The organism is Flavobacterium plantiphilum (assembly GCF_046000495.1).
Taxonomy (GTDB): Bacteria; Bacteroidota; Bacteroidia; order Flavobacteriales; family Flavobacteriaceae; genus Flavobacterium; species Flavobacterium plantiphilum.
In genome coordinates this window covers 40,216-97,886 of the sequence record NZ_JBELQA010000009.1, presented here as the reverse complement: position 1 = coordinate 97,886, position 57,671 = coordinate 40,216, and the positions used below count along the sequence as shown (strand labels likewise).

Below are 57,671 nucleotides of genomic sequence, written 5' to 3'. Positions count from 1 at the left end.
ACAAATAGTTATCACCATTAACTTTTAATATCCGGTTCGGAAATTGTATTACTTTCATTAATTGTTATTTAAGAACAACTCCTGTTCCATTTAAATTAGAGTATCCAATGACTCCTTTTTCAATCTGTACACCGTTTGCAATATCTTCAGATAAAAGTAATGCTCCATCCATGTCTACATAATCCAATTGTGGTAATAAATGGGCAATTGCCGAAATACCAACAGAGGATTCTGTCATGCAGCCTACCATTGTTTTCAATCCTAATTTTTTGGCTTGTTGTATCATTCTTCGTGCAGGTGTCAGCCCGCCGCATTTTACTAATTTAATATTCACACCATGAAAATGATTGTAGCATTTGGATATATCCTGTTCAACAATACAGCTTTCATCAGCTATAACAGGTAATACGGAATGCTTGAAGATAATTTCATGTCCTTTCCAGTCATCGGCTTTTAGTGGCTGTTCCAGAAATTCGACCCCAAGCTTTTTTAATTCTACTGCATTAGTCAGTGTTTCTTCTATACCCCATCCGCAATTAGCATCGATTCTAAAAACAGCATCAGTATGTTCTCTTAGAGCTTTAACAATAGCTATATCTTCGCTGGTGCCTAATTTGATTTTATATATTGGCCACGGTAATTCTTTCATTTTTGATACCATTTTATCGATAGAATCAATTCCTATGGTATAATTTGTTAATGGATTTTTCTCAATATTATAATCCCATAGTTCGTGGAGTTTTTGTCCTTTTTTTCGGGCGTATAAATCGGTGTAAGCCATATCTAATGCACATAAAGCAAACATATCGTGCTTTAAATAAGGATATACTTTTGCCCAAAAATCTTCAGGAGTTTCTTCAGTGGTAGTTTCTATTAGGTTTCGGATTGCTTCTAAATCCTGTTTCATCATAGAGACACTGATGTTGTAATAAGGATTAGAGGTTGCTTCGCCATATCCTGAGAATCCGCCATTTTTTAACTGTACAATTAAGGAAGGCTGAATATCAATAGATTCTCTGGAAATTGTGAAAGTATGCTTTAATTGTAGCTCGTATTCTTTAATAATCAATTCCATAATAGCGCGTTTGATGATAAAATTAAGCTATAAAAATGAATATTTTTTCACGATATAGCAGAATTTTGATTTTCTGATTTTTTTAATCTCATTTTGCTTATATGATAAAAAAGGATATTGATAAAAGTGTTATCTGTAAAAGAGGGTTTTTCAGATTGACTTTTTTTAAACTAAAAGTTAAAATATTTCAATATATGAATGTTTTTTAACTTTTTTACTGTATGAAAAAAATGTGATTTTTCAATTAAATTGTTTAATAAAGGAGTTTTCTTTGGGTTATTATCATAAAAAATGATATTTTAGCTAAAATTATTTATGATATGGATACTTGTGAACAAAAGAAGAAATTGCTTTTAGAAATGATCGCCTTCGCTTCAGTTGATGGTCAATTGAGTAAAAAAGGGTATGATTTTTTATTTTTGATAGCCAATGAACTCAATTTTGAAAAAGGAGGATTTATAGATTTATTAAGTCATGAATTGCCTCCATTGCCGGATAATTTAAAGCTGCACAGAATCAAGCAATTTTATCAGCTGGTGTTATTTTTTCAGGATGACGGTATTTTATACAAGCAGGATCCGGATTTAATTATCCATATTGCCATTAGTATGGGCTTAGATACAGATGCTGTAAGGATTTTGTTGAAAAAAATGAAAAATGCACCTAATACCATCATTCCTGATGATGCTTTATGGAATATTTTTCATGATGAATCCGTGTATTAAACCAGCTGTTCTTGTAATTTTTTTATTTCATCTCGTAATTTTGCGGCTTGCATAAAGTCGAGTTCTTTTGCGGCTTTTTCCATTGATTTTCGTTTTTCACGAATTCGTTTTTCTATTTCGTCTTTGGATAAATATTCGTTTACCGGTTCTGCTGCCGTATTTAGCGTGTGTCCCAATTCGTATTCCACCAGTGGGTTTTTGGTAAAGGCACTGTCTATTTTCTTATTCAATGCCTGTGGAATGATGTTATTAGCGGTATTGAAATTAATCTGTTTTGTTCTGCGATAATTGGTTTCGTCAATCGTTTTTTGCATGCTATCTGTAATTTTATCGGCATACATAATAGCTTTTCCATTTAAGTTACGTGCTGCACGACCAATAGTTTGCGTTAACGAACGATGACTGCGCAAGAATCCTTCTTTATCAGCATCTAAAATAGCTACAAGCGAAACTTCAGGTAAATCCAAACCTTCACGCAATAAGTTGACACCGATGAGAACATCAAAAATTCCTTTTCGTAAATCCTGCATGATTTCAATTCGCTCCAGCGTATCGACATCAGAGTGAATATAGCGGCAACGAATACTGACTTTAGTTAAGTATTTTGCTAATTCTTCAGCCATTCTTTTGGTTAAAGTGGTCACTAAAACCCGTTCATCCAGTTCGCATCGTTGCTGAATTTCTTCAATTAAATCATCAATTTGATTCAAACTGGGACGAATTTCGATAATAGGATCTAATAATCCCGTAGGACGAATCACTTGTTCTACATATACACCATCGCTTTTTTGTAATTCATAATCAGCCGGAGTTGCCGATACATATATGACTTGGTTTTGCATGGCCTCAAATTCCTCAAACTTTAAAGGACGGTTGTCCATAGCGGCCGGAAGTCTGAAACCGTATTCCACTAAATTTTCTTTCCGGCTTCTGTCGCCTCCATACATAGCATGAACCTGAGAAAGCGTTACGTGACTTTCGTCAACTACCATTAAATAATCTTTTGGGAAATAATCCAATAGACAGAAAGGACGCGTTCCGGCCAATCTGCCGTCCAGATAACGGGAATAATTTTCGATACCGGAACAATAACCCAATTCGCGAATCATTTCTAAGTCGAAATTAGTTCGTTCTTCCAGTCTTTTGGCTTCCAGATGTTTGCCTATTTCTTTAAAATAATCTACTTGTTTAACTAAATCTTGCTGAATTTCCCAAATAGCGCCTTGTAGCACATCTGGAGAAGTCACGAACATATTAGCCGGATAAATAGTGAGTTTGTCAAATCGTTCAATCACTTGAGCCGTTTGAACATCAAAGCTTTCAATTTCCTCGATTTCATCACCAAAAAAGTGAATCCGATAGGCGTCATCTGCATAACTTGGGAAAATTTCCACAGTATCCCCTTTGATTCTGAAATTACCAGGTGTAAAATCGGCTTCGGTTCTGGAATACAAACTTTGCACCAAGCTATGCAATAATTTGGTTCTGGAAATTTCCTGATCTCTTTCTAAAGCAATGACATTTTTTTGAAATTCGACAGGGTTTCCGATACCATACAAACAAGAAACAGAAGCTACCACAAGAATGTCTCTACGACCAGAAAGTAGGGAAGAAGTGGTGCTTAAACGCATTTTTTCCAACTCTTCGTTGATAGATAAATCTTTTTCGATAAAAACCCCTGTAACCGGCATAAATGCTTCGGGTTGGTAATAATCGTAGTAGGAAACGAAATATTCTACTGCATTATTAGGGAAAAACTGTTTGAATTCCGAATACAACTGAGCGGCCAGGGTTTTGTTGTGTGCCAAAACTAAAGTTGGACGTTGTACTTCCTGAATAACATTGGCTACTGTAAAGGTTTTTCCGGAACCTGTAACCCCTAAAAGCGTTTGAAACTTTTCGCCATCTATGATACCTTGCGAGAGTTTGTCAATAGCCTGGGGTTGGTCTCCCATTGGTTTGTAATCCGATACGACTTGGAAATTCATTTGTTTTTTGTTGCAAAGTTTGAAGTTGCAAAGTTACAAAGTTTATTGGCAATAAAGTATGATGATGATGACAGCGTAAATTGATGGCTCATTTTTTCTTTTTGTAAAAAGAAAGTAACCAATAAATATTAATAACAATCAGTATGCTAAGAATCAATCCAACATATATAAATTCTTTCGTAGAAAGATTTTTAAATTGAGGTCTTTGTATTTTTTCATTTATTGCTATGCAATAAGGAAGCAGTAAAAATATTGTAAAAAATAAAAAGATTAATTTTCCAATTAATTTCATTTGTCTACTGTTTAATCATCTAATCCTTTTCCATTAAGAATTTTTTCAAGATACTTTTCAATTCGGGCTTCACGGGTTTTAGCTTGTTTTGCCGAAGAAAAATATAATAAATAGGCTTTTTGACGTCCTGGAGTTAAGGCATGAAATGCTTCTTTTAGTTCGGGCATATCTTCTAAAACAGTCTGGAATTCTTCCGGCATATTGAATTCTGCGGTGGTTTTCATTACGACTTTTAAACCTGCTTTTTCTATAGCAATCGCTTCCTGTATGTAAGCTTTGATAACTGATTCTAATTTTTCAATTTCTGCTACATTTTTAAACCGAAGTTGTCTTCGATCCTGAACATTCTCCGTTTGTTGAATCAGAATTTTTTTTTCGTCCTTCATTAAAACCCCTTTGAAAAATAGTAAGGCGCAATAGTCTTTGAAACCGTGAATTAATACCACGTTAGCATTGTCTAAGGTATAACAGGGATGCATCCATTTGAAATCTTCCTCTAGTTTGCATTCTGTAATTATTTCTCTTAACAGTGTCATTTCATCCTGCCACTTTTTTGCTTTGCTTAAAAATTGGGCTACTTTAGGATTCATAGTTTTTTTATGTAAGAGTTACTATTCAGGTACGAAAAAAATATTATTCCATTATTTTAACCAATCCCAACGTTTAGTCCAATCTTCCAGAATGGCATTGCGCCATTTTAAAATGGTTTTTCCACCTTGAATTTTTCCATCAAATAGAGAACTGTCTGATTTGTCACTGTACCAGTTGTTGCCTAAAATATAACTGTCTTTTTGTTGTTTGCCAGGCCATAAATTAGTCACTACAATATCGCCTTCAAGACCATTGAGTTCGGCAATTTCGGAACGAATTTGATAATGTATGTTTTCTGCTTTTTTAGGAATGTATCTTATGGCATAATCGCCATTTCCTAAATAGTAACCAGACCATTTTTGGATATTATTTCCGTATGGTATTTCCATAGTAAAACAAACAGTATTGATAGGAAGTTCTTTTTTTGGACCTTTTAAATGCATTTCAATAATGGAACAATAAGCGACAGTGTCTTTTAGAGTTGTTGTACCGTGGTAGATAGTTCTAGGGCTATGTGTTATTTTTTCAAAGCTGCCTCCCCAGCTTTCTCTGCCTGGATTATCAGGATTTCCATCCATCAGGTAAAATAAAGAAGGAGAGTCACCCATTTTGATCTCTCCGTCATAATAGCTTTTAAAGTCTTTTCCAAGATGACCTGCTCCCTGAATGGCAGTATCAAAATAGTCAGAGGTTTTAACAGTATCGGGTTCATTATTGTGCGAAAAGAAACCGTAATAACTAGAGTTAACTTCGATAAAGAACAAGTTAGGAAAGTTTTCTACGATGTAGGCATAGCTGTTAGCGCTCCATTTTTTGTTGGGACCGCCTATCCAGTATATTTTGATTTTATGCTGAATTTCAGGTGCATCGTGCAAAGCTTGTGCAATATCTTCAAGACCGCCCCAGCCTAAAACCCATAAAGGTTGATCGCTTTGTTTTTTGGCACATTTAATAATCCAGTCGGAACCTTCGGTTGCTTTGGTGAATCCTGAAAAAGAAGCGTTGCCTTTAAGCCCCTGTTTGGTAATGGAGCGTAAATATTTTGGCTGAGCCAGCTTTTTATTGTGTTTTTTTAGTTTTGGAAGATCTTTTTCATAAAGGTCAATCATTCTAAGAATCTCTTCTTTATTTCCGTCGCCATAGGAAGGAGATGAAACCAGACCTTCTAATTGAAACAAATCACTGTACATAAGTAAATGCGTCATAGACTGATTGTCATCAGGATCAGTACCTCCTATATCAGTACTTATAAGAACCCTGGGCTTTGTAGGTGTTGGATTTTGTGCTACAATTGAAAATTGTACAAAACAAATAAATGTCAGTAAAAACAGCTTTTTCATATTTTTTTGTTTATAATCGATGTTGGTTTTTTTTCTAGCTGACTAATATTTCAATTAAAAACTGTTTAATTGAAAAAAAAGATGCGTTAAAGATATTTTTTTTTGATAAAAAAAACAAGTAAAAGAAAATAAAAGAAAACAAAAGAAAATAATAAAAAGAATTTTTTAAAAAACAGAGGGTTTTATTTCAAATTCCCAATCCTGTTGTTGAGTTTCGGTCAGGAAAGACCAGGCCAGAATACGGCTTATTTTTTGCCCTTGAGTCATATCTATGGTTCTTATCTGGGCAGCATTAACTTTGTTTAAAGTTTTGTATAAACTTTTCAGATGTGATTGTTTTGAAACAAGTGTGGTAAACCAAAGACACTGCATGGGGTAACGGGCGCTTTCATAAATCATTTGGGTAATAAAGCCCAGTTCGCCGCCTTCGCACCAAAGCTCTGTATTTTGTCCACCAAAATTTAAAACGGCTTTGGTGTTTTTTTTATCTTCCAGATTATTTACTTTTCGCAGACTGCCTTTGCCGGCCTCTTCGGCTGATTTATGAAAAGGTGGGTTGCAAATCGTGAAAGCAAATTTATCTTCGGGAGTGATGATGTTTTTAAAGATATAACGTGATTCTAATTGTTGCTGTAGACTAATTGCATCAGTCAGTTCAGGATTTGCTTCGATTATTTTAGTACAATTGTTCAGCGCATTGTCATCAATATCGGTTCCTACAAAACTCCAGTCATAGACTGCATTACCAATTATAGGATAAATACAATTAGCTCCCACACCAATATCTAAACCTTCTACTTCATTTCCTGTTGGTATGATTCCGTTATTGCTTTCGGCTAATAAGTCAGCTATGTAATGAATGTAATCTGCTCGTCCGGGGATGGGAGGACAAAGGTAATCCTGAGGGATATCCCAGTTTTGAATATTATAATAAGTATGTAATAATGCTTTGTTTAATGCTTTTACCGCTTTCGGAATGCTAAAATCAATAGTTTCTCCCAAAGTGTCGGGATGATGTTCGTTGCGATGGACAAAAGATTTTAGTTCGGGACAATTTTCAATCAGCAACATAAAATCATAGCGTGATCGATGTTGGTTTCTGGGATGTAAATTGATTTTCTCCGTGATTGCTTTAGACATCTTTATTTTTTAATTTCGGTGCAAAGGTACAATTTTCAAATTTGTTTTCGCTTTCCAAAGTGTTATTTTAGAATGAATTAGCTGTTAAATTTTTGCAATCTGAATTTAAGGTAAATAAAAAAGTTTTCTCTGTGTATTAATCCGTACATTCCATTAATAACAAATCGCCTTGTTGGTGTTCTATCATTACTAAACCATCCTGAGCCACATGATTGCTGCTTCCGGTTCGGTAACCAATAGTGAGACTGTCTCCTTTAAGCGGATAGAATAAATTTTCAGAATAAATTCCGCTTACATGACCTATGGGGATTAATGAAATAGGTGTATTGGCTGTATACCATTTTTCGAATTTACGGGGTAATAAAAACACTTTAGAATGATCGTCTAATATGACGATTTTTAGTTTGTCACGATAGCGTACAATATTAGTTAGATTTGTAATGGTGTGATCAGTACGTTTTCCTGTTGCCCAAACTACATTAACAGCCGAAAAGTTTTTTTCATACAAATAATCGAAAGCTTTTTCTAAGTCGGTCTTATCCTGGTCCGGAGTATGTACAATTTCCAGCGGATATTGTTTTTCTTTGTAATGGTCAGGGTCAAAATCCCTATCGAAATCCCCCAATAAAACATCAATTTTTATGTCGAGTTCCATTACCCTGTCAATGGCTGAATCTAATACAATTACCAGCGGCGACCATTCCAGTAACTGACCTAAAAGTTCAGGGCTGCAGGAAGCGCCATTGGCAATAATTAAAGCCGGTTCCTGATCGTCGCGAACAATATGGTGTGATGACAAAAGAATGTAGATTTAAATTTATGAGTGAACAAATATAACTAATTTTTTTGCCACAGCTTATAAGCTTTATACAGATTAATTGTTGAAAATCTGTGTAATCAGCGGTAAAAAAGTATTTGTTGTTATTATAATTTTATTGGTGTGAATCAATTGCTTTTGGCTTTAGCCAATTGCATTTTGCTTTTAGATTAAAACCTGTTACTGAATTACAAATCTGCGTAAATCAGCTTCGCCTAAGTAAAAATAACCCAAAGGATAATTTTCAGGATTCGTTATGTTTTTGATATTTCCTCTTACTGTTGCCGGAGGTGTCTGAAAAGGACCTCCTGAATTTCCTCCAATAATCCCAATTAAGATATTCATGTAATTGTAATATTGCTTAGAAATACCAAAATGTGTTAATTCGATCTCATCTCCTGCTTTTAAATCATCTTTTTGGGAACGGCTGAAAAATTCGTTGCCCTGAAAAAATTTATCTTCATCAACGTTATAATCAACTGTAGCTTCATTAGAATAAATGTATTTGTAGAGATAATAATTATCTTCATTGGCAGGATCAGTAAAATAGGTTTTTATTTCAATGTCTTTTCCGGTGAATCCGCCTTCATTGTTTTGTTCAATCCGGTTAATTGGAGCCAGCGACTGAAATACTTCCGATCCTGTATATGTTTCGCCATTATTTATGATAGTGAGTGTATAAGTTTCTCCTATTTTAGGAATAAAACTGGTACAGGCATATTCTCCGGTTTCCGGAATTTCTTCAAAAATAAAAGTAGTATTCTGACTGTTAGTTATTGAAACATTTGCTCCTGTTACAATGGGAACTTCGGTATCATAATATCCGGTGGTGGTAGTAAGTTTGATTTTTTGAGCATTTCCGCTACTGCCTTTTGCCCATACAATTGAAGCATCAATTACTAATTTAGGAGCTGCTGTGTCTAATTTTAAATCCACTACTTCTTCGCAGCTGCTTAGCAAACTGATTAAAATTAGAAAAGGGAAGAGTATTTTTTTCATGATGTTTTTTTATTAACCTTAGAATTTAAAATTATAAGTTACAGCCGGTACAATACCAAAAATAGAAGTCTTTACCGCTTCATTCATTGCAGTATCTGTATTTTGTCTGAAAGCGATGGAAGCCGCATTTTGGCGGTTGTATATATTGTAAATACTAAAAACCCATTCGCCTTTCCAGTTTCGGTTATTGTTTTTTGAAGGGGTTAAAGTTGCTGAAAGGTCCAGATGATGGTAAACAGGGAGACGATTTCCATTTCGCAAGCCGTAACTTGGGACAAAAACATCTCCATAGCTGTATTTACTGTCCGGATACGTAACGGGTTGTCCGGATTGCAGCATAAAATTAGCTCCAAAATCCCATTTTTTATTCAGCTGATAAGCAGCAGTGATGGCTAAATTATGTGTTTTATCATAAGCAGAATTATACCATTTACCATAATTAATACCTATTTCTTCAGGTGTTCTTCCCGGTGTTTGTTGTTCAGACTTGGATAAAGTATATGAAATCCATCCGTTTAACCGGCCTGCATTTTTTTTGAACATCATTTCTAAACCATACGCACGCATCCGTCCATTCAGAACGACTTGCTCTATAGCATCATTGGCAATCAAATCGGCACCATCAATATAATCCATCCGGTTTTGGATTTTCTTGTAAAAACTTTCTATTTCAACAGAATAATCGCCGTCGCGAATGTTTTTAAAATACCCCAGTGCAAGCTGATCAGCAATTTGCGGTTTGATATATGTATCACTCGGCATCCAAACGTCCAAAGGAGTAGGAGAAGAGGTGTTAGAAACTAATTGCAGGTATTGTACCATGCGGTTGTAGCTGGCTTTAATGGCCTGGTTTTCTTTTAACTGATAAGAAATAGAAAATCTCGGCTCAAAATTGTTGAAGCTTTTTATAGTTTTATTTTTACCATAATATTTGCTGCCTGTGGGAATAGCTTTTTCATAAATCTGAAAATCAGAATTAAAAACTACCGGATTATCATTTTCATATAAATTAATAGTGGAATTTCCTAAGCGGTAAAACATGCTGTAGCGCAATCCATAGTTAACAGCGATTTTTTTAGTCAGTTTGTTTTCTGCTTCTATATAAAGAGAGGGTTCAAAAGCATATTTTCGGTCTAACTGATCGGGATTAATTCCGGAATCAATATCTGATGGTTTAATGGTTCCGGGATTAAAGTTGTAATAAATGGCATTGGCACCATAACTTAATTTAAAATTATCAGAAATGTAATTCTTAAAATCATATTTGATATTGTAATTTTTAATTCCAGAATCCCAGGTGAAACCTACAAAGTCTAAGTCCAGTCCGTAATAATAATCACTGTAGATAAGAGATAGGTTTGAAAATAATTTATCTGAAAACAAGTGATTCCAGCGTAAATTTAAAGTTGTATTTCCGTAGGTATTACTGAAAGTTTTGTTAATAGCAAAAACGTCACGACCAAAATATCCTGATAAATAGAGGTTGTTATTGTCGTTAATCTTATAACTCAGCTTGGTGTTTAAATCATAAAAATAAGCGGAATTGTCTTTTTGTTCAGGAGAAAGTTTTAGGAATAAATGCGCATAAGAAGCTCTTCCGCCAATTAAAAATGAACCACGATCTTTTACAAGAGGTCCTTCGGCAAGAATACGGCTCGAAATCAATCCGATTCCTCCATTCATATGAAAATCATTGCTGTTTCCTTCTTTTTGATAAATATCTAAAACCGAAGAAGCTCTCCCCCCAAAACGTGCAGAAATTCCGCCTTTATACAATTTTAAATCCTTAATAGCATCAGGATTAAATACGGAGAAGAATCCAAAAACATGTGAAGAATTATAAATGGTAGCTTCATCAAGCAGAATCAGATTCTGGTCAGCACCGCCGCCACGCACATTAAATCCTGAGGCACCTTCACCTGCATTAGTAACTCCGGGTAAAAGTAAAATGGATTTTATTACATCGACTTCTCCAAGAACAACAGGCATTTTTTTTATAGCCGAAATTGACAATCTGTTAACGCTCATTTCCGGAGTTCTGGTATTGGCTTTTCCCTGATTATCGGTAATGATAACTTCATTCAGTAATTCTCCGTTTTCAGTAAGTTCCCAGTTCATTTTGGTACTCTGAGTCAGTGAAATATTTTTTTCAATACTTTGATACCCAATGTAACTAATAGTTAGATTATGGTTTCCCTGCGGGATACTTATCGAATAAAATCCATATTCATTAGTGGTTGTTCCTGTTTTTAAATCAGGGAAATAAATATTCACACCAATCAGGGTTTCGTTGTTTTTAAGATCTGTAACAATTCCGCTCAGGGTAAATTTGCTCTGCGAAAAAACAGAGAAGCTGATGAGAAGAAGGATAAAAAGATAACTGTTTTTTTTTGAAATCATTAGAGAGAGTTTGTGATACAAATGTCTATTATTTGTAAAAGAATAGCAATTGAACAACTGTTAATTTATGTTTATATTGTACTCATGACACGACCGCGTTGCTGCATTGAAAACAAATCAGTTACAATTGCCATTGAAATAGACTCAATAACTCCAAAGTGAGAAGGTTTAAGCTGCATGCTTTTCATTAGTATATCTCCCAATGGCGACATAACCATAAAATCCAGAATAACTGTAAATTGGGTATTTGCTAAAATAAAAACAGCAAATTTTTGATAAGAAGTAAAAGGAATTACTTTGGATTCTTTGTTTTTCATTATTCGCTTAATTCAGTGCATTTATAATCCTGTTCAGCTATTATTTTTATGATGTCCTCTGTATTCAGAGTTTTAGTCTCAATGCGTAAAACCGAATCGATATCTTCTAAATCAATATTCCATTTTTCAATTTTGGGATGTGAATTCAATACGGGGCTTACCAGCTTTTTGTCTTTCTCTGTTTTAATGTTAGTTGCAAAAATCAAAATGTTGCTATTCGTTTCCATAAGTTTTTAGTTTAGGGCGTTAATGCTTTTATCACGAACTGAAATGCTTCGTCTGTAATTTTTTTATTGAGTTTAAAGGGGCCTCCGCCAAAATTTTTACCGTCTCTTTCAAATCGGAGTAAGGAATATAATGGACCATAGGCAATACTCCAGAATACTTCTTTAGAAATAGTAGGTATAAGTTCTTTTCTTTGTATGGCATTGTTAAAAAAATCTCCCATTGTAATTTTAAATTCAGTCAGACTTTCATTTAAAATGGTTTCACCGTAACTGGAATGAGTCAATACTTCCCAGCAATTTACTTCAAGTGGTTTTTCTTGCGTAAAACGACTTCTGTTTTCCCATTGTTTGTATAATCCTTCTTTAAAAGGCATTGATGGTGAAAAATCTTTAGACATTTCAGCAAAGAATTCTTTTCCAATTTCGATGCCTATTTTTTTTATCAATTCCTCTTTGTCGGAATAATATATGTATAAAGTAGCTACCGAAATGTTACTTTCCTTTGCCAGACGGTTCATGCTAAAACCTTCAATCCCTTTTTCAACTAGAAGTGCTATGGCTTTTTGTTTTACAATTTCCTCTTTATTGGTGTCTCTGGTTCTCATCTTTATTATTTGTCACAGCAAAAATATAGATTATAAATGAATGTTCGTTTATTTATAGATAAAAAAGCAAAAAAAAAGACAACCCTGTCGAGTTGTCTTTTTAATATTTATAAAATAAGATACTTAAGCAGTTTTTAAAGCAGCAATTTTATCTAAAATAGTGTTTAAAGTTGCGCTTGGACGCATTGCTTTACTTACTAAAGCAGGGTTTGGCTGGTAGTAACCTCCAATTTCCTGCGCTTTACCCTGAGCACCAATTAACTCAGCATCAATTTTAGCTTCGTTTTCAGTCAATTCTTTAGCAATAGGGGTAAAGATAGCTTTTAAATCAGCATCTTTATCCTGAGCAGCTAAAGCCTGAGCCCAGTATAAAGCTAAATAAAAGTGAGAACCACGGTTGTCAATTTGGCCTACTTTTCTAGCCGGAGATTTATCGTTTTGCAAGAAAGCATCGTTAGCCTGATCTAAAGTTTCAGAAAGAACAATTGCTTTTTCATTGTTTAAACTTTGTCCTAAATGTTCCAAAGATGCACCTAAAGCTAAAAATTCTCCTAAGGAATCCCAACGTAAGTAACCTTCTTGAGTAAATTGCTCCACGTGTTTAGGAGCTGATCCACCTGCACCCGTTTCGAACAATCCTCCACCGTTCATTAATGGAACGATAGATAACATTTTAGCAGAAGTACCAACTTCTAAAATAGGGAATAAATCAGTAAGGTAATCACGTAATACATTTCCGGTTACAGAAATAGTATCTAAACCTTTAATAATTCTTTCTAATGTGAATTGAGTTGCAGCAATTGGATTTAAGATACGAATGTCTAATCCGGTTGTATCGTAATCTTTCAAGTAAGTGTTTACTTTTTCGATTAATTGTCTGTCGTGAGCTCTGTTTTCATCTAACCAGAATACGGCAGGAGTATCAGATAAACGTGCTCTGTTTACAGCCAGTTTTACCCAGTCTTGGATAGGAGCATCCTTAGCCTGGCACATTCTGAAAATATCATTTGCTTCAACAGCTTGTTCCATTAAAACAGTTCCGTTTGTATCAACAACACGAACAACTCCGTTAGCAGACATTTGGAATGTTTTATCATGAGAACCATATTCTTCTGCTTTTTGAGCCATCAGACCTACGTTTGGAACACTTCCCATTGTAGTTGGGTCAAAAGCACCGTGTTTTTTACAGAAATCAATTGTAGCTGTATAAACTCCGGCATAAGAACGGTCTGGGATAATAGCGATAGTATCTTGTGGTTTTCCTTCTTTGTTCCACATTTGTCCGGAAGTACGAATCATTGCCGGCATAGAAGCATCTACAATTACATCTGATGGTACATGAAGGTTAGTAATTCCTTTATCAGAGTTTACCATAGCAAGAGCTGGTCCGTTTGCAATTGCCTGATCGATAGCGGCTTTTACTTCAGTTTCTTGTGCATTACCTGCAATTTTAGCATAGACATCACCTAAACCATTTTTAGTGCTTACTCCTAATTCAGTAAATAAAGCAGCGTATTTTTCAAATACATCTTTGAAATATACTTCAACGATAGCACCAAAGATGATAGGGTCAGAAACCTTCATCATAGTCGCTTTCAGGTGAACAGAAAGTAAAACTCCCTGAGCTTTAGCTTCAGCAATTGTTTTAGCAACAAAAGATTTTAAAGCGTTTAAGTGCATTACGGAACTGTCAATAATTTCACCTGCTTTAAGCGGAGTACTTGCTTTAAGAACAGTAGTTGTTCCGTCTTGTCCAACAAATTCGATTTTTACATCAGTAGCATCAGCTACCGTAAGTGATTGCTCGCTTCCGTAGAAATCACCACTTTCCATAGAGGCAACTGCTGTTTTTGAATCAGCAGACCAGGCTCCCATTGAATGTGGGTTTGCTTTAGCGTAGTTTTTTACAGCTTTCGGTGCTCTACGGTCAGAGTTTCCTTCACGTAAAACCGGGTTTACAGCTGAACCTAATATTTTAGCATATTTTGCTTTTATTGCTGCATCAGCATCGTTTTGTGGAGCCTCCGGGTAGTTAGGAACCGCATATCCGTGTGCTTGTAATTCAGCAATAGCTCCTTTTAATTGAGGAACAGATGCAGAAACGTTTGGTAATTTGATAATGTTTGCTTCTGGAGCAGTAGCTAGTTTTCCTAATTCAGCCAATGAGTCTTTTACTCTTTGCTCCTCAGTTAAAAACTCAGGAAAATTAGCAAGAATACGAGCGGCAACTGAAATGTCTTCTGTTTCAATTTCGATCCCTGCAGTAGCAGTAAAAGCTTCAACGATAGGTAAAAACGAATAAGTAGCTAACAAAGGTGCTTCGTCAGTTAATGTGTAAACAATCTTTGATTTTTGTGTCATTTTTTTAATTTTATAATCGTAATTCTTTAGTAAAGAATGTGAAATGTATTGTTTGCTTTGAATAAAGCGGTGCAAAGATATGTAAATCAGACTAAAATACAGTCCCGTTTGTTATAGAAATACCCGAATTATGGGATAACTAACGACAAGGCTGTAAAATGTTATTTTTTTAAAAGAATATCTCTTTCTTTAAAAATGATGATAGTGTTAAGGCATAGTCAAAAAAAAATCCCGTCTGTTATAGTTAACGAGACGAGACTTTTATTGTAAAGAGATAATAAATTATCTTCTTTTGTCTTTAATTTTAGCTTTTTTACCAGTAAGTTCTCTGAAGTAGAAAATTCTAGCTCTACGTACAGCACCTTTCTTGTTGATTTCAATTTTTTGTAAAGCTGGTAAGTTGATAGGGAAGATACGCTCTACACCTACTGAACCTGACATTTTACGAATTGTAAAAGTTTCAGTAGTTCCAGTACCTCTTCTTTGAATTACCACTCCTTTAAAGAACTGAGTTCTTGTTTTTTCACCCTCTTTAATTTCGTAGTAAACTGTGATTGTGTCTCCAGCTCCGAATTCAGGGAAATCTTTTTTTGTAACAAATTCGCTATTAACGAAATCTACTAAATTTGCCATTTTAATTGCTAATTATGGTTTAAAAATCTAATCAACATTCACGGGTATCGCCAGAGGTTAATTAAATGTGGGTGCAAAAGTAAAAAAAATAATTATGAATTATGAATTATAAATTGCTTTTTTTTAAAGAGAAGAAAGAACCAAGAAGAAAGAGGCAAAATAAAAAAAGACCAATACAGATGAAGTCACTATCTTTTCTCTTGTTTCTTTATTCTATTTTCTATTCTTCCAATAAATCTGGACGACGATTTTTAGTGTGTTCGTAGGCCATGTCTTCATTCCATTTGTCTATTTTAGCAAAGTTTCCGCTGGTTAGAACTTCAGGAACTTTCCAACCTTTATAGTCGGCAGGTCTGGTGTAAATAGGTCCTGATAGTAAACCATCCTGAAAACTATCAGTCAATGCAGAGGTTTCATCGCTTAAAACTCCCGGGATTAATCGGATTAAAGCATCTGATAAAACTAAAGCACCCAGTTCACCACCGCTTAAAACATAATCACCAATCGATATTTCCTTTGTAATGAAATGATCGCGAACTCTTTGATCTACTCCTTTATAATGTCCGCATAAAATAATTATGTTTTCGTACATGGACATGGTGTTAGCCATTTTTTGATTTAACGTTTCGCCATCCGGAGACATATATATGATTTCATCATAAGTTCGCTGACCTTTTAAATGTGTAATACAATCGTCAATAGGTTGTACAGTCATCACCATTCCTGCTCCTCCGCCATAGGGATAATCGTCCACACTTTTTTGTCTGTTTGTGGTATAATCTCTTAAATTATGAATGTGAACTTCTACCAGACCTTTGTCAATGGCGCGTTTCATAATAGAACCCTCAAAGGGACTGCGTAATAATTCAGGTAAAACAGTAATAATATCAATTCGCATGGTAAATCTTCCAAATAGTTAGGCGGCAAAGATACAATTTGAAACTGTTTTTAGAAGTACATTCTGCAATAATGAATTTTAACATGGATGAACTGCTTTTTTTAATATAAAGTCAAAGAAATTGTAAAGTTTTATAAATAGTTTCCTTGTGCAATTCTTTATAACTAAATTTACTTTTCCCAAATAAAAATAATTTAAAATGAAAAAGATGAAATATAAATTTAGCCTTCTGTTGTTTTTAGTCGCTTTATTTTCGTTTGCACAACAAGACCAATTAAAAGAATTAGATATTAATTTAAAGAATTATACTTATCCGTACCCTGTACATTTTATCCGTTTTTCTGTTCAGCAACAGCAGTTACAAATGGGATATATGGATGTTAAACCGGCTAATTATAATGGTAAAAACATAATGTTGCTGCATGGTAAAAATTTTAATGGAGCCTATTGGAAAACTACAATTGCAGCTTTAACAAAGCAGGGTTTCAGGGTCATTGTTCCGGATCAGATTGGTTTTGGTAAATCAGATAAGCCTTTACGTTTTCAGTATACTTTTCAGCAATTAGCCGAAAATACCAAACGTATTCTGGATACTTTAAAGATTCAGAAAACAGCAGTTTTAGGGCATTCCATGGGAGGAATGCTGGCCACCCGTTTTACTTTGATGTATCCTAAAATGGTAGAAAAGCTGATTCTGGAAAATCCAATAGGTTTAGAAGACTGGAAATTAAAAGTGCCTTATAAAAATATTGACTGGTGGTATAAAAATGAACTGAATCAGTCTTACGAAAAAATAAAAAAATATCAGATGGAAAGTTATTATGACGGCAAATGGAAACCGGAATATAATGAATGGGTAAACTTATTGGCAGGCTGGACGTTGAATCCTGATTTTAAAAGATATGCCTGGAATGCAGCGCTGACTTATGATATGATTTTCACTCAGCCAGTAGTTTATGAATTTCAAAATATAAAATGTCCTACTTTATTAATTATAGGAACAAGAGACAGAACAGCTTTAGGGAAACCATTAGTGAGTGAAGAGGTCAGAAAAACAATGGGATTGTATGAGCATTTAGGTAAAGCTACGCAACAAAAAATAACAGGTTCTAAATTAGTCGAAATTCCAAATATTGGTCACATGCCTCACATAGAGAGTTTTAATTTGTTTGTGAAACCACTGATTGCTTTTTTAGAAGCTAAATAAGTTTTTTAAAATGCATTTTAATTTATGTTAGTATTTTTGCAAAATGAATTTATCTCAAAAAAATGTCCTTTTTATGGCGATAGCCACAGGACTAATCGTGGCTAATTTATATTATTGTCAGCCTTTAATTGTTCTTATTGCTAATGAATTTAATATTCCGGATGCCGATGCAGGAACCATTACTTATTTAACTCAGGCGGGTTATGCTATTGGTTTATTTTTTATGGTGCCATTAGGTGATAAAATAGAACGAAAAACCCAAATATTGGCCACTACTTTTGCTACAGTAGTTGCTTTGATCATTGCTGCAACAGCGCAGAGTTTTTTTATTTTAGAACTGGCTTCTCTTTTAATAGGAATCACTTCGATTGTGCCACAGCTTATTTTGCCTTTGGCAGCTTCCCTGAGCGAACCGGAACAAAGAGGAAAAGTAGTGGGAACTATTATGAGTGGCTTATTGGTAGGGATTTTGCTTTCGCGAACATTGAGCGGATTTATTGGAGAAGTTTGGGGCTGGCGTGCTATGTTCTGGATTGCTTCCGGTTTATGTTTGTTGTTGTTTTTTATTATTCAAAAACAGTTCCCATATAATAAACCTGATTTTAAAGGAACTTACGGGCAGTTAATAACTTCTCTTTTTAGCTTAATAAAAGAACAGCCTTTGTTGCGAGAAGCTACTTTAATCAATGTATTTTCTTTTGCTCAGTTTGGTGCTTTCTGGACCACCATGGTTTTATTGCTTTCGGCTGAACCTTTTTCGTTTAATAGTGCTACTATTGGTCTTTTTGGTATTGTTGGTGCTTCGGGAGCTTTAGCTGCTCCGCTGGTAGGAAAGTTAGGGGATAAAGGAAATTCAAGAATTGCGGTAGGTTATGGTTGTTTACTGATTGCTTTGAGTTTTATGATTTTTTATTTTTCTTCAACGAATATTACAGGGATTATTATTGGTATTGTATTTATCGATATCGGATTACAGGGAGTTCATATTTCTAATCAGACCAGAGTTTATTCTATTGTACCTGAAGCCAGAAACAGAATGAATACGGTTTTTATGTCCTTTAGTTTTTTAGGTACAGCCGCAGGATCTGCTTATGGATTGTTTTTGTGGGAACTTGGTGGGTGGCTTGCCGTTACTTCAGGCTGTTTGTTGTTATCTGTTTTGGCTTTTACGGTTTATGGATTGACTTATAAATCCGGACGGAAAGCATTAGAAAGCATCAATGGATAAAAAATTAATTTGTAAATTTGCGGCTTCAATAAAAAATTTAAAAGAATGGAAAACGGAATATACGCTAAATTCAATACCTCTAAAGGGAGTGTTTTAGTAAAATTAACACATGATTTAACTCCAGGAACTGTTGGTAACTTTGTAGCATTAGCTGAAGGAAACTTAGAAAATAAAGTAAAACCGCAAGGAACAAAATATTATGACGGATTAACTTTTCACAGAGTAATTCCTGATTTTATGATTCAGGGAGGTTGTCCTCTTGGTTCAGGAACAGGAGATCCGGGGTATAAGTTTGATGATGAGTTTCATCCAAGTTTGAAACACGATCGTCCGGGTGTTTTGGCTATGGCCAATGCAGGTCCGGGTACTAATGGCTCTCAATTTTACATTACACATGTACCTACTTCCTGGTTAGACGGAAAACATACTGTTTTTGGTCATGTTATAGAAGGTCAGGATGTAGTTGATGCGGTAGCTCAGGGAGATGCTTTAGAAACTTTAGAGATTATAAGAGTAGGTGAAGAAGCTCAAAAATGGAATGCTGTTGAAGCGTTTAGAGTTTTTGAAGGAAACAGAAAAAAACGTTTAGAAGCAGAGAAAGCAGCTGCTGAAGAAGCAATGGAAAAATTAGCTGCCGGATTTGAGAAAACAGAAAGCGGATTGCGTTACCAGTTTATTCAGAGAGGTGAAGGAAAAAAAGCTGAAAACGGAAAAACAGTTTCTGTACATTATACAGGACAACTTCCTGACGGAAAAGTTTTTGACAGTTCTTATCCGCGTAAAAAACCAATCGAATTTCCTTTAGGTCAAGGAAATGTAATTGAAGGATGGGATGAAGGTATTGCTTTGTTACAGGTAGGAGATAAAGCCCGTTTTGTAATTCCGTCTCATTTAGGATACGGTTCCCGAGGAGCTGGAGGAGTAATTCCGCCAAATGCTACTTTGATTTTTGACGTTGAATTAATGGACGTTAAGTAATTTTAGATTTTAAATCTCAGACTGCAGATTTAGATTGCAGTATTGATGATATAAAAAAGCGATTTTCAATTTGAAAATCGCTTTTTTTGTGTCTAAACTCTTTTATTCTAAATTCTAAATTCTTCTAAACTGTTTTCCATTTAATATTACAGCCGATACTTGGTTTTTGATCCGGATTGATGCTACGGTTGTACAAAATTCCATCAATTGCACCACGCAAATCGCTTCCACTTAACGGAATTCCATTTCCTGGACGGCTATCATCCAGTTGACCGCGATATACTAATTTGTTTTGATTATCAAATAAATAAAAATCAGGTGTACAGGCTGCGTCATAAGCTTTGGCAACTTCCTGTGTTATGTCAAATAAATAAGGAAACTCGAAGTTGTTTTCGAATGCAAATTCGGTCATCAATTCAGGACTATCCTGCGGATAATTTACTACATCGTTACTTGAAATAGCAATGATTCCGATTCCCTGAACTCTGTAATCATTGGCTATTCTGACGACTTCTTCAATTACATGATGAACAAAAGGGCAGTGATTGCATATAAAAAACACCAGTGTACCTTTTTCTCCTTTTAAATCAGCAAAAGTGAACCATTTTTTGTTATAAGTAGTGTCTTTTAAATAAAATTCAGGAGCGGTAGTTCCTAATTTCAGCATGTTTGACGGAGTGCGTGCCATTTTTTTTTGTTTTAGAGTTTAAAGTTACTAAAATTGCGTCTATATAAATGGCAAAAGTTTTTGAATTAAAAAGATTAAAAATATGGAGAACAATTTAAGTTGGTCTGAATTTGAGAAAGTCGCTATGCATGTTGGTACAATTATAGCGGTTAATGATTTTCCCGAAGCCCGAAAACCAGCACTTCAATTGATTGTTGATTTTGGAAAAATTATTGGAATCAGAAAAACTTCGGCTCAGATTACTAAGAGATATACTAAAGAACAACTATTGAATCGTCAAATTGTTGCCGTTATCAATTTTCCTAAAAAACAAATCGGTAAATTTAGGAGTGAATGTCTGGTTTTAGGTGCTGTAGGTAACGAAGGGGATGTGGTTCTACTGGCTCCCGATTTTCCTGTTGAAAATGGTTTACGGATAGGATGATTATTTGTGCTGTCGAAAAAAAGCCGTAAATGAAGATATTGAATGCATATCTCATTTACGGCTAACTTTATATTAAGAGTAAATTTTTACTTTTCTATCGGTAAATCATGATCCTGACCCCATTCTGTCCACGAGCCGTCATATACTGCTTTCGGTGTTTCAGGAGCAACCAGTTCGTAGGCGATTAAATCAATACAGGCCGTGATACCGGATCCACAGGAAAAATATAAGGGCTGATTCTGGACTGGTAAAATTTGTTCCAGTTCTTCCTTTGATAAAAATTGCTCGTCTTTTAAGACTTTAGAAAAAGGAAGATTTACAGCTCCGGGAATATGTCCGCTTCTTAAGCCTTCTCTGGGTTCTTCAGTCTCTGCGTGAAAACGATCAGAAGAACGTGCGTCGATAACAACTGCTTCTTTTGAACTGATGTTTTCTAAAAGCTGGGTTTTGTTTTTGAACATTTCAGGATTAAAACGGGCTTCAAAGTTTCCTTTCTGATAACTTTTTTCAACTACTTTTTCTGTTGGCAATTTTGCTTGTGTCCAGGCGGGAAATCCACCGTCAAGAACCCAGACGTTTTCATGTCCCATACTTTTAAATAAATACCAGGCTCTGGGGCTTGAGTAGATTCCTTTGGTATCATACACTACAATTTTACTGTTTTTATTTATGCCTAATTTTTGTGCTTCTGCGGCAAATGCTTCGGGCTTTGGCAATGTATTAGGTAATGGATTTGAAGTATCACTGAATTTATTTTTGATATCAAAGCTGCGGGCACCAGTAATTTGTAAATCATGTGGCGGTGTGTCCAGCACCGCATCCAGAATAATTAATTCAGGATCTTGAAGATTTTCTTTAAGCCATTCTACGGATACAATTGGAGTTGTCATATTGCTTTTTTTAGAAGTTAGTTTCTTGAAAAATAAATAAATTATGAAGTTGTCTCAGTTAATTTTTTATCGGTTGCTTCAACAGCATTATGAACCACTAATTGCGGGAAAGGAATTTCGATGCCTTCTTTATCAAAAGTGATTTTGATTCTCTTTCTGAGTTCCCCCGTTACATCCCATTGTTTGCTGGGCTGTGTCTCTCCTAAAATTTTGATGATAATTGAAGAATCAGCAAATTCATCCACTCTTAAAAACTGAGGCGCCTTTATGATAAATCTGCCTAATTCTTTATCGGTAGCGAGCTCATTACCAATTTTGTTGATTACGGCAATAACATTTTCAATATCACAATTGTAAGAAACTCCAATGTTTAAATTAATTCTTGAGTATTCAGTAGAAAGGTTGGAGACTTTTTTAATTTCGCCATGGGGGATATGATGTACCGTTCCGTCAAGATCCCGTAAAGTTGTTTTTCTTAAACTAATTTGTTCTACAGCTCCCGCAGCAATATCAAAATTGACAACATCCCCCACGCGATACTGGTTTTCAAGGATAATGAATAATCCGGAAATGATATCCCGGATAAGGTATTGTCCACCAAAACCAAAAGCCAGACCTACAATTCCTGCCGCAGCTAAAATAGGTCCTATTTCGATGCCAAACTCTCCCAATATCATTAGAAGAATAATGCATAAAATAGCAATTTTTGAAGTAGTTGTGAAAATCTGAATTAAGGTGTTTTCTCTTTTTTCTTCTGCTTCTTTAGACGAATATCTGTCTGATCTGATAGCTATACGGACTGCTTTTTCAATAAAACGGTTGAGTACTTTGTTCAGTATAAAAGCAGCAATGAGAATAAAAATTATTTTCACCCCACTTGTTAAAAGCCATGGGACTATTAACTCACTGTATTCAGTTAAATATTTATTAGTAGTTTCCTGCCAGTCGATTGCTGTTAAAGTCATAGTTTACTTGTTTAAAAATTAATAAAAAAAAAGTCCAAAAACCGAACCGATTTTTGGACTTAAAATATTGTTTTAACCTGTTTTGTTTGAAACAATTAAATGTCATCAAAATCAATATCGGTAAAATTTGATATTCCTGTAACTGAACTTTCTGTACTTACTCTTTCAGTAGCGTATTCTTTCTTAAAATCTTTCTGATGTCTTTCAGAGATTACTTCTTCTCCTTTGTGGTTTAAAACATAAGAAGTCATTTCTTCAAGTATTTCTGAAAAAGCGGCAAAATCCTCTTTGTACAAATATATTTTGTGTTTTTTAAAATGAAAAGAACCGTCTTCTTCAGTGAATTTTTTGCTTTCGGTAATGGTAATGTAATAATCATCCGCTTTTGTAGCTCTCACATCAAAGAAATAAGTTCTTCTTCCTGCACGTAAAACTTTAGAAAAGATTTCTTCTTTTTCTAACATGTCATTTTCTCTCATAATCCGTTCTATACAATAATATGGTTGTTAATTGAAACCAAAAATGATAAAAATATATGTATTAAGCAAGATTTAAAGTAATTCTTTTTCAGAAAGTTGTTTTAAATATAACGATGCATAATAGCCTTCCTCATTTATTAACTGGTTATGAGAACCTTGTTGAATAATTCTTCCGTCTTCAAGGATAATAATCTTATCAGCATTTTTGGCTGAGGAAACTCTGTGGCTGACAATGATTGTTGTCTTGTCTTTACAAATAGCATTTAAATTGTTTAAAATAGTTTCTTCGGTCTCTGTATCAACAGCTGATAAGCAGTCATCAAACAATAAGATTGGAGGGTTTTTTATAATGGCTCTGGCTAAAGAAACCCGTTGTTTTTGTCCGCCCGAAAGTGTAATTCCTCTTTCTCCTAAAATGGTATCATATTGTTTGTTGAATCCCATAATGTTGTCATGAACTACAGCATTTTTGGCAGCAGCCATAACTTCTTCAATCTGGGCATCTTCTTTACCAAATTTTATATTGTTTTTAATACTGTCAGAAAATAAAAAGGCATCCTGAGGTACAATACCAATGCTGTTACGCAGATCAAACAAGTTAAGTTTACTGATTTCCTGTTTATCTATTATTATAGCACCATCGCTTACATCGTACATTCTGGAAATTAACGAAAGTATGGTTGATTTTCCGGAGCCGGTTTTTCCAAGAATAGCAAGTGTTTCTCCCTTATTTACCGTAAATGAAACGTTATGAAGTGCTGTAATGTGAGTGTCTTCATAAGTAAAACTAACATTTTCGAATGCTATGGCTCCTGCAATAGTTGATTGTTCAGGATTGTTATTTTTTATTTCAGGTTTTATTTTTAAAAACTCGTTGAGTCTTTTCTGAGAAGCTTCGGCTTCCTGAACCATTGAGGAAACCCAGCCTAAGGATGCAACTGGCCAGGTCAGCATGTTTACATAAAGAATAAATTCGGCAATGGTTCCAATGCTCTCGATACTTCCGTTAATGTACATTAATCCGCCAAAATAAATCACAACAAGGTTACTGATTCCAATCAGAGCCAACATCAATGGGCCAAATAACGATTGTACTTTAGCTAAATCCAAACTTTTACTTTTGCTTTCTAAGGCTAAATCAACCATATTGTTCTGGTGCTGGTTTTCCAGCGAATAAGCTTTTATGACACGAACTCCCGAAAATATTTCCTGTGTAAAACTCGAAACTTTAGAAAGATATTGTTGAAAAGTAGTACTTCGGATATTAATTTCAGTGCTTAATTTAAAAATAGCATACGACAATATCGGTAAAGGTAAAATAGTATATAAAGTTAGTAACGGCGATACTCTGTACATGAAAATAATCACAATTGCAAACCGAATCACGGTATTAATGGTGTACATTACGGCCGGCCCCACATACATTCTAACTTTAGAAACATCTTCACTTATCCGGTTCATTAAATCTCCGGTGCGGTTCTTTTTGTAGAAATTCTGAGACAGGTTTTCATATTGTCTGAATACTTCATTTTTAAGGTCAAATTCAACATGACGCGACATTACAATCAAAGTTTGACGCATCAGGAAAGTTAAAAATCCCGCAATGATAGTAGTAGCGATAATGAGCAGAATATTATTTACTAACTCATCCTGAATAACCGAATTAGGAACTGATTTGTCTTTTGCGAAATTTTCAATAGCAGCAAAAGATTTACTGATTAATTTAGGAGTAAAAAGAGAAAATATCTGAGCGACAATCGTAAATACAATTCCTAAAATAAAACGGTATTTGTATTTAATGAAATATTTATTGAGATAGAGTAATTCTTTCATTTCTGGGCTAGGCTGTATTTAAAAAAACAAAGATAAACTTTAAAAGTAATAATTGTTAGCAATCTGTTTGCTGTTAAGTTGGATTTAACGTTTCATTAATGAAAGTTAAAAAAGAGGAATAAAAACACAAATCAGTGTTATGTTTCTTCTGCTTTTTATAGCTTTAAATTTTATTTTAAAAAAGGAAATCCTTATTTTTGCAGCCTAATTTTATAAAGTTCTTACAAGGTGGTAAATAGAAGACACATTCGCGTTAAAGTTATGCAAACCATTTATGCGATGCATCAAAACGGCTCTGATAACCTGGAAAAGGAAGAAAAATTCCTTTTTTACAGTATCGATAATATTCAGGATTTATACCTTACAATGATTTCTTCTTTGTTGGAAATATGTAAAAAAGAAGCTCAGTTTCTGCATTTATCCAGCCAAAAACATTTAGCTACCGCAGCCGAACGTAATCCCAATGAAAAGTTTATTAAGAACAGTATTTTCGAAATCCTTGCCGAAAACAATTCTTTAAGTATTGCTTTAGAAACCAGAAAAATTGATGCCTGGCATTTACATGAGGATTATATAGCCTTATTATTGGCAGCTATAAAAGAAAGTTCTTATTACCAAAAATATATGAGTAATCCAACTCGTTCTTTTGAAGAAGACCGACAGTTGATTGTTGATTTGTTTACAGAAGTCATTGTTCCAAATGAGAAATTATACGAGTTCTTAGAAGATGATAAATTAACCTGGATTGATGATATTCCAATGGTGAATACGCAAATTATCAAACAATTGAAAGCCATGAAACCTGTCGAAAACGATAATTTTAAAGTGCCAAAATTGTACAAAGACAATGAAGACAGGGATTTTGCTAAAGATTTGTTTCGAAAAACAGTTTTAAATGAAGCTGCATTAGCTAAAGAGTTTGAAGATAAAACTCCTAATTGGGACAGTGAAAGAATTGCTGAGGTAGACACTATTATTTTAAAAATGGCTATTTGCGAATTTTTGAAATTTCCATCCATCCCTGTAAAAGTAACACTGAACGAATATTTAGAATTAGCCAAAGAATATTCTACTCCTAAAAGTAGTATTTTTATCAATGGAATTTTAGATAATCTGGTTAAAGAATTAGAGTCCAGTAAAAAAATGATTAAAGCCGGTCGCGGTTTAATGTAATATTATTAATAAATTAAAAAAGAAGACTAAGTTATGGGTCAGTTAAGTCAGTTTGCACCGTTTATTTTAATGTTTGTGGTTATTTATTTCTTTATGATCAGACCACAACAAAAGAGAGCAAAACAGGAAAAAGAATTTGAAGCCAGTTTAAAAGTAGGTGATAAAATCATTACTAAAAGCGGTCTTCACGGCAGAGTAGCAGAATTAGCTGAAACTACTGTAGTTGTGGAAACCATGGCTGGTAAGTTAAAAATGGAACGTTCAGCAATTTCTATGGAAATGAGTGCTTCTTTAGCTAAAAAATAAGATTACAATAAAAATATTGTATAAAAAAGTCCCTCATGCAGGGACTTTTTTTTAGGACTAAAATAGCAGAAATTATTTCTTTTTATTCTTTTTCTTTTTCTTGCTCTTCGCTTTTTTAGCTTTTGCCTTAGCTTTTTTCTCTTTGAGTTTTGCTTTTTCTTTTGCTTTTTTAGCTTTTTCTTTTTTTGCCTTCTTGGCTTTGGCTAACTTTTTTTTCTCCTTGAGTTTCGCCTTTGCCTTTTTCTCTTTTTCTTTCTTTTTATCCTTAGCCTTTTTTTTCTTCTTTTTAGTTTTAGAAACTTCTGCGGTATTTGTGGCAGTTACTTCTTTCGGTTTCGGCGTAGCGACAGTTTCATTTTTTACGGTCTGATCCGGATTCATGTCTGGTAAGTCCTTTTTTTCCGGATTTTCAGCAGTTACGGTTTTTTTTTGTCTGACGGTTTTCGGTTCTTCCGGTGTTGTAGTAGCAGCCGTAGTCTTTGTTGCTCTTTGTCTGACAGTTTTAGGTTTATCAGGAGTTACTCTTGTAGCTGCCGGTTTTGTAGCTCTCTGCCTTGCAGTTTTCTGTTCGGAAGGAGTTTCTTTTTTAGCTGTGGGTTTTGTGGTTCTTTGTCTTACTGGCTTTGGGTTTTCAACGTTTTCAGGAACTTTATTTGGTTCTTCTTGTTTTTCATTCATAATAGTACGATTTGGTTATTGTAAATACACTTTTAATACCTCATTGAGTTATCAGAGTAATAAGGTATTGTATTTAAATTTACACAAAATTTACATACCGGAATGTTAAGTTTTTCTATACAAGTACTTAAAAGATTATAAAGAGATAAAAAAAAGCCCCAGATTTTGGGACTTTTTGCTTGAAATAAATGTAATTCTGATTATTTTCTTTTTTTTGTTTTTGTATCTTCCAGTCCATAATCAGGAAGAGCGGTTAGCTCTGCAATTTTTACAATTACAGATACAGCTTTTTGCATACTTTCAACCGGAACATATTCGTATTTACCATGAAAGTTGTGTCCGCCGGCAAAAATGTTGGGACATGGTAATCCCATATACGATAATTGAGAACCATCGGTTCCGCCACGAATAGGTTTTATAATAGGTTTGATCTTTAAATCTCGCATGGCCTTTTCAGCAATATCAACAATGTGTTTTACAGGAAGTACTTTTTCCTTCATGTTGTAATATTGATCTTTGATTTCAGCAATAACAATATCTTCTCCTAATTGTTTTGCATATTGTTTATTGATTTTACGGACTATCTTATTGATTTTTTCTTTTCTTTTTTCGAATTTTTTTCTGTTGTGATCTCTGATGATTAATTCAACAATTGTTTCTTCGATGCTTCCTGTAACATGATGTACATGATAGAATCCCTGATATCCTTTGGTTTTTTCAGGTACTTCGTCAGAAGGTAATTCATTAAGAAAACTATTGGCGACTAACATGGAATTAATCATTTTGCCTTTGGCATAACCGGGATGAACACTTTTTCCTTTGAACGTAATTTTTGCTCCTGCGGCATTAAAGTTTTCATATTCTAATTCGCCTACCTGACTTCCATCCATAGTGTAAGCCCACTGAGCACCAAATTTTTCTACGTCAAAATGATGTGCTCCGCGACCAATTTCTTCATCCGGTGTAAATCCAATTCTGATTTTGCCATGTTTAATATCCGGATTTTTAATCAGGTATTCCATCGCAGTTACAATTTCGGTAATCCCGGCTTTATCATCTGCGCCAAGTAGAGTTGTTCCGTCTGTAGTAATTAAGGTTTGTCCTTTATATTGTAATAAATCTTTGAAATAATTAGGGGATAACACGATGTTTTGTTCTGCATTTAGTACAATATCTTTTCCGTCATAATCTTTCAAGATTTGTGGTTTTACATTAGCTCCGCAAAAATCAGGGGAAGTGTCAAAATGAGAAATAAAACCTATTGTTGGAACTTCATGATCTACATTACCAGGCAATGTCGCCATGATGTATGCTTTATCATCGATGGTTACATCCTGCATTCCTATGGCTTTTAATTCTTCAACTAATTTATGGGCTAAAATCCATTGTTTTTCGGTACTTGGAGTTGTTTCGGAATTTGGGTCAGATTCCGTATCAATAGTTACATAACTAATAAAGCGATCAATGATATCTTGCATAAAGTGGTATTTTTTTATTGGGATGCAAAGATAGAGTAATTTTAAAGCATAAGAAGTCAAACCTAATATTCAAGCTGATTTTTATTTTTTTAAGATATAAAAACACCACTAGTTTGAATTGAACTAGTGGTGTAATTATGATGGTTTGAAAATTAAAATTTAATTGTAAGACCCGCAACGACGGTTCTTGGTGGTTGCGCTGTCAATGTTCCCTGGCCTGTAAAATAAAGTTCATCAGTAAGGTTGTCTACTTTTAATCCAATTCGATATCTGGGTCTGTCATAAAATACGGTAGCAGTTAGTAAAGTATAACTTGGTAAAGTAAATACACCTGTAGTTGCGGAGTTTCCGGTTAGATGTTTTCCAATATAATTTATACCTGTACCGATACCAAGACCTTGAATTTTTCCTTTATGAAAAGCATAACTAACCCATGAATTAACTAAAGTAGCTGGACCTGCTGATGCCGGACGTCTTCCCTCAAGTGCCGTTGTAGATTTTGTAAGTTTACTATCGTTATAACTGTAACCCGCAATTATATTTAATCCTTCAATAGGATTTGCAATCAATTCCAGTTCTACTCCTTTGCTTTTTTGTGTTCCGTTTTGCACCGTAACCACATAATTTTGTCCTCCAATATTTACTTCTTCAGGACGAGTCATATTACTTACCGAAATATCATAATAACTCGCTGTAAAACTCAATTTTCCTTGAAAAAGATCGGTTTTGATACCTCCTTCATATTGATTGGCGTGCTGTGGTTTAAAAGTTCCTGAAACGTTTGGTGCAGTTTGCGTTACTGGTGGTACGTTTGCAAATCCATTCATGTAATTTCCAAATAAGGAAATACGATCCGGAAGGATTTGGTAAACCAAACCAAATTTAGGTGATACAGCAGTTTGCATGTATTCAGAATTCGCCAAAAGAGTTGCAGTTGCTTGATTAATAGTTCCACGATTTTGAAAACGGTCCACTCTAAGACTCAGCATTCCCATTAATCTATCGGTAATATTTAATACATCTGAAGCATATACACTGTAAATATTAGCCTTAGTGTTGTTTTTAGTTGGTGTTGCTGTAGATGTTGCTAGTCTGCTCTCAACAGCTGCTTTAGATATTTTAGTATAGTTTGCATCTTGTGGATTCAAACCACTTACATTGTCAAAAACGATATACGGAGAATTATCATTATTAATAGTTTGATTTAAATAATCAAGACCAATTACCATTCTGTTACGTAATCCTAATAATTTAAAGTCTCCAATAAAATTTTGCTGTAAATCTGTTGCAGTATTAACTGTATTTTGTAATGATACATTGCGTTCTAACATTTCATCGCTTGTAGCTCCTCTTAAGAAAGAATAAAGATAAAATCCGTTTGATCTACGGCTGTTAGCTGAATAAATAGTTTGTGAGTTCCAATTATCTGAAAGTTTATAATTGATTTGCCCTTTGATGTTTACCGTTGGGTTCTTCATAACTAAATCATTACTGGTGAATGATCTTTTCCAGTTAAAATTTAATTCTGCCGGAGTAGTGGCTATATAGGGGCGTACTCTGTTTAGGAATATAGTAGCAGGACTTGTTCCTTCCAGCGAATAAAAGCTTGCAGTTAAACTCAGATTTAAACGCTCGCTGGAACGATATTCCAGCGTAGGAGCTACAAAAAAAGATCTTTTAAAACCGGCATCCTGAAAACTACTTTGATTTTGATAAGCAGTATTGATACGGAAAAATAATTTCTTTTCATTGTTAACAGGTCCGTATACATCAGCACTCAAACGGTTTAATCCATAACTGCCTGTAGTAAAATTCACTTCTCCACCTAAAGTATCCAAAGGTTTCTTTGTTACGATATTAATTAATCCGCCAAAAGAAACTACTGCACCTCCAAAAAGTGTTCCGGATGGTCCTTTGATTAATTCAACACGCTCAATGTTAGCAGGTTCTATTTCTCCATTAGTTTGCGATGGTACTCCGTCAACAAAAGCGGCTTCTGTTCTGAATCCACGCATAGCATAAAAGGAAGCCCCATCACTGTTAATCCCTCTGTTATTTTGAAGTTTATAGACTCCCGGAGAATTTTTAAGGGATAAACTAAACTCTGTAACCATTTGTTCTGTTAGAAGGGTTTTAGGGATAGTGGTATAAATTTGAGGGTTTTCTAAATTGCTTAAAGGCATTTTAGCGGAAGTAGTGGTTTTTTTGACAGAGAATTTGTTGGTTCGTCCACCATTAATTACTACTTCTTCTAATTGTTGATTGTTTTCTGAAAGAATAAAATCCTGTATTTGATTTTCTCCTTCCTTTAAAATTATTTCACGTTTCTGTTCTTCTAAACCTACATAATTTACTATAAGTACATAATTACCTGCTTGAATATCTTTAAGGATATATTTACCTTTAGTATCTACCTGAGCAGATTTACCTCCTTCGATAGTAACATTTACAAATTCTGCCGGCTTGCCATCCTTTGTCGTAACAGTTCCTCTAATACTACTATTCCTGTGTTGAGCCAGGATAGTCAAATGTCCCATTATAATACTAATGGTTAATGCTAATTTAAATACTTTCTTTGTATTTATAAGACATACTCTTTTCATTTTTTGTGAAATATTAATTACTATAAAAATACTTGTTAATGATTTCACAAAACTACAGTTTTTATTTAGACTTGTTTTAAATAATACGATAAATTTTTTAATTTTTTTTATACTAAAAAACTGAAAGAATTAAATTTTCAATTCAATCCCGATATTACCCGATATTATTAAAAGGAGTAATCAGATTCATGAATTATTTTCTAACATTTTGATTATCTTATCTAATTTTTCCACTTCAATAGAATTAAGTTTTGCAGCCAATGCCTCAATTTCTATTTTAGCCTCTTTATTTGTTTGGTAATCTTCCTGAGCCTGGATACGGTCTCTTTCGTTTTGGCGGTTTTGCGCCATCATAATTATGGGAGCCGCATAAGCGGCTTGTGTGGAGAATAAAAGATTTAGTAATATAAAAGGATAGGGATCCCAATGTTTGCAATAAGCAATAAGATTAAGTCCCATCCATATCATTACAAATACGGTTTGAATGATTATAAAACTCCAGGAGCCCATTCCTTTTGCCACGCTGTCTGCAATTCTGCTGCCCCAGCTTAGATTATCACTATGTTTTTGATGCCAGTTTTTATTGATGTTCATTCTGTAATATTTTTATTTAAAAGTACTGAAAGTTTTGTTTGAAAACACATTCTGATTGTTTCAGATCGTTAATTTTAATTTAAAAAATAGTAGAATGAGTTCTTAAAAAAAGCAGACCAATTATTTCTTATTCGTTTATATAATTCTATTTTTGCACACAAATTAAAATCCTATGTATAAACAGCTTATCCGACCGCTATTTTTTTGTTTTGATCCGGAAAAAATACATCATTTTACATTCTCATTAGTTCGTATTACTTCTAAAATCCCTGGTTTTTCGGCTATTTATAAATCATTGTATGTTGTTAATGACAAAAGATTAGAAACGGAAGTCTTTGGTTTAAAATTTAAAAATCCTGTTGGACTTGCAGCGGGTTTTGATAAGGATGCCAAATTATACAAGGAATTGTCTCATTTTGGTTTTGGTTTTATTGAAATTGGTACCTTAACGCCAAAAGGTCAGGAAGGAAATCCTAAAAAACGCTTGTTCAGACTAAGAGAGGATTCAGCAATTATCAACCGTATGGGATTTAATAACGGTGGCGTAATGGAAGCCGTAGAACGATTAAAATCCAATCCGGGAGTTTTAATAGGGGGGAATATTGGTAAAAATAAAGTAACTCCTAATGAAGAAGCTACTTCGGATTACGAAATCTGTTTTGATGCTTTGTATGATTATGTCGATTATTTTGTGGTAAATGTAAGTTCTCCAAACACGCCAAATTTACGCGCTTTGCAGGATAAAGAACCGTTGACACAGCTGTTGCAGACTTTGCAAAATAAAAATTTGGCTAAGCCAAAACAAAAACCAATTTTGCTTAAAATTGCTCCTGATTTGACCGATGAGCAATTGTTAGATATTATAGATATTGTAAAAGAAACTCAAATTGCAGGTGTAATTGCAACCAATACAACTATTTCGCGTGAGGGTATACAGTCAGAAAATAAAGCCGAAATGGGCGGATTGTCAGGAAAACCGTTAACCAAACGTTCTACTGAAGTAATTCGTTTTCTTTCTCAAAAAAGCAATAAAGCGTTCCCAATTATTGGAGTGGGAGGAATTCATTCCGCTGAAGATGCTATTGAAAAGTTAGATGCAGGCGCCAGCTTAGTACAGCTTTACACCGGTTTTATTTATGAAGGTCCGGCCTTAGTAAAAGCTATCAATAAAAAGATTTTGAGCAGGATGTAAACTAACTCAAAAAAAAGATAAAAGTAAAAGCGTAATTCTTAATAAGGTTACGCTTTTTTTATGAGTTCTAAATTTTGCCACTTTGCAAGTTTTAGTATCTTTGAAATCTATGGAACCAATAAAAATTATAGAATGCCCACGTGATGCCATGCAGGGCATTAAAACTTTTATTCCTACCGAGAAGAAAGTGGCGTACATTCAGTCTTTATTGCGTGTGGGGTTTGACACCATTGATTTTGGAAGTTTTGTTTCTTCAAAAGCTATTCCGCAAATGCAGGATACCGCGGTGGTTTTAGATCAATTGGATTTATCACAAACTAAAAGTAAATTATTAGCAATTATTGCTAATACAAAAGGGGCTGAGATAGCAGCGCAATTTGAAGCAATTCAGTATTTAGGTTTTCCTTTTTCTATTTCCGAAAATTTTCAGATGCGTAATACTCATAAAACCATAGCTGAATCAATTGTGAGTTTACAGGAAATTCTGGAAATAGCATCAAACAACAATAAAGAGGTTGTTGCTTATTTATCTATGGGGTTTGGGAATCCTTATGGAGATCCATGGAATGTGAATATTGTAGGGGAGTGGACAGAAAAATTAGCCGCAATGGGAGTTAAAATACTTTCGCTGTCCGACACCATTGGAAGCTCAACTCCGGAAGTTATACGGTACTTGTTTTCGAATTTAATACCGGCATATCCTCAGATGGAATTTGGAGCTCATTTGCATACTACTTATGATAAATGGTTTGAAAAAATTCAAGCCGCTCATCAATCGGGTTGTCGTCGATTTGATGGTGCAATTCAGGGTTTTGGTGGATGTCCTATGGCTAAAGATGAACTCACAGGGAATATGCCAACAGAAAAATTATTATCTTATTTTACCGCTAATAAGGAAAATATAAAACTGAATCCTCTGAGTTTTGAAAGTGCTTATAATGAGGCTTCAAAGTTATTTGGTGCTTTTTATTAATTATGAATTTTTATAATAAAACTTTCTGATTTTCGTTCTCTTAGTCTGAAAGTATTTGAATTCTTATGCTGAAAAAATATTATCTGTTTCAAATAACGTGTTGGGCATTTTTGATAATGTGCTCTTTTTCCTGTTCAAGTGATTTAAATTTTGATCAGGCTAATGATTTGAAATTAGAACCTGTAGTCGAAGGAAATCTGAGCTATTTTAATGTGGCAGCCACTGATTTTCTGGCTGATGATGGTTCAGAATATGATTTGGTTTTTGATTCTCAGGATTTTGATATTTTCAGAGACAGGTATCTCAATGATTATTTACAAAAAGCAGATTGTTATTTTGAAATTACAAATACTATAAACAGGTCTTTTAAAGCTGATATTGTTATGCTGAATAATGATGATCAGGTTTTGTACACTATCCCTTTTAATATTCCTGCTTCAACAGCAGCGCCAATTATAGTCAGCAAAACGGAGATTTTTGAAAATGCTAAATTACAATTGCTCAAAAATACCAGAAAACTTCAATTTGCATTGTCGGTAAAGTCCGGTCAGGCTTTTACCCCAAATACCACAGGAAATTTACAGTTACGTTCCAGTGCAACCGTATATTTAGAAATAGAATGAGAAAAATTGTTGTGGTTGGTTTCTTTTTAATTTCGCTAAATTGTTTCTCACAAAACAAACAATTATTATATAATTTTACGTCAGTTCCGCAATCGTTAATGACAAATCCCGGCGCCGATTTTAAATACAAATATTATTTTGGTATCCCTTTACTTTCCGGTTTTTCCTTTAAAGCCGCTTCATCCGGATTTTCAGCGTATGATTTGTTTGCCAATGACGGAGTCGATTTCAATCAGAAATTAAGAAATGTGGTGTATTCAACCAGCCGACGCGATCATGCAGCGGTAAACGAACAAATAGAAATTCTTAATGGTGGAATAAAACTTGGAGACTGGCTGGATAATAAAGGATATCTTTCTTTTGGTTTGTATCAGGAGTTTGATTTGTTTGCTTATATGCCAAAAGATCTGGCTATTTTAGCTTTAGACGGTAATCAGAATTATATTGGGAAATCTTTTAATCTGGCTGATTTAAGTGTAAAAGCTGAAGTCCTTACCGTTTTGCATTTGGGATTTCATAAAAATGTTTCCGATAAATTAACAGTAGGAGCAAGAGGTAAAATTTATTTTAGCAGTTTTAATGCAACTTCTACACAAAATTCAGGTTCCATAATTACTACTAATTCGAATACCACGGTTTATAATCAGATAATTAATTCAAATCTGGAATTGAAAACTTCAGGAATTTCAAAATATATAGCAGATGAATATGAGGGAGATATAGCCAGAGATATTCAGAAACAAGTATTGTTTGGCGGAGATATGGGTTTAGGTTTTGACGTAGGTTTTACTTATTATCCTAAAAAGAATACTCAGATTACAGCCAGTATTCTTGATGTAGGATTTGTAAATCATAGCAAAGACATTGAAAATTATACCTTGAAAGGGTATTACAACTACGAAGGGATTAATCCTGATTTCTCAAATACCAATGATCCGGAGAGCGTTTATGATGATTTTAGAGAAGCGATTCCTTTAGATACTTTATACAATAAATATACTACCTGGCGTCCTGTAAAATTAAATGCTTCTTATCAATACTCTTTTGGAAGAGCTGCTGATGAAGATTGTCTTTGTGTATCCGGAGAAAAAACATATAAGAATGCTGTAGGGGCTCAGCTTTTTGTGATGAGTACACCCCGAACTCCTATAACTGCATTGACGGGATTTTATCAGCGGCATATTTCTGATCAATTACATCTTAAAGCAACTTATACCTTAGACTCATATTCTTATACGAATGTAGGATTGGGACTGTCAGCTAATTTAGGAAAGTTCAATATGTATTTTATGGCTGATAATTTATTAGAATATCGTGATGTTTCTAAGGCGAATAGTCTTTCGTTTCAATTTGGATTTAATTTTATTTTCAAAGACAGTAATGAACCCCCTTATTGATAATAAGTATAAGCAACTGTTAAATAAATTGGATTTTGAATTATAAAAAGTCAAAATAATTTGCTATATTTGCACGCAATTCAACTAGAAATTGCAACATGATAGCACACAACTCAAAGATTATCGGAGAAGGTTTAACTTACGATGATGTATTATTAGTTCCTAATTACTCGCATGTGCTTCCTCGCGAAGTGAGTATCAAAACAAAATTTTCAAGAAACATAACGCTTAACGTTCCTATTGTATCTGCAGCTATGGATACCGTGACCGAAAGTTCTATGGCAATTGCTATGGCTCAAGAAGGAGGAATTGGTGTTTTACATAAAAACATGACTATTGAGCAGCAAGCTGCTAAAGTAAGAAAAGTAAAGCGTGCCGAATCAGGTATGATTATCGATCCGGTTACTTTGCCACTTAGCGCTACTGTAGCGGATGCTAAATTAGCAATGAAGGAATACGGTATCGGCGGAATTCCGGTTGTTGATGAAAATCAAAAATTAAAAGGAATTGTTACCAATCGTGATTTGCGTTTCGAAAAAAACAGTACCCGACCAATTATTGAAGTTATGACCAGTGAAAATCTGGTTACGGTTGCCGAAGGAACTTCATTGGAGCAGGCAGAAGTTGTTTTACAGGGACATAAAATTGAAAAACTTCCTGTTATAGATAAAGATAACACATTAGTAGGTCTGATTACGTTTAGAGATATTACTAAATTAAATCAACGACCAAATGCTAATAAAGATAAATTTGGACGTTTGCGTGTAGCTGCAGCTTTAGGTGTTACTGCCGATGCAGTTGAAAGAGCTACAGCCTTAGTAAATGCCGGTGTTGATGCTGTTATTATTGATACCGCTCATGGACATACTAAAGGTGTGGTAGATGTTTTGAAATTAGTTAAGGCACAATTTCCGGATTTAGATGTTATTGTTGGAAACATTGCTACACCGGAAGCTGCCAAATATTTAGTTGAAAATGGAGCCGATGGAGTAAAAGTAGGAATCGGACCTGGTTCTATTTGTACTACCCGTATTGTGGCAGGTGTTGGATTCCCTCAGTTTTCTGCTGTTTTAGAAGTAGCAGCAGCTATTAAAGGCTCAGGTGTTCCTGTAATTGCTGATGGTGGAATTCGTTATACAGGAGATATTCCTAAAGCGATAGCGGCAGGAGCTGATTGTGTAATGTTAGGTTCGCTTTTAGCCGGTACTAAAGAATCTCCGGGAGAAACAATTATTTTTGAAGGAAGAAAATTCAAATCTTACAGAGGAATGGGTTCTGTGGAAGCAATGCAAACAGGTTCTAAAGACCGTTATTTCCAGGATGTAGAAGATGATGTGAAGAAACTAGTTCCGGAAGGAATTGTAGGTCGTGTACCTTACAAAGGGGAATTAAACGAAAGCATGCTGCAGTTTATTGGTGGACTTCGTGCAGGAATGGGGTATTGTGGTGCTAAAGATATTGCTACATTACAGGAAACAGGACGTTTTGTTCGTTTGACTTCAAGCGGAATTTCTGAAAGCCACCCTCATAATGTTACGATTACTAAAGAAGCTCCAAATTATTCCAGATAATCAGGCTTAAATTATACAAAAAGCTATCTTGAAGTGAGTAACTTTAAGATAGCTTTTTCATTTTCTGTAAAAAAAATATCAGAAGTCTTTATTTTAAAACGTGTGTTGCTAAAACATTGTGAACATCATACACATTCACTGATTTGTTGAATTGTTTTCTGATGCTTGGAACTTGTTCACTGGAAACCCAGATTTTCAATTCGGCTTCTAAATCAAAAGTCCCGGCGGTTTCAATGCTAAATCTTGAAATGCTTTTATAACTAATTGATTTGTATTCGACTTTACTTGCTGTTAAACCTTGTTTGTCAACTAAAATAAGCCTTTTGTTGGTGAAAATAAATACGTCCCGGATAAGTTTAAAACCCAGTTCAATTTCTTCGCCATTAATTAATAATTTTCCGTAATCTTTTAGTAAATCTTCCTGGCTGACCGTTCCTGCGTTTCCAAGTAATGCTGAAAATAATCCCATAGTTAAATATATTTAATCGTTAGTTGAAATCATTTATTTCGCAATCTGCTTTGTCCTGTTAAAATTACAATTTTAATTCTTCTTCTTTTTCAAATAATAGTTTGATGTTTTCATAGGAGTTTTTCAGGATCTCGGGAATTGCATCAGGATGAATCCAGGCTACTTTTTCAATGCCTTCATCGAGTTGTCCCTGTGGTGTTCCTTCAAAATCAGAATGCATTTCAAACCAATGGGTAACTTTTAATTTATAAACACCATTACGTTTAAAAACATGATAGGTTTTTTGTAATTTATTGGTAATCCGTAACTGATTCACTCCGGTTTCTTCTTCTACTTCACGCATAGCGGTCTGTTCGATTTCTTCCTTTTTTTCGACACCGCCTTTAGGTAAATCCCATTTTCCATTTCGAAAGATAAATAAAACCTCTCCCTTTTTATTATAAACTAAGCCTCCTCCAGCTTTGTTTACAGGGATTTTAGATTTTAGAGTTTTCATAATCTCTTTCTCATCAGGATGGTAGAGATAGGCTTTTTGAATTTTATTTTGAAAGATTTTGATTATAATTTGTTTGATATCAACACTTTCTAATAAAAACAACTGAAAATCTGTCTCTCTGGAGATTTTATTTGTCAAAAAAAGTGGTTTGTCGTTAACAAAAACTTTATACATTTGTACTATGATTTTTAATAAAGATACAGCCGAAAAAACAGCCGAATTGCTTTTACAAATAAATGCAATTAAATTGAATCCTGAAAATTCTTTTACATGGGCTTCCGGATGGAAATCACCGATTTATTGTGATAACCGTCTAATTCTTTCATTTCCAAGCATACGAAATTATGTCAGAGATGAATTTGCAAAAAATATTGAGAAACAATTTGGGAAACCAGATGTAATTGCCGGTGTTGCTACAGGAGCTATCGGTATAGGTATGCTCGTTGCCGAAAGCATGGGGTTGCCTTTTGTGTATGTTCGTCCTGAACCTAAAAAACACGGTCGCCAGAATCAGGTGGAAGGCTTCCTTCAAAAAGGGCAGAATGTTGTAGTGGTTGAAGATTTAATTAGTACCGGGAACAGTAGTTTACTGGCTGTTGAAGCTTTACGTGCAGCAGGAGCAAATATTAAAGGTATGGCGGCTATATTTACGTATGGATTTGATGTTGCTGAAGAAAATTTTAAAAAAGCAAAATTAGATTTATATACATTAAGTAATTATCAGAATCTACTGAATTTGGCTGTGGCTAAAAGTTACATTACTGAAAAAGAAGAAAAAACTTTAAGAGAATGGAGTGTTACTCCTTCGACTTGGGGACAAGTAGAGACTAAATAATAAAACAATCATGAACTTAGAAAGTCCAAAAGTTAACGTTGAAAAATCGGCAGAGGAATTGTTTGAATTGTTGACTGACATGAAGAATTTTGAAAAACTGATGCCGGAAAACATTGCTAAGTTTGAAGTTATCGGAGAAGATTCTTTTTTGTTTGGATTAAAAGGGATGCCTGAAATTCAATTGAAGATTAAAGAAAAGATGGCTCCCAATAAAATTGTCTTTGGTTCTGCATCTGATAAAGTGCCTTTTACTCTTATAGCTGTTATTGATCGTGTTTCTGTTAATTCAAGTGCTGTAAAATTAGATTTCGAAGGAAGTTTTAATCCCATGATGGCCATGATGGTAAAAGGTCCTATCAGTAAGTTTATTGAAACGCTGGTTACCAATATGCCAAAACTATAATTTCATTTTTTTTAAATAATTCACACAACCCTTTTAGTCTCTGACTGAAAGGGTTTCTTTTTTTTGTAATAAATTAAAGAGATTAAAAAAACGGAAATCAATTCCCTGTTTGTATCGATTACTCTGTAATATGTTTTTTTGCTTTTATTGTTTGCTTCTTAAACAAACTGCTTTTAAAAACGTTTTCTTATAAGAGCATTTTTTTTGTTTTTATATACAGAGCTGCTCTTTTTTTTGCTTTAATAGAAATGCTTGTTTTTTTAAATATTTTGCTCTGTACCCTATTTTTTTTGACTCAAAACGTGTTTTTATGTTTAAAATTATGTTTTTTGCTCTTTTTTAAGTGTTAAAATTATATAATACCCCTATTTTTTAAGGGTACCTATTCAAAATATATTGTGAATAAATCAAAATACATAAGTTGAAATTAAATTTTATCTATTATTTTGATTTGATTTTCGGTTATTGATAATTCTTTCGGATTTTGAGCAAAAAATATTAATTCTTTGACTTTTTTAAACCAAAAGTTAATAAATTCGCCATTATCAATAACAAAACAACAAAATATTAACAATCTTCCAAAAAAGACAAAGCAGTAAAAATTAAAAAACATTCAGCCAAAACTAAATTACAAATGAGAAAACAAGCTAATCCAAAAAACAAGTAGAAAATTTAAACCAAAATTTATAATTGAAAGACTATAAATAAATAAACAATAAAAAACTTTTACCATAAATCAATTTAAATCCACTTATTATGAAAAAAATCGAAGCAGTGATACGAAAATCAAAATTTGATGAAGTAAAAAAAGCTTTACACCAAATTGAGGTTAACTTTTTTACCTACTGGGATGTTACCGGTGTTGGTAATGAAAAAGAAGGACATGTATACCGAGGAATTACTTACAGTACTTCTGATATCCAAAGAAGATACATTTCTATTGTTGTTTCTGATCCTTTTTTAGAAAGAACTGTCGATGCTATTTTAAATGCTGCCGGTACCGGAATGGTAGGGGACGGAAAAGTATTCGTTTCTGATGTTATTGAGACATACCGAATCAGAACTAAAGAAAAAGGAACAGACGCTGTTAACTAAAACATTTTTTAAAATTAACTAATAAAAATATATATTATGGATACGAATGCTGTATTAGACTTAATGTGGGTATTGATCTGCGGAATTTTAGTGTTTTTCATGCAAGCTGGTTTTACTTTGGTAGAAGCTGGTTTTACAAGATCTAAAAACACAGGAAATATTATAATGAAAAATTTAATGGATTTCTGTATTGGTAGTGTTGCTTTCTGGGCAATAGGTTACTCTTTAATGTACGGAGATTCAATTAGTGGTTTTATAGGGACACCAAGTTTGTTTTTTGATTCTGCTGCTGATATGCACAGTTTATTCTTTCAGACTGTTTTTGCTGCAACTGCTGCAACTATCGTTTCAGGAGCGATTGCTGAAAGAACAAAATTTACAACATACTTATTTTTCTCTTTATTGATGACATTAGTAATCTATCCTATCTCAGGAAGCTGGGTTTGGAACGGAGGCGGATGGTTAGCTGAAATGGGCTTTACTGATTTTGCGGGATCAACTGTTGTGCACTCTTTAGGAGGATGGGCTTCTTTGGTTGCTGCTGCAATGGTAGGACCTAGAATTGGAAAATATAATGCTGACGGATCTTCAAACGCAATACCTGGACACAATATTGTTTTAGGTGCTTTGGGAGTGTTTATTCTTTGGTTAGGCTGGTTCGGATTTAATCCGGGTTCTCAGTTAGCTATTTCTGGAGACAATGCTTTAGCAGTTGCAGGAGTATTCATTACAACAAATTTAGCAGGTGCAGCCGGAGCTTTAGCAGCAATGTTTGTTACTTGGATTATTTATAAAAAACCGGATGTTTCAATGACGTTAAACGGTGTTTTAGCAGGACTTGTAGGTGTAACTGCTGGATGTGCTGCTGTAAGTGCGATGGGAGCTTTCTGGATTGGATTGATTTGTGGTATAGCCGTTGTGTTCTCTATTGAATTTATTGATAAAAAACTTAAAATTGACGATCCGGTTGGAGCTGTTTCTGTACACGGTGTATGTGGTGCTTTAGGTACTATCCTAGTAGGTGTGTTTGCTACCGATGGAGGTTTGCTTTATGGTGGTGGATTTGAGAAATTAGGTGTTCAGGTAACTGGGGTAGTTGCAATAGGTGCATGGGCAATGGTGACTACTTTTATTATCCTTTTTATCCTTAAAAAATTAATGGGACTAAGAGTTACTAAAGAAGAAGAAATTGACGGATTAGATATTCACGAACATGGTTCAAATGTTTACAATGACTAAAAAGTAATTCCTTTTTAAATACTAAAAAAACCACAACATTTTTATGTTGTGGTTTTTTAATTTTAGAGCAGTTCCTAAGTATAGAAACAGAAAAGAATGTTAAATAACTCGAAAAATTCACAAAAATTTGAGACTGTAATTAAAAGTTAATCCGTGATAAATGTTTAAATTTAACTGATACAAACTATGTCACTACGACAATAGTATTAATTTAAAATATAAAAATCATGAGTTTATTGACAGATAATGTTATTCCCGGAGAACACGGAAAAGTGTTTGGTACTGATGCTAAAGAAGACAGTGAATTAAAGGCAATCAGAGAAAATCTTTTAAAATTGGATGGAATCACTGAGGTACAACTTAATAATTCCATTTTTCCCAGAGAATTTACCGTACTTACAAACAAAGTAATTAGTATTGATGAGATTGAAAAACGCGTTAAATCAATTGGTTTTCATGCCATTCCTAAACAAGTAATCTAACATATACAAACTCCTTTAAAGAAATTGATTTTAAAGGAGTTTTTTTTATTTTAAAAATTAACATTGCAGTTTGATTTTATTATCGTAATATTGCAATATAAAAATATAACGATGGGTATTACTAAAAGTGAAAATTTTACAGAAGAGCAAAATCAATTGTCCGGCTTGGCTAAAGCTATTGGTCATCCGGCCAGAATAGCCATTATACAGTATTTAATTAAAGTGAGGAGTTGTATTTGCGGAGATATTGTAAATGAACTGCCACTGGCTCAGCCTACAGTATCCCAACATTTGAAAGAACTGAAAAATGCAGGTTTGATTAAAGGAAATCTTGAAGGAAATGCTATTTGTTATTGTCTGGACGAAGAAGGTTTTAGAAAAATAAAATCTTTTTTTGAAAGCTTAGACAGTTATTTTGATAATACTAATCAATGTTGTTAAATTTAAAATTATAAAGTCATGAACTTATCAGAAATCAAGCATATATTAGGCAGTATAAATCATGTTGATTTTGTGTTAGAAAATGGAACTGCTGTTCCGGAACATTTTCATGTAACCGAAATAGGACTAATAAATAAAAAATTTATTGACTGTGGAGGTATAGTCAGAAATGAAAAGAAAGTTAATTTTCAGCTTTGGGATGCTAATGATTTTGAGCATCGTTTAAAACCTTCGAAACTTTTAAATATTATTGCATTATCTGAAAAGATATTGGGAATTGAAGATTCTGAAATAGAAGTCGAATATCAGTCAACTACAATCGGTAAGTACGATTTAGACTTTGATGGAAAAAACTTTATTCTGTTAAACAAAAAGACTGCCTGTTTAGCTGTAGAGCAATGTGGGATTCCTCAGGAAAAACAAAAAGTAAAAGCAGGCGAAATTACAATTCAATCTCAGAGTTGTACACCTGGAGGCAGTTGTTGCTAAATAAATTCACTTTAAACTCAAAACATTAAAAATGACTGCAACCCAACCAGAAGTATTTTCAGAAATTGAAAAAGTAATTCAGAATTTTAAATTCGAAAACATAGCTGAAGATCGAAAATTGGTATTACAACCTTTGGTAGATTTTATCCAGAATAAAGTAAACAATAATCAGGAAGTAAGACTAAATTTGATATGTACCCATAATTCCAGAAGAAGTCATTTATCGCAAGTCTGGGCACAAACAGCAGCGGCTTATTATGATGTTAAGAATGTATTTTGCTATTCCGGCGGAACCGAAGCTACTGCTTTATTCCCAATGGTAGCTCAAACCTTGACCAATCAAGGATTCCAAATTACGATTATTGAAGAAGGAGTGAATCCTGTTTATAGTATTAAATTTTCAGAAAATGCGCATCCCGTTATAGGATTTTCTAAAACCTATGATGATAGCTTTAATCCGCAATCTCAATTTGCTGCAATTATGACCTGTTCTCAGGCTGACGAAGGTTGTCCTTTTATTGCCGGTGCAGAAAAACGTATTCCAATAACTTTTGAAGATCCCAAAGCTTTTGATAATACACCGCAACAGGCTGAGAAGTACGAAGAAAGAAGTATTCAGATTGGTACCGAGCTCTTTTATGTTTTTTCACAAATAAAAAAATAGTATGTCAGTTGTAGATTGTGCTCCGGCATTTAAAAGAAAAAAACTTAGCTTTTTAGACCGTTACCTGACTCTTTGGATTTTCCTGGCGATGGTTTTTGGGGTTCTTATTGGTAATTTTTTTCCTTCCAGCGGATCGTTTATTAATTCCTTTTCCAGCGGAACAACTAATATTCCACTGGCTGTCGGATTGATTCTTATGATGTATCCTCCTTTAGCTAAAGTAAAATATGAAGAAATGGGGGCGGTTTTTAAAAACATCAAAATATTGACTGCTTCGCTGTTTCTTAATTGGATTATAGGTCCTGTTTTGATGTTTCTACTGGCACTTGTTTTTCTAAAAGACTATCCGGAATATAGGATTGGTGTCATCTTAATTGGTTTGGCCCGATGTATTGCTATGGTGGTGGTGTGGAATGACCTTGCTGAAGGAAATCGCGAATATGCAGCAGGCCTTATTGCTTTAAACAGTATTTTTCAGCTGGTGCTGTACAGTGTTTATGCCTATGTATTTATCACTGTTTTGCCTCCTTATTTTGGTTTTTCAGGATTTGAAGTTGCTATTAGTATTGCTCAGATTGCCGAAAGTGTTGCTGTTTATTTAGGGATTCCGTTTGCCTTAGGAATCATTAGTCGTTATAGTCTGATTTACTTTAAAGGTAGTGAATGGTTTCAACAGAAATTTATACCTATGATTTCTCCAATCACATTAATCGCTTTGTTGTTTACTATTGTAATTATGTTTAGTTTAAAAGGAGCATTAATTGTTCAGATTCCGATGGATGTGGTTCGAATTGCAATTCCATTGGTGATTTATTTTGTAATTATGTTTATCATAAGTTTTTTTACAGGAAAATATTTTGGAGCCGATTATTCTAAAAGTACCGCTATTGCCTTTACGGCTACGGGAAATAATTTTGAATTGGCTATAGCAGTGGCTATTGGTGTATTTGGTATCAATAGCGGACAGGCTTTTGCAGGTGTTATAGGTCCTTTGGTAGAAGTTCCGGCTTTAATCGCATTGGTAAATGTAGCATTCTGGTTCCAAAAGAAATATTTTGTTGCCAATTAAGTAGTCGTACTTAATCAGATTTATTTCACTTATAATAAAAGCATTCGTTAATAAGTATTTTTAGGAGCTTATTTTCGAATGCTTTTTGTGTGAAAGTGTTTTTTTAAAGCATTTTTAGATTTTATTCTTTTGTGAAATCATAAAAACAGCTATGCATACAGGATAAACAGCTTTGAATCATTAGAAAATTAAAAAAACAACCACCCTTTTTTACATATTTTATATTTTAACACCTTCCTTTTCATAATATCTTAATTCAGAGTAAAAAATAAAAATTAAGTATCGTAATTAAGTATTTATACGTATATTTGCTTCGTAATACTTAATAATGATATTATGATAAAAATAATTGTAGTCGGAAACGGCATGGTGGGTTTCAAGTTTTGCGAAAAATTCGTTTCAAAATCTGGACAGGAAAAATATCAAATTACCGTATTTGGTGAAGAGCCTAGACGTGCTTATGACCGTGTTCACCTTAGTGAATACTTTGCAGGAAAGTCAGCTGATGATTTATCAATGTCAACTGCAGCATGGTACGAAGAAAATAATATCATATTAAATACCTCTGAATTAGTTACTGATATTCATAAAGAAAACAAAACTATTACAACGCATCTGGAGAAAACGCATTCTTATGATTATCTGGTATTGGCTACCGGTTCAGCTGCTTTTGTTCCGCCAATTGAAGGTGTGGAGAAAGAAGGTGTTTTTGTTTACAGAACAATAGAAGATCTGGATGCTATTATGGCTTACGCCAAAAAAATAAAGCAAAACGGTGCGACTGAAGCTGCGGTTTTAGGAGGAGGTTTGCTTGGACTGGAAGCTGCAAAGGCAGTACGTGATTTAGGATTGAATCCTCATGTGGTTGAATTTGCTCCGCGTTTGATGCCAAGGCAATTAGATAAAGGTGCCAGTAATATGCTTCGTTCTAAAATTGAAGAACTGAATATAAAAATACATCTAAGTAAATCTACTCAGTTTATTGACGGTGATGATTACATTACCGGAATGATGTTTGAAGAAGAAGAACTTTTAAAAGTGGATATGCTTGTGATTTCAGCAGGTATCAAACCACGGGATGAACTGGGAAGAGGAGCAGGTCTTGAAGTTGGTGTTCGTGGCGGAGTTGTGGTAAACAACAAAATGCAGACTTCCGACCCAAATATTTTTGCTATTGGAGAAGTTGCTCTATACAATCACATGATTTACGGACTTGTTGCTCCGGGTTATGAAATGGCCGATGTGGCTGCTGAGCAAATTTTGCAAGGAGACAAAACCATGAGAGAGAGTATTGATATGTCGACTCAGTTAAAATTAATTGGCGTTGAGGTAGCAAGCTTTGGTGATCCATTTATAGAACATCAGGAAGGAACCCCTATTGTTTATGAAAATAAACTAAACGGAATCTACAAAAGAATCAATATTTCTAAAGACGGAACGAAACTTTTAGGAGGTATTCTTGTAGGTGATTCCAGTGATTACAATACCTTATTCCAAATTTACAGCAACGGAATGGCGATTCCTAAAAACCCGGAAGATTTAATTCTGGGTGCCAGAGGAGGAGAGTCTTCTTCTATGGGAAGCGCTATGGATTTGCCGGATACAGCCGTAATTTGTTCTTGTGAGAATGTTACTAAAGGTGCTATTTGCTGTTCTATTACTGACGGAAGCTGTGAAACTTTTGGTGATGTGGTAAAAGCAACGAAAGCAACTTCGGGTTGTGGTGGTTGTAAGCCAATGGTTGCCGACTTAGTAAAAGAAGCTCAGAAATCATTAGGAAAAGAGGTGAAAGATGTAGTTTGTGAGCACTTTGCTTACAGCCGTCAGGAATTATTTGATATTGTAAAAATCAATAAATTCACCAATCATAACGAAGTGTTAGGGACTATAGGAAAAGGAGATGGTTGTGAAATTTGCCGTCCTGTATTATCATCTATTTTCTCCAGTATTTATAATGATACTGCTAACAAACACGTAACTTCTCAGGATTCCAACGACAGATTTTTAGCTAATATTCAAAGAAACGGAACCTATTCTGTTGTGCCAAGAATGGCTGGTGGTGAAGTAACTGCCGAGAAATTAATTGCAATAGGTGAAGTAGCGAAAGAATACAATTTATATACTAAAATAACCGGAGCACAACGTGTGGATTTATTTGGTGCCGAACTAAATGATTTGCCGGCTATCTGGAAAAAATTAATTGACAAAGGTTTCGAAAGTGGTCATGCTTATGGGAAATCTTTAAGAGCAGTAAAAAGTTGTGTAGGAAACGCCTGGTGTCGTTACGGTATGGACGACAGTACCACATTGGCCATCGAACTGGAAAACCGTTACAGAGGAATCCGTTCTCCGCATAAATTAAAAGGAGGTGTTTCTGCCTGTATCAGAGAATGTGCAGAAGCCAGAGGGAAAGATTTTGGAGTGATTGCGGTTGAAGGCGGGTGGAATCTTTATATCTGCGGAAATGGTGGAGCTAACCCAAAGCACGCAGTACTTTTAGCAGAACAAATTGACAAAGAAACTGTCTTTAAATACATGGATCGTTTTCTTATGTACTACATCCGCACTGCGGGACCACTGGTTAGAACTTCTACCTGGTTAGAAAAACTGGAGGGCGGACTTGATTATCTTAAAAATGTAATCATCAACGACAGTCTGGGAATTAACGAAACGCTGGAAGCTGAAATGCAACAATTAGTAGATACTTTCGAATGTGAGTGGAAGCAGGCAATCGAAGATCCGGAAATGATGAAACGTTTCAGACATTTTACAAATTCAGATGAACGTGATGAGACAATTGAATACATCCCGCTTAGAGATCAAAAAATGCCTGTAGCCTGGTAATATTTTCAAAAGAGTAGTTTATAATTTAAGGAATTATTTGTTTTCCTGATGCATTCAAAATCAGTAAAATAAAATCAAAAATAAGATGACATGGAAAATATATTAAACAAATATGAATCAGTAACTCCGGATAATGTAAAAGTATGGTTTAACGCCGGAAAAACTGCCGATTTTCCAGCTGATGGAGGTGGATGTGTGAAATACAAAGACAAACAAATTGCTGTGATAAACTTTGAAAGAAGAAATGAATGGTATGCCTGTCAGAATTTGTGTCCTCATAAAATGGAGATGGTGCTTTCAAGAGGAATGATAGGTTCAGTTGATGAATTGCCTAAAATTGCCTGTCCCATCCACAAAAAAACATTCTCTTTAAAGGACGGAAGTAACTTAAGCGGTGATGATTTAAAAATTGCAACCTACCCTGTGAAAATTGTGGAAGACGAAGTATTGATTGGGTTTATGGATTAAATATGTATCTTTGAAATATCAAAAATACACCAAATGACAACTACACCATTTCAACAGGCAAGCCAGTGGATTGATGCCGAAAATGCACAGGATCCAAACATAGAAACACACGAATCCATAAGTTTTCCTAAAGAACTGTTATACTCTGACAGGATGTATAAAAGACTTATGGATTTTTGTCCTGATGCTTCTGAAGAGGTTCAGATTGCTGCTAAAGCGCAACACATTTGCCGTTGGAAAATAGCCAGAGAATCTTACCCTATGGATCGAGTGGGCTATTTAAAATGGCGAGAGGATTTAAAAAAATTCCATGCTAAAACTACAGCAGGAATTCTGGAAAAAGCGGGATACAATGCTGAATTTATTGCCAGGGTTTCTTTCTTAATTGAAAAAAAATTACTTAAAAAAGACGAGGAAACACAATTACTGGAAGATGTAATCTGCCTGGTTTTTTTAGAGTTTTATCTTGAACCTTTTGTCGAAAAACACGATACCGAAAAACTCAAAAACATTATTCTGAAAACCTGGAATAAAATGTCTGAAAAAGGACATCAGGCCGCCCTGAAAATTAATTACACTCCTTCTAATCTTCAATTAATTAAAGACGCTCTGGGATTGTAATTAGACTCCATTATGACAAAAGAAGTAAAAGCATTATCGGATAAACTTAATTTTAAAAAACTAAAGCAGATGTATTTGTTTGCATTAGTTACGATTGCTGTTACAGTACTTTTAAGTCAGCTGCTTATCCAGCATAATATCAGCAGTCAGATTAATGATTCCCGGCTGATTAATATTTCCGGAAAACAGCGTATGCTGAGTCAGAAACTGGCTAAAGAAGTATTGATATTAAATTCTTTTTCAAAAGATTCCAATCGGGAGGTACAGATTTCGAATATAAAGAAAACGCTGGCACTCTGGAAATTTACGCATCTTGCTTTAGAAAAAGGAAACGACAGTCTTAATTTTCCAAAAGAGAAAAGCACTACACTGCTGTCCTTATTTAAAAATATAAAGTCAAATGTCGATCTTATTGACAGTGCTACAATCCGGTATCTGAACAATAGAAACAACGCTGATTTCCGGTCAGAAAATAATAAAGAAGTACAAATAATTCTTGACAATGTAGCCGTTTTTATTGCTAAAATGAACCGTATTGTAGGGCAGTATGAGCATGAAGCTTTAGACAAAGTAACCCGTCAGCGTAATATTGAATACGGAATTCTGAGTTTTACGTTGTTTGTCTTATTTTTAGAGTTTCTGTTTATTTTTAAGCCTACCAATAAAAAAATTGAATTGCTGATTTCTAAATTACTCGTTTCAGAAAGAAGAGCTATCAAGCTGGCACGGGATACAGAAGCGATTAGTATTATTAAAGAAAACTCTGTAAAAGAATTGAAATCGCTCAATTTTGCAATGGAAAATACTTTATTGTATTGCCGCATTACTCCACAGGGAAAAATTATTCACATGGGAGAAAAATTTGCAAAGCTGCTGCAATACAATCCCTCTTTTGATACGGATAAAAGTTTTTCTAAAGCCATTACAGCCGTTGAAAAAGAACAGCAGGCAATCGATCAGATTATAACAGATAAACAAAGAGGAGGCTGGCAGGGGGAACTCAATACAACTGACAGAAACGGAGATACGCTCTGGCTGGATATGTCTATGATTCCGGTTCGGATTAGAAAGGAAGAGTCTGAATTACTGGTGATATGTTTTAATATTACTGTTAGGAAAAATGCCGAATTAGAAGTAGAGCGACTGAATCGGGAAAATATTGTAGAACGGATTAATCAGCAAAAAATCATTTCGAGCAAAATTGTTGAAAATCAGGAGAACGAGCAAAACCGAATTGCCCGCGAAATACACGACGGAATAGGTCAGATGCTTACCGGATTGAAATTCAGTTTGGAAAGTATCAATTTAGATGATAAAGAAAAATCGACACAGAAGATAGAATACCTTAAAAAGTTGTCTCTGGATATTATCAAAGGCGTACGTACGGCAACTTTTAACCTGATGCCGCCCGAATTGAGTGATCATGGCATTGTTCCGTCTATTTCTAAACTAGCTTTAGAACTCACTAAGCTTACCGGAAAAAACATTCAGTTCTACAATAAAACCGAATTTGATCAGCGTTTAGACTCTTTAATCGAAATCAATATTTATCGTTTAACACAGGAAGCGATTAATAATGCTATAAAATATGCGGAGTCTTCTCATATTATTGTACAGCTTTCGCACAGTAATAAAATACTAAGTATTACGGTGGATGATAACGGTAAAGGATTTGATGTTGCCTCTGTAGAAAAAAAGAGAAACAGCGAGTCAGGAATGGGATTATTGTTTATGAAAGAACGGGTAAGGTACATTAATGGAAGGGTGTTTATCAACTCTATTCCGGGCGAAGGTACCCGTATAACCTTTAATATTCCTATATAATTTTAAAATAAAATACGTAAAAAACACGTATATTGCACTACTTTAAACTAAGTAGGTAATTTAATTTATTAAACGCAGTAAGTTATGAACGATACAATTCGAGTGGTACTGGCAGACGATCATTTTTTTGTGAGAGATGGTATTAAATCACTTTTAGAAAGCGAAAAAAACATTGAAGTAGTAGGCGAAGCGACCGATGGATCAGAAGCTTTAGAGGTAGTAACCGCTACTAAGCCTGACTTATTAATTGTGGATATCAGAATGCCGCATCATACCGGTATTGAGGTGGTGGAAAAACTGCGCAATCAGAATAACACGGTCAAAATTATTGTGTTATCGATGCATGAATCAGAAGAATATGTGTTAAAATCAATTAAGGCAGGTGCCGATGGTTATTTGTTGAAAGGTTCGAGCAAAGAAGAATTTATGAAAGCTTTGCATGCTGTGGCAAACGGAGGAAAGTATTTCACCGGCGATATTTCTTCTATATTAATCAATCAGTTAACCAGTGCAGCCAGCACATTAGAGCCTAAACCTGTTCTAGCCGAAGATTTAACCATTACTAAAAGAGAAAAAGAAATCCTGACACTCTTATTATCCGGAAAAGGAAATAAAGAAATAGCCGAAGCTCTGGAAATCAGTAAACGTACTGCCGAAGTACATCGTTTTAACCTGATGAAAAAACTGAAAGTGAAAAACCTGATGGAACTTTCTAATAAAGCCACTGAATATTCATTGATATAAAAATCTTAATAAAAGGATAATTTACCCTTCTGTTTTGAATCCTGTTTTTAGTTACGGCTAAGAACAGGATTTTTTATTACCGTCTTTTTAACCGTAAAGAACACAAAGATTACCGCAAAGTGCACAAAGATTAATCTGTGCTAATCTGAGTAATCTGCGGTGATTTTAACCCTAAAGTTTACAAAGTTTTAGAAGGGGCAAAGATAAATCCTTTTAAATCAGCGTGATCAGCGGCCCAAAAAGCATAAGTAGTAAATACGTATTTAAATAAGTATTTTTACTTAATTATTTTGTAAAACCTGCGTTTTCGCAACTTTTTAACCGATGATACTACTTAAATTTGTCAAAAAATATAAGTAGTTATGAAAAACGCAAACTCATTATCCAAATCGCACCGAATGTTATTTCTTAATACATTAGCCTTCACAGTATGTTTTGCCTGCTGGACGCTTAATGGGGTGCTGGTAACCTATTTAGTAGAAAAAGGAATTTTCAACTGGAGTGTTATTCAGGTAGGCTGGCTGCTTGGAATTCCTATTTTAACAGGAGCCGTAATGCGTTTGCCTATGGGTATTTTAACCGATAAGTTCGGCGGAAAATATGTTTTTTCATTATTGCTGTTATTGTGTTCTATTCCGTTGTTTTTATTGCCTTTTGCCAGTAGTTTTACCATGTTTGCTCTTTTAAGCTTTTTATTTGGTATGGTAGGAACCAGTTTTGCGGTAGGAGTGGGCTATACCTCGCTGTTGTATCCCAAGGAATGGCAGGGCAGGGCACTGGGGATTTTTGGTATGGGAAATGCCGGAGCCGCAATCACCACCTTTATAGCACCTTCATTACTGAATCAGTTCTCAGCTACTGATCCTGAAAACGGCTGGAAATTATTACCCGTGATTTACGGAGCAGTCTTATTAATTATCGGAGTACTGTTTTTGTTTTTTGCAGAAAATAGAAAAATGGAAAAATCAACTAAGACCATTCCGCAAATGTTAACCACCTTAGGCTGTGTGCGTGTATGGCGCTTTGGTGCCTACTACTTCCTGGTATTTGGCTGTTTTGTGGCTTACTCCCAATGGCTGTTACCTAATTTTATGAATGTGTACCAAACGAGCTTAGTGATGGGCGGAATGTTTGCTACCTTATTCAGTTTACCATCCGGAGTAATTCGTGCTTTTGGAGGTTATTTATCCGATAAGTACGGAGCCCGAAAAGTAATGTACTGGGTACTGGGTTCTTCAGTGGTGTTAAGTGCTTTACTGATGGTTCCTAAAATGGAAGTAACTACTGCAGGTGCGGGAATCATGGCCAAACAAGCCGGTGTTGTTACGGCAGTGTCTCCTACAAATATTAAAATTGACGGCACCGCTATAGCTGTTGAAGCCAAAAAAGAAATTACAAGCGATGGCAGCGGTATTTTTCCAACTAAAACTTCATGGCAGGAAGTAATCGTGGCCGAAAATCAAAGTGTAGCCAAGAAAGAGCTGCTGGCCAGAGGAATTACTAAAATCAGGTTTGATGCTAATATGTGGGTATATCTGGTATTGGTAGTGTTAATTGGTATTTCCTGGGGAATAGGTAAGGCAGCGGTGTACAAACACATTCCTGAATATTTCCCAAACGAAGTAGGTATCGTGGGAGGAATGGTAGGATTATTAGGAGGTCTGGGCGGATTCTTTTGCCCAATTATCTTTAGTTACCTGCTTAATTTCACCGGACTCTGGTCCAGCTCATGGATGTTTGTATTGTTATTCTCGATAATCTGTCTGATATGGATGCACATCACCATCACTAAGATGATGAATAAAAACGAACCCACTTTATCCAAACAAATCGAAACTAAAAACTAAATTCTAATTTCTATACACAACTGGAAACCATCCTTTTCAATAAGGGTGGTTTTTTTTATGGAGCTATTCCCGCTGTCCGCTATATCTTTCCTGCCAAACCCTGGCAGGAAAGGATGCCGCTACCATCAGGGCTAGGAGTATCTATTTTTAAAAGAAAAATAAACTCCAAATCCAGCTCCAATCTTTAAAGAAATAATTGACAAATAAAAAGGTTTACAGGAAATATTTGTAAGATTTATTTATATATTAGCTAAAAAATAAACTCTGACGTTAGTCAGACAAAGCAACCCGATTTAAGGGTGATAAGTCTGATTTTGTCAGACCTATATACTAGTTGTGCGGCAGCTAAAAAGACGACAATCAATAGATGAAACGAATTCTGACAATATCAATTATTCATCTCATTTTAACTTTGAATAGTTGTAAAGAGAAAGAGACGAGCGGAATTATCATTGCCGAGACACTTTACGTTCATCAAGGCTACGAGACCAACAAGGAATTGAGAAACCTAATTCAAGAAACCTTGAACAAAAATGAGAAAGCAATACCGAAAATGATAAGTTTCCCTTGTGGTGGCGGTGCAGGTTGCTATGACTTAGGATTCGTTCTGACTCAGATAATTTATCAAATTGGAGAAGAAAATTTTAATCAAATGGTTCTTCGACTTGACAGAAATGAAATTAAAGGACTTCGGAGTTTAATCAGAGTAGGACTAGAATATGGAGACCACGACAATGACGGAAAAGTTGACGACAGAAAAATTGAAAATGAATTTCTGATATTGAACGAAACATTGAAAAAATAGAAAAAGCCGACCGCACAACAAAAGCTATACGTAATGCGGGTTTCGATTCTAAATTGAAAGTAAATGAATATTAACATAAATAGCGTTAGGCGTACAGTGAAGTGCTTATTAATCCCGCACTACGCATAGCCAAACCGTTAGGCACAAGCTTTAAAAAAAATGAGCACTAAACACGAAATAGATACTTATTCGAAATTAGCACTTGGAGGAACATTTTTTCTTCAAGAATCATTTCGTTATTTGCATACAGCTTTGAAATATGAATTTGCATCAATTTTATTTTCCGAAGAATTAAATGCTATTGAACCTTCAACAGAAGACTGAAAAATACTTGACAAAACTTATTTGCCTGATAATGCTATCGGAATTTTACAATCAAATATACCAGATGTCCTAACGTCTGAAACAATAAATTTAATGTCAAACGCATGGCAAAAATCTCAATTCAGAGCGGAAAATGAAAAACATAAATTCGGATTGAATCATCGAATAGATTCAATTGAAATATTAGGTCACTTAAATAATTTTGGATTCTTTATAGAAACACTTGTAAATAGGCATTTGCTCTTTTTAAATCAAACAGGTGTAATAGATGAGTTTAGTTATGCTAGAATTTCAATCTCCAAAATAATGGAGCGTTTAATATACATATTCAAAGATGATTTAAATAACAATAAAGTTCATCTGAATGAAATAACTAATTTGTTCAGTTTAAGAAATAAAACAGTACATTTTACACCTGATAATGCTATTGCTCTTAAGCCAAAAATATCCGAACTAATACAGATTTGGAGTCAAAGCATAAAGATTATCACTAAGTTTGAACAAAAAGAAAAATTTAATGAAGAAAATTTTTCAAAGAGATTGGAAGAACATATAATAGAAATAAAAACTCATTGGACATGAAAAAAGCCTGCGCCTAACACTTGCTACAAGAGATTTGGGCATTTGGCATAATTTGAAAATGGTCTTGTATTTGGGATGTTTAGGCAAATCCGAAGATAAGGCTTAATTTAGTCCCAAACCCACTGTAGTGCCAGAACGTTGGGCATATATAGCCGTAAAGAACTAAAAATGAAACAAATGAAACCACTTTTAATAATATTTCTATTTAGCATCTCTTCTTGCTTCGGTCAAAACTATTCATTAAATGACTTTGAAGAATGCAAAATTCCCGAAATGGATAGCAAAGAGTGGTATGATTTTAATCATTCATCAAACAAAGAGTTTATTTTTACTTTAGAATCTGGTAAAATAAAAATATCAAAACACAAGAATGAAGCTTCGGTCGAATATGATATTCCTAACGGAAAATTGATTGGTATCGATATGGGAGAATTTGGAGGTGGACTATACTATAGACCAAAAGACTCAACTAAAATATATTATGTTAATGGGAAAAATGGAAAAGATATCAAACCGAGGTGGTTTGGCGGTCTAATGACTAACGAAACGGATCCAATTAATAAGGTTCTTAAAGATTCTAAATTACTGAAAAGCGGGAATGTAAAATTTATTTTTGGGATTAAAGATTCAATTTATTTGCTTGGAGGCTTATCACATATGGCATTAAATTCTGGAGGACTTTACACAATTAATTTCAAGGATAATAATTTTCTTATTTCGGGAGCTTTAAATCTTGAAGACGCTCCTTCTGCTATGTCTATCTATAAAGATTGCATTTATTTAGCAGGTAATAAAGGATTTTATGTAATTGATAAAAACTTGAAGTTAAAGACAATTTTTGACAATTTATTTTGGTATGGACTTTATCCAGCTTCCGTACTTGTAATTGATAAAGAGAATGTATTTGTAACAATTAGAGGTGGTTACGTAAAAATAAATCCTGAAAAGAAAACGATAAAACTTTATAAAGCAAAATAATACATCGCCCAACACACGTCTTGCGCCATTTGCGAATTTAGTGGAATTACAGTTTTTTTATCGTATTTTCGTTTAGCCGAAAATTGATCGTTTACGCACTTCCAGCCATCTCAAAGCAGCGACACATTAGTTTTTAACTCATAATGCTAATGAAGCTTTTAAGAAAAATGAAAAAACTAATCTTATTACCATTACTACTGATTTGCGTAAATACATTTTCACAAACTAAAAGTAAAAAAGATACTTTCACTTTATTGGTAACTAAAGTACACGGAGATTTAAACAAAGACAATTTAGAGGATAAGGTTGTAGTTACTCAGGATACAATTAATGAAAATGCTCCCTATAAACTTCAGATATTTTTTGCTCAACCCAACGGTCAATTTAAATTAATTGCAACATCCACTAAAATAATTACGCCACAATATCCTGACGGAAGAGATGGTTATCGAACGGGTGATGGATTTATGGATGTTACAATTAGTAAAGGAATAGTTAGTGTGAATTTTGGTTTACTAAGAGGGCATTTTGAACATAAATTCAGATTCCAAAACGGGAACTTTGAATTAATTGGGTTCTCCTCTGTATCATCTGATGGACACGGAAAAATGTACACTACTGATTTTAATCTTTCTACCGGAATAAGAATTGAAAAAATAGAAAATTATGGTGAAGATGACGATGGAGTTTCAAGTAATATAAAAAAGAAAATACTCATAAGACCTTTGCCGAAAATTCAAGACGTTGAACCTTATGAAAACGAATTATACTAAAAAAAAGCGAATTGATAGCATACTTAAAATAAATAAAAATGCCATTTCCAATAGATGTTAAATATATTATTGAAACAGAACAAGAACTTGGAGTTGTTTTTCGCGACAATTTCAAATCTAAAATGGTGCAAGAAAATGGAGGCGAGTTAATGACAGAGGACGATGATTGGCAACTGTTTCCTTTTTTTGACAAATCGGACAAAAAAAGAATAAGCAGAACTTGTAACCATATTGGTTTAGAAACAAAGCAAGCAAGAGAGTGGGATGATTTTCCACCTAACGGAATAGCTATTGGTTCAAATGGTTGTGGGGATATTTTATTGTTGTTGCCTACAACTCAAAATATCAAAAAACTAAATGAAAAAGTTTTTATTTGGTTTCATGAAACAGGAAAAATTGAAAAACTAGCATATAATAATAATAATAATAATAATAATAATAATAATAATAATAATAATAATAATAATAATAATAATAATAATAATAATAAT

58 protein-coding genes and 1 pseudogene (1 of these 59 running past the window's edge) are annotated in these 57,671 nt (G+C 34.3%); 33 read left to right on the top strand and 26 right to left on the bottom strand.

What is annotated here, in order from left to right; translation table 11 throughout:
• Together ABS764_RS14725 and ABS764_RS14720 are read right to left on the bottom strand one after the other, a co-directional pair.
• A protein-coding gene (locus ABS764_RS14725; protein ID WP_408082553.1) for an aminotransferase class I/II-fold pyridoxal phosphate-dependent enzyme crosses the window boundary here: on the bottom strand, positions 1–58 show its beginning. The gene continues 965 nt to the left of window position 1, outside the view; 58 of the gene's 1,023 nt are visible here — the first part of the coding sequence; it begins with the start codon at positions 56–58; the stop codon falls past the left edge of the window.
• A 6-nt stretch (positions 59–64) separates the two neighbouring features.
• Positions 65–1,075: a dipeptide epimerase gene (locus tag ABS764_RS14720; RefSeq protein WP_408082552.1), complete on the bottom strand. Its 1,011-nt coding sequence runs from the start codon at positions 1,073–1,075 to the stop codon at positions 65–67.
• Between the two features lie 320 nt (positions 1,076–1,395).
• On the opposite strand from ABS764_RS14720, the gene ABS764_RS14715 reads away from it, so the two are divergent.
• Complete coding sequence (locus ABS764_RS14715; protein WP_408082551.1) at positions 1,396–1,800, top strand: excinuclease ABC subunit B; 405 nt, start codon at positions 1,396–1,398, stop codon at positions 1,798–1,800.
• On the opposite strand, the gene uvrB is transcribed toward ABS764_RS14715, so the two are convergent.
• From uvrB to trmD, 13 genes and pseudogenes are all read right to left on the bottom strand, one after another.
• Positions 1,797–3,788 carry an excinuclease ABC subunit UvrB gene (uvrB, locus tag ABS764_RS14710; RefSeq protein ID WP_408082550.1) on the bottom strand — a complete coding sequence of 664 codons (1,992 nt, stop codon included), beginning with the start codon at positions 3,786–3,788 and terminating at the stop codon, positions 1,797–1,799. The genes ABS764_RS14715 and uvrB overlap by 4 nt on opposite strands.
• Positions 3,789–4,091: 303 nt before the next feature.
• Positions 4,092–4,670 (bottom strand): YdeI/OmpD-associated family protein, encoded by a 579-nt coding sequence (locus ABS764_RS14705; protein ID WP_408082549.1) that lies wholly within the window; start codon positions 4,668–4,670, stop codon positions 4,092–4,094.
• 51 nt (positions 4,671–4,721) lie between these two features.
• A complete protein-coding gene (locus tag ABS764_RS14700) occupies positions 4,722–6,011 on the bottom strand; it encodes a nucleoside hydrolase-like domain-containing protein (RefSeq protein WP_408082548.1) in 1,290 nt (429 codons plus the stop codon).
• A 165-nt stretch (positions 6,012–6,176) separates the two neighbouring features.
• Complete coding sequence (gene rlmF / locus ABS764_RS14695) at positions 6,177–7,151, bottom strand: 23S rRNA (adenine(1618)-N(6))-methyltransferase RlmF (protein ID WP_408082547.1); 975 nt, start codon at positions 7,149–7,151, stop codon at positions 6,177–6,179.
• Between the two features lie 136 nt (positions 7,152–7,287).
• Positions 7,288–7,950, bottom strand: a complete 663-nt coding sequence (locus tag ABS764_RS14690; protein ID WP_408082546.1) for a thiamine diphosphokinase — start codon at positions 7,948–7,950, stop codon at positions 7,288–7,290.
• 198 nt (positions 7,951–8,148) lie between these two features.
• Positions 8,149–8,967 carry a DUF4249 domain-containing protein gene (locus tag ABS764_RS14685; protein ID WP_408082545.1) on the bottom strand — a complete coding sequence of 273 codons (819 nt, stop codon included), beginning with the start codon at positions 8,965–8,967 and terminating at the stop codon, positions 8,149–8,151.
• An 18-nt stretch (positions 8,968–8,985) separates the two neighbouring features.
• Complete coding sequence (locus ABS764_RS14680) at positions 8,986–11,367, bottom strand: TonB-dependent receptor (protein ID WP_408082544.1); 2,382 nt, start codon at positions 11,365–11,367, stop codon at positions 8,986–8,988.
• Positions 11,368–11,450: 83 nt separating this feature from the next.
• A pseudogene (locus ABS764_RS14675) lies at positions 11,451–11,684 on the bottom strand (hypothetical protein); the annotation flags it as partial.
• Positions 11,684–11,911: a hypothetical protein gene (locus ABS764_RS14670; protein ID WP_408082543.1), complete on the bottom strand. Its 228-nt coding sequence runs from the start codon at positions 11,909–11,911 to the stop codon at positions 11,684–11,686. The gene ABS764_RS14670 and the pseudogene ABS764_RS14675, both read right to left, overlap by 1 nt.
• An 11-nt stretch (positions 11,912–11,922) precedes the next feature.
• The gene (locus tag ABS764_RS14665) at positions 11,923–12,516 is read right to left on the bottom strand and encodes a TetR/AcrR family transcriptional regulator (protein ID WP_408082542.1); all 594 of its coding nucleotides are present in this window, start codon (positions 12,514–12,516) and stop codon (positions 11,923–11,925) included.
• 123 nt (positions 12,517–12,639) lie between these two features.
• A complete protein-coding gene (locus ABS764_RS14660) occupies positions 12,640–14,877 on the bottom strand; it encodes an NADP-dependent isocitrate dehydrogenase (RefSeq protein ID WP_408082541.1) in 2,238 nt (745 codons plus the stop codon).
• 282 nt (positions 14,878–15,159) lie between these two features.
• Positions 15,160–15,510 (bottom strand): 50S ribosomal protein L19, encoded by a 351-nt coding sequence (gene rplS, locus ABS764_RS14655; protein ID WP_408082540.1) that lies wholly within the window; start codon positions 15,508–15,510, stop codon positions 15,160–15,162.
• Between the two features lie 220 nt (positions 15,511–15,730).
• Positions 15,731–16,408: a tRNA (guanosine(37)-N1)-methyltransferase TrmD gene (trmD, locus tag ABS764_RS14650; protein ID WP_408082539.1), complete on the bottom strand. Its 678-nt coding sequence runs from the start codon at positions 16,406–16,408 to the stop codon at positions 15,731–15,733.
• A 199-nt stretch (positions 16,409–16,607) separates the two neighbouring features.
• On the opposite strand from trmD, the gene ABS764_RS14645 reads away from it, so the two are divergent.
• From ABS764_RS14645 to ABS764_RS14635, 3 genes are all read left to right on the top strand, one after another.
• Positions 16,608–17,615, top strand: coding sequence for an alpha/beta fold hydrolase (locus ABS764_RS14645; protein ID WP_408082538.1), 1,008 nt, complete (start codon positions 16,608–16,610; stop codon positions 17,613–17,615).
• A gap of 73 nt (positions 17,616–17,688) precedes the next feature.
• Positions 17,689–18,843, top strand: coding sequence for an MFS transporter (locus tag ABS764_RS14640; RefSeq protein ID WP_408082537.1), 1,155 nt, complete (start codon positions 17,689–17,691; stop codon positions 18,841–18,843).
• A gap of 45 nt (positions 18,844–18,888) precedes the next feature.
• Positions 18,889–19,821, top strand: a complete 933-nt coding sequence (locus ABS764_RS14635) for a peptidylprolyl isomerase (protein ID WP_408082536.1) — start codon at positions 18,889–18,891, stop codon at positions 19,819–19,821.
• Positions 19,822–19,945: 124 nt separating this feature from the next.
• On the opposite strand, the gene ABS764_RS14630 is transcribed toward ABS764_RS14635, so the two are convergent.
• Positions 19,946–20,509 (bottom strand): thioredoxin family protein, encoded by a 564-nt coding sequence (locus ABS764_RS14630; protein WP_408082535.1) that lies wholly within the window; start codon positions 20,507–20,509, stop codon positions 19,946–19,948.
• An 82-nt stretch (positions 20,510–20,591) separates the two neighbouring features.
• Here ABS764_RS14630 and ABS764_RS14625 point away from each other — a divergent pair, with 82 nt between their 5' ends.
• Entirely contained in the window at positions 20,592–20,933 is a 342-nt protein-coding gene (locus ABS764_RS14625) for a tRNA-binding protein (protein WP_408082534.1), read from the top strand.
• Positions 20,934–21,019: 86 nt separating this feature from the next.
• Here ABS764_RS14625 and ABS764_RS14620 read toward each other — a convergent pair whose 3' ends face one another.
• From ABS764_RS14620 to ABS764_RS14605, 4 genes are all read right to left on the bottom strand, one after another.
• On the bottom strand, positions 21,020–21,823 hold the full coding sequence (locus ABS764_RS14620) for a sulfurtransferase (RefSeq protein ID WP_408082533.1): 804 nt from the start codon (positions 21,821–21,823) through the stop codon (positions 21,020–21,022).
• Between the two features lie 41 nt (positions 21,824–21,864).
• The gene (locus ABS764_RS14615) at positions 21,865–22,788 is read right to left on the bottom strand and encodes a mechanosensitive ion channel family protein (RefSeq protein ID WP_408082532.1); all 924 of its coding nucleotides are present in this window, start codon (positions 22,786–22,788) and stop codon (positions 21,865–21,867) included.
• 95 nt (positions 22,789–22,883) lie between these two features.
• Positions 22,884–23,267: a PUR family DNA/RNA-binding protein gene (locus tag ABS764_RS14610; protein WP_408082531.1), complete on the bottom strand. Its 384-nt coding sequence runs from the start codon at positions 23,265–23,267 to the stop codon at positions 22,884–22,886.
• A 72-nt stretch (positions 23,268–23,339) separates the two neighbouring features.
• Positions 23,340–25,100 (bottom strand): ABC transporter ATP-binding protein, encoded by a 1,761-nt coding sequence (locus ABS764_RS14605; RefSeq protein ID WP_408082530.1) that lies wholly within the window; start codon positions 25,098–25,100, stop codon positions 23,340–23,342.
• Between the two features lie 261 nt (positions 25,101–25,361).
• Between ABS764_RS14605 and nusB the strand changes: the two genes are divergently transcribed.
• Positions 25,362–26,273 (top strand): transcription antitermination factor NusB, encoded by a 912-nt coding sequence (nusB, locus tag ABS764_RS14600; protein WP_408082529.1) that lies wholly within the window; start codon positions 25,362–25,364, stop codon positions 26,271–26,273.
• 33 nt (positions 26,274–26,306) lie between these two features.
• Positions 26,307–26,579, top strand: coding sequence for a preprotein translocase subunit YajC (gene yajC / locus ABS764_RS14595; RefSeq protein ID WP_408082528.1), 273 nt, complete (start codon positions 26,307–26,309; stop codon positions 26,577–26,579).
• A gap of 72 nt (positions 26,580–26,651) precedes the next feature.
• Here yajC and ABS764_RS14590 read toward each other — a convergent pair whose 3' ends face one another.
• From ABS764_RS14590 to ABS764_RS14575, 4 genes are all read right to left on the bottom strand, one after another.
• Positions 26,652–27,257 (bottom strand): hypothetical protein, encoded by a 606-nt coding sequence (locus ABS764_RS14590; protein ID WP_408082527.1) that lies wholly within the window; start codon positions 27,255–27,257, stop codon positions 26,652–26,654.
• Positions 27,258–27,457: 200 nt separating this feature from the next.
• The gene (pepT, locus tag ABS764_RS14585; protein WP_408082526.1) at positions 27,458–28,735 is read right to left on the bottom strand and encodes a peptidase T; all 1,278 of its coding nucleotides are present in this window, start codon (positions 28,733–28,735) and stop codon (positions 27,458–27,460) included.
• A gap of 152 nt (positions 28,736–28,887) precedes the next feature.
• On the bottom strand, positions 28,888–31,338 hold the full coding sequence (locus ABS764_RS14580; RefSeq protein WP_408082525.1) for a TonB-dependent siderophore receptor: 2,451 nt from the start codon (positions 31,336–31,338) through the stop codon (positions 28,888–28,890).
• A 186-nt stretch (positions 31,339–31,524) separates the two neighbouring features.
• Positions 31,525–31,932 (bottom strand): DUF1003 domain-containing protein, encoded by a 408-nt coding sequence (locus tag ABS764_RS14575; protein ID WP_408082524.1) that lies wholly within the window; start codon positions 31,930–31,932, stop codon positions 31,525–31,527.
• Between the two features lie 172 nt (positions 31,933–32,104).
• Between ABS764_RS14575 and ABS764_RS14570 the strand changes: the two genes are divergently transcribed.
• The 5 genes from ABS764_RS14570 to guaB all read left to right on the top strand — a co-directional run bounded on the left by ABS764_RS14570 (position 32,105) and on the right by guaB (position 37,688).
• The gene (locus ABS764_RS14570) at positions 32,105–33,124 is read left to right on the top strand and encodes a quinone-dependent dihydroorotate dehydrogenase (RefSeq protein ID WP_408082523.1); all 1,020 of its coding nucleotides are present in this window, start codon (positions 32,105–32,107) and stop codon (positions 33,122–33,124) included.
• A 109-nt stretch (positions 33,125–33,233) separates the two neighbouring features.
• On the top strand, positions 33,234–34,097 hold the full coding sequence (locus ABS764_RS14565; RefSeq protein WP_408082522.1) for a hydroxymethylglutaryl-CoA lyase: 864 nt from the start codon (positions 33,234–33,236) through the stop codon (positions 34,095–34,097).
• 116 nt (positions 34,098–34,213) lie between these two features.
• On the top strand, positions 34,214–34,720 hold the full coding sequence (locus ABS764_RS14560; RefSeq protein WP_408082521.1) for a hypothetical protein: 507 nt from the start codon (positions 34,214–34,216) through the stop codon (positions 34,718–34,720).
• Positions 34,717–36,117, top strand: coding sequence for a DUF5723 family protein (locus tag ABS764_RS14555; protein WP_408082520.1), 1,401 nt, complete (start codon positions 34,717–34,719; stop codon positions 36,115–36,117). The genes ABS764_RS14560 and ABS764_RS14555 overlap by 4 nt, the downstream gene beginning before the upstream one ends.
• A gap of 98 nt (positions 36,118–36,215) precedes the next feature.
• Positions 36,216–37,688 (top strand): IMP dehydrogenase, encoded by a 1,473-nt coding sequence (gene guaB, locus ABS764_RS14550; protein WP_408082519.1) that lies wholly within the window; start codon positions 36,216–36,218, stop codon positions 37,686–37,688.
• Positions 37,689–37,776: 88 nt separating this feature from the next.
• Here guaB and ABS764_RS14545 read toward each other — a convergent pair whose 3' ends face one another.
• The gene (locus tag ABS764_RS14545) at positions 37,777–38,157 is read right to left on the bottom strand and encodes a PH domain-containing protein (protein WP_408082518.1); all 381 of its coding nucleotides are present in this window, start codon (positions 38,155–38,157) and stop codon (positions 37,777–37,779) included.
• A gap of 64 nt (positions 38,158–38,221) precedes the next feature.
• Positions 38,222–38,827: an NUDIX hydrolase gene (locus tag ABS764_RS14540; protein WP_408082517.1), complete on the bottom strand. Its 606-nt coding sequence runs from the start codon at positions 38,825–38,827 to the stop codon at positions 38,222–38,224.
• 7 nt (positions 38,828–38,834) lie between these two features.
• Between ABS764_RS14540 and pyrE the strand changes: the two genes are divergently transcribed.
• The 21 genes from pyrE to ABS764_RS14435 all read left to right on the top strand — a co-directional run.
• Positions 38,835–39,488, top strand: a complete 654-nt coding sequence (pyrE, locus tag ABS764_RS14535; RefSeq protein ID WP_408082516.1) for an orotate phosphoribosyltransferase — start codon at positions 38,835–38,837, stop codon at positions 39,486–39,488.
• 10 nt (positions 39,489–39,498) lie between these two features.
• Positions 39,499–39,891, top strand: a complete 393-nt coding sequence (locus ABS764_RS14530) for an SRPBCC family protein (protein ID WP_408082515.1) — start codon at positions 39,499–39,501, stop codon at positions 39,889–39,891.
• 756 nt (positions 39,892–40,647) lie between these two features.
• On the top strand, positions 40,648–40,986 hold the full coding sequence (locus ABS764_RS14525; protein WP_408082514.1) for a P-II family nitrogen regulator: 339 nt from the start codon (positions 40,648–40,650) through the stop codon (positions 40,984–40,986).
• Between the two features lie 36 nt (positions 40,987–41,022).
• Positions 41,023–42,225 carry an ammonium transporter gene (locus ABS764_RS14520; RefSeq protein ID WP_408082513.1) on the top strand — a complete coding sequence of 401 codons (1,203 nt, stop codon included), beginning with the start codon at positions 41,023–41,025 and terminating at the stop codon, positions 42,223–42,225.
• A gap of 227 nt (positions 42,226–42,452) precedes the next feature.
• Positions 42,453–42,707 carry a heavy-metal-associated domain-containing protein gene (locus tag ABS764_RS14515; protein WP_408082512.1) on the top strand — a complete coding sequence of 85 codons (255 nt, stop codon included), beginning with the start codon at positions 42,453–42,455 and terminating at the stop codon, positions 42,705–42,707.
• Positions 42,708–42,818: 111 nt separating this feature from the next.
• The gene (locus ABS764_RS14510) at positions 42,819–43,148 is read left to right on the top strand and encodes an ArsR/SmtB family transcription factor (RefSeq protein ID WP_408082511.1); all 330 of its coding nucleotides are present in this window, start codon (positions 42,819–42,821) and stop codon (positions 43,146–43,148) included.
• 18 nt (positions 43,149–43,166) lie between these two features.
• Positions 43,167–43,637 carry a DUF6428 family protein gene (locus tag ABS764_RS14505; protein WP_408082510.1) on the top strand — a complete coding sequence of 157 codons (471 nt, stop codon included), beginning with the start codon at positions 43,167–43,169 and terminating at the stop codon, positions 43,635–43,637.
• Between the two features lie 31 nt (positions 43,638–43,668).
• Entirely contained in the window at positions 43,669–44,301 is a 633-nt protein-coding gene (locus tag ABS764_RS14500) for an arsenate-mycothiol transferase ArsC (protein ID WP_408082509.1), read from the top strand.
• Position 44,302: 1 nt separating this feature from the next.
• Positions 44,303–45,370 (top strand): ACR3 family arsenite efflux transporter, encoded by a 1,068-nt coding sequence (gene arsB / locus ABS764_RS14495; protein ID WP_408082508.1) that lies wholly within the window; start codon positions 44,303–44,305, stop codon positions 45,368–45,370.
• 336 nt (positions 45,371–45,706) lie between these two features.
• Positions 45,707–48,214, top strand: coding sequence for a nitrite reductase large subunit NirB (gene nirB / locus ABS764_RS14490; RefSeq protein ID WP_408082507.1), 2,508 nt, complete (start codon positions 45,707–45,709; stop codon positions 48,212–48,214).
• 90 nt (positions 48,215–48,304) lie between these two features.
• Entirely contained in the window at positions 48,305–48,682 is a 378-nt protein-coding gene (gene nirD, locus ABS764_RS14485) for a nitrite reductase small subunit NirD (protein WP_408082506.1), read from the top strand.
• Between the two features lie 33 nt (positions 48,683–48,715).
• Complete coding sequence (locus ABS764_RS14480) at positions 48,716–49,303, top strand: DUF4202 domain-containing protein (RefSeq protein ID WP_408082505.1); 588 nt, start codon at positions 48,716–48,718, stop codon at positions 49,301–49,303.
• Between the two features lie 12 nt (positions 49,304–49,315).
• A complete protein-coding gene (locus ABS764_RS14475) occupies positions 49,316–51,127 on the top strand; it encodes an ATP-binding protein (protein WP_408082504.1) in 1,812 nt (603 codons plus the stop codon).
• 84 nt (positions 51,128–51,211) lie between these two features.
• Complete coding sequence (locus tag ABS764_RS14470; protein WP_408082503.1) at positions 51,212–51,871, top strand: response regulator; 660 nt, start codon at positions 51,212–51,214, stop codon at positions 51,869–51,871.
• Positions 51,872–52,233: 362 nt separating this feature from the next.
• Entirely contained in the window at positions 52,234–53,718 is a 1,485-nt protein-coding gene (locus tag ABS764_RS14465; protein WP_408082502.1) for an MFS transporter, read from the top strand.
• A gap of 367 nt (positions 53,719–54,085) precedes the next feature.
• Complete coding sequence (locus ABS764_RS14460) at positions 54,086–54,523, top strand: hypothetical protein (protein ID WP_408082501.1); 438 nt, start codon at positions 54,086–54,088, stop codon at positions 54,521–54,523.
• A gap of 159 nt (positions 54,524–54,682) precedes the next feature.
• Entirely contained in the window at positions 54,683–54,847 is a 165-nt protein-coding gene (locus ABS764_RS14455; protein ID WP_408082500.1) for a hypothetical protein, read from the top strand.
• Between the two features lie 21 nt (positions 54,848–54,868).
• Entirely contained in the window at positions 54,869–55,429 is a 561-nt protein-coding gene (locus tag ABS764_RS14450; RefSeq protein ID WP_408082499.1) for a hypothetical protein, read from the top strand.
• Between the two features lie 177 nt (positions 55,430–55,606).
• Positions 55,607–56,407, top strand: a complete 801-nt coding sequence (locus ABS764_RS14445; RefSeq protein WP_408082498.1) for a hypothetical protein — start codon at positions 55,607–55,609, stop codon at positions 56,405–56,407.
• Positions 56,408–56,574: 167 nt separating this feature from the next.
• Positions 56,575–57,180 (top strand): hypothetical protein, encoded by a 606-nt coding sequence (locus tag ABS764_RS14440; RefSeq protein ID WP_408082497.1) that lies wholly within the window; start codon positions 56,575–56,577, stop codon positions 57,178–57,180.
• A gap of 38 nt (positions 57,181–57,218) precedes the next feature.
• Positions 57,219–57,671: SMI1/KNR4 family protein (locus ABS764_RS14435; RefSeq protein WP_408082496.1), on the top strand; the 453-nt coding region annotated here is incomplete at its 3' end.

What these genes read in the sequence shown, in the direction of transcription:
- ABS764_RS14720 (WP_408082552.1), bottom strand. Translation starts at nt 1,075, where the DNA reads ATGGAATTGATTATTAAAGAATACGAGCTACAATTAAAGCATACTTTC.
- ABS764_RS14715 (WP_408082551.1), top strand. Translation starts at nt 1,396, where the DNA reads ATGGATACTTGTGAACAAAAGAAGAAATTGCTTTTAGAAATGATCGCC.
- uvrB (WP_408082550.1), bottom strand. Translation starts at nt 3,788, where the DNA reads ATGAATTTCCAAGTCGTATCGGATTACAAACCAATGGGAGACCAACCC.
- ABS764_RS14705 (WP_408082549.1), bottom strand. Translation starts at nt 4,670, where the DNA reads ATGAATCCTAAAGTAGCCCAATTTTTAAGCAAAGCAAAAAAGTGGCAG.
- ABS764_RS14700 (WP_408082548.1), bottom strand. Translation starts at nt 6,011, where the DNA reads ATGAAAAAGCTGTTTTTACTGACATTTATTTGTTTTGTACAATTTTCA.
- rlmF (WP_408082547.1), bottom strand. Translation starts at nt 7,151, where the DNA reads ATGTCTAAAGCAATCACGGAGAAAATCAATTTACATCCCAGAAACCAA.
- ABS764_RS14685 (WP_408082545.1), bottom strand. Translation starts at nt 8,967, where the DNA reads ATGAAAAAAATACTCTTCCCTTTTCTAATTTTAATCAGTTTGCTAAGC.
- ABS764_RS14680 (WP_408082544.1), bottom strand. Translation starts at nt 11,367, where the DNA reads ATGATTTCAAAAAAAAACAGTTATCTTTTTATCCTTCTTCTCATCAGC.
- ABS764_RS14670 (WP_408082543.1), bottom strand. Translation starts at nt 11,911, where the DNA reads ATGGAAACGAATAGCAACATTTTGATTTTTGCAACTAACATTAAAACA.
- ABS764_RS14665 (WP_408082542.1), bottom strand. Translation starts at nt 12,516, where the DNA reads ATGAGAACCAGAGACACCAATAAAGAGGAAATTGTAAAACAAAAAGCC.
- ABS764_RS14660 (WP_408082541.1), bottom strand. Translation starts at nt 14,877, where the DNA reads ATGACACAAAAATCAAAGATTGTTTACACATTAACTGACGAAGCACCT.
- rplS (WP_408082540.1), bottom strand. Translation starts at nt 15,510, where the DNA reads ATGGCAAATTTAGTAGATTTCGTTAATAGCGAATTTGTTACAAAAAAA.
- trmD (WP_408082539.1), bottom strand. Translation starts at nt 16,408, where the DNA reads ATGCGAATTGATATTATTACTGTTTTACCTGAATTATTACGCAGTCCC.
- ABS764_RS14645 (WP_408082538.1), top strand. Translation starts at nt 16,608, where the DNA reads ATGAAAAAGATGAAATATAAATTTAGCCTTCTGTTGTTTTTAGTCGCT.
- ABS764_RS14640 (WP_408082537.1), top strand. Translation starts at nt 17,689, where the DNA reads ATGGCGATAGCCACAGGACTAATCGTGGCTAATTTATATTATTGTCAG.
- ABS764_RS14635 (WP_408082536.1), top strand. Translation starts at nt 18,889, where the DNA reads ATGGAAAACGGAATATACGCTAAATTCAATACCTCTAAAGGGAGTGTT.
- ABS764_RS14630 (WP_408082535.1), bottom strand. Translation starts at nt 20,509, where the DNA reads ATGGCACGCACTCCGTCAAACATGCTGAAATTAGGAACTACCGCTCCT.
- ABS764_RS14625 (WP_408082534.1), top strand. Translation starts at nt 20,592, where the DNA reads ATGGAGAACAATTTAAGTTGGTCTGAATTTGAGAAAGTCGCTATGCAT.
- ABS764_RS14620 (WP_408082533.1), bottom strand. Translation starts at nt 21,823, where the DNA reads ATGACAACTCCAATTGTATCCGTAGAATGGCTTAAAGAAAATCTTCAA.
- ABS764_RS14615 (WP_408082532.1), bottom strand. Translation starts at nt 22,788, where the DNA reads ATGACTTTAACAGCAATCGACTGGCAGGAAACTACTAATAAATATTTA.
- ABS764_RS14610 (WP_408082531.1), bottom strand. Translation starts at nt 23,267, where the DNA reads ATGAGAGAAAATGACATGTTAGAAAAAGAAGAAATCTTTTCTAAAGTT.
- ABS764_RS14605 (WP_408082530.1), bottom strand. Translation starts at nt 25,100, where the DNA reads ATGAAAGAATTACTCTATCTCAATAAATATTTCATTAAATACAAATAC.
- nusB (WP_408082529.1), top strand. Translation starts at nt 25,362, where the DNA reads ATGCAAACCATTTATGCGATGCATCAAAACGGCTCTGATAACCTGGAA.
- yajC (WP_408082528.1), top strand. Translation starts at nt 26,307, where the DNA reads ATGGGTCAGTTAAGTCAGTTTGCACCGTTTATTTTAATGTTTGTGGTT.
- ABS764_RS14590 (WP_408082527.1), bottom strand. Translation starts at nt 27,257, where the DNA reads ATGAATGAAAAACAAGAAGAACCAAATAAAGTTCCTGAAAACGTTGAA.
- pepT (WP_408082526.1), bottom strand. Translation starts at nt 28,735, where the DNA reads ATGCAAGATATCATTGATCGCTTTATTAGTTATGTAACTATTGATACG.
- ABS764_RS14580 (WP_408082525.1), bottom strand. Translation starts at nt 31,338, where the DNA reads ATGAAAAGAGTATGTCTTATAAATACAAAGAAAGTATTTAAATTAGCA.
- ABS764_RS14575 (WP_408082524.1), bottom strand. Translation starts at nt 31,932, where the DNA reads ATGAACATCAATAAAAACTGGCATCAAAAACATAGTGATAATCTAAGC.
- ABS764_RS14570 (WP_408082523.1), top strand. Translation starts at nt 32,105, where the DNA reads ATGTATAAACAGCTTATCCGACCGCTATTTTTTTGTTTTGATCCGGAA.
- ABS764_RS14565 (WP_408082522.1), top strand. Translation starts at nt 33,234, where the DNA reads ATGGAACCAATAAAAATTATAGAATGCCCACGTGATGCCATGCAGGGC.
- ABS764_RS14560 (WP_408082521.1), top strand. Translation starts at nt 34,214, where the DNA reads ATGTGCTCTTTTTCCTGTTCAAGTGATTTAAATTTTGATCAGGCTAAT.
- ABS764_RS14555 (WP_408082520.1), top strand. Translation starts at nt 34,717, where the DNA reads ATGAGAAAAATTGTTGTGGTTGGTTTCTTTTTAATTTCGCTAAATTGT.
- guaB (WP_408082519.1), top strand. Translation starts at nt 36,216, where the DNA reads ATGATAGCACACAACTCAAAGATTATCGGAGAAGGTTTAACTTACGAT.
- ABS764_RS14545 (WP_408082518.1), bottom strand. Translation starts at nt 38,157, where the DNA reads ATGGGATTATTTTCAGCATTACTTGGAAACGCAGGAACGGTCAGCCAG.
- ABS764_RS14540 (WP_408082517.1), bottom strand. Translation starts at nt 38,827, where the DNA reads ATGTATAAAGTTTTTGTTAACGACAAACCACTTTTTTTGACAAATAAA.
- pyrE (WP_408082516.1), top strand. Translation starts at nt 38,835, where the DNA reads ATGATTTTTAATAAAGATACAGCCGAAAAAACAGCCGAATTGCTTTTA.
- ABS764_RS14530 (WP_408082515.1), top strand. Translation starts at nt 39,499, where the DNA reads ATGAACTTAGAAAGTCCAAAAGTTAACGTTGAAAAATCGGCAGAGGAA.
- ABS764_RS14525 (WP_408082514.1), top strand. Translation starts at nt 40,648, where the DNA reads ATGAAAAAAATCGAAGCAGTGATACGAAAATCAAAATTTGATGAAGTA.
- ABS764_RS14520 (WP_408082513.1), top strand. Translation starts at nt 41,023, where the DNA reads ATGGATACGAATGCTGTATTAGACTTAATGTGGGTATTGATCTGCGGA.
- ABS764_RS14515 (WP_408082512.1), top strand. Translation starts at nt 42,453, where the DNA reads ATGAGTTTATTGACAGATAATGTTATTCCCGGAGAACACGGAAAAGTG.
- ABS764_RS14510 (WP_408082511.1), top strand. Translation starts at nt 42,819, where the DNA reads ATGGGTATTACTAAAAGTGAAAATTTTACAGAAGAGCAAAATCAATTG.
- ABS764_RS14505 (WP_408082510.1), top strand. Translation starts at nt 43,167, where the DNA reads ATGAACTTATCAGAAATCAAGCATATATTAGGCAGTATAAATCATGTT.
- ABS764_RS14500 (WP_408082509.1), top strand. Translation starts at nt 43,669, where the DNA reads ATGACTGCAACCCAACCAGAAGTATTTTCAGAAATTGAAAAAGTAATT.
- arsB (WP_408082508.1), top strand. Translation starts at nt 44,303, where the DNA reads ATGTCAGTTGTAGATTGTGCTCCGGCATTTAAAAGAAAAAAACTTAGC.
- nirB (WP_408082507.1), top strand. Translation starts at nt 45,707, where the DNA reads ATGATAAAAATAATTGTAGTCGGAAACGGCATGGTGGGTTTCAAGTTT.
- nirD (WP_408082506.1), top strand. Translation starts at nt 48,305, where the DNA reads ATGGAAAATATATTAAACAAATATGAATCAGTAACTCCGGATAATGTA.
- ABS764_RS14480 (WP_408082505.1), top strand. Translation starts at nt 48,716, where the DNA reads ATGACAACTACACCATTTCAACAGGCAAGCCAGTGGATTGATGCCGAA.
- ABS764_RS14475 (WP_408082504.1), top strand. Translation starts at nt 49,316, where the DNA reads ATGACAAAAGAAGTAAAAGCATTATCGGATAAACTTAATTTTAAAAAA.
- ABS764_RS14470 (WP_408082503.1), top strand. Translation starts at nt 51,212, where the DNA reads ATGAACGATACAATTCGAGTGGTACTGGCAGACGATCATTTTTTTGTG.
- ABS764_RS14465 (WP_408082502.1), top strand. Translation starts at nt 52,234, where the DNA reads ATGAAAAACGCAAACTCATTATCCAAATCGCACCGAATGTTATTTCTT.
- ABS764_RS14460 (WP_408082501.1), top strand. Translation starts at nt 54,086, where the DNA reads ATGAAACGAATTCTGACAATATCAATTATTCATCTCATTTTAACTTTG.
- ABS764_RS14455 (WP_408082500.1), top strand. Translation starts at nt 54,683, where the DNA reads ATGAGCACTAAACACGAAATAGATACTTATTCGAAATTAGCACTTGGA.
- ABS764_RS14445 (WP_408082498.1), top strand. Translation starts at nt 55,607, where the DNA reads ATGAAACCACTTTTAATAATATTTCTATTTAGCATCTCTTCTTGCTTC.
- ABS764_RS14440 (WP_408082497.1), top strand. Translation starts at nt 56,575, where the DNA reads ATGAAAAAACTAATCTTATTACCATTACTACTGATTTGCGTAAATACA.